Source organism: Ruegeria sp. AB8 (genome assembly GCF_056542605.1).
In genome coordinates this window covers 1-47,623 of record NZ_JBQGAB010000026.1, presented here as the reverse complement: position 1 = coordinate 47,623, position 47,623 = coordinate 1, and the positions used below count along the sequence as shown (strand labels likewise).

Sequence of the window (47,623 nt, the reverse complement as noted above, 5' to 3'; positions counted from 1 at the left end):
TGGGGTGGCTCCTTTCAAAAGCAGACTTTGACACCTGCACTATGGCGCATTGCGACGCCGGTTGAAGCAGGAGCCATCCACCCCATCAGCTTCCCCGCCAATCCATCAGATAACTCCACACCCACAGCAAGAGTTTTGCGACCGGAGCGAACAGCAATTCTTGGCCCAACTAACCTATAGGTCTTGTTAGTTTGCACGAGCAGGCGAGCCAAATTGTACGAAACCTGCCACCACGCGAAACTGTAATCTCGGGTATCGGATCTGCGGACACGAGGCGGACACAGGATAACCGAACTTCGACGCCACTTCTGGCGCCAACGTAAGCTTTTGTTATTATTGAAAAAGTGGTGAGCCGTGCAGGATTCGAACCTGCGACCCACTGATTAAAAGTCAGTTGCTCTACCAACTGAGCTAACGGCCCACTCTTTTTTGGATCTCGTCGATCCGTGGCGCTCTTTAAGGCAAGTTCCCGGTTGGGTTCAAGACCTTTTTTGCACCTCGTTCCGCTTGAAAAATCAGTGTTTCAGGCGACCCGATAGGCGGCCTAATTAGGCAGGTGGCGCAGGGGGGTCAACCCCTTTTTTTACGAATCTTCCTGTCAGACTGGATTCATGTCCTGCGCGGGGTTATATGCGCGCCATGCAGCTTAGACTCGATACCGGATTGCCCTTTATGAAGATGCACGGGCTGGGAAATGACTTCGTCATTCTCGACGCACGTGCGGCGTCGGTGGAGATGACGCCCGCCCTGGCGCGGGGAATCGGGCATCGTCAGATGGGCGTGGGTTTCGACCAGCTTGCCGTCATTCAGCAAGGTGAAGAAGACGCGCATCTGGTGTTTTACAATGCAGATGGGTCGACGTCTGCGGCTTGCGGGAATGCCACCCGCTGCATTGCCCGGTTTCTGATGGAGGAGACCGGAAAATCCAACCTGACCCTGACAACAGAACGCGGTACGCTTGTTGCGCGGGATGTGGGCGACGGGCTGACTGCAGTGAACATGGGGCCTCCGCAATTGGACTGGCATGAGATCCCGCTCGCAGAAGAGGTCGATACGCTGGAACTGCCGATCGAGGGCAGCCCGAGCGCGACCGGTATGGGCAACCCGCATTGCACCTTCTTTGTCGAGGACGCCGAGGCGATTCCCCTGACGGAATTCGGCGCGCGATACGAGCATCACCCCCTTTACCCCGAACGCACCAATGTACAGGTGGTGCAGGTCATCGGACCGGATCACCTGCGTATGCGCGTGTGGGAACGTGGCGTGGGTATCACTTTGGCTTCGGGCTCGTCCTCATGTGCGACGGCGGTTTCGGCTGCGCGCCGGGGCCTGACCGGGCGCAAGGTTCAGATCGAACTGGACGGCGGAACAATCTGGATCGACTGGCGCGAGGATGGCGTCTGGATGACCGGGCCGACCTGCCATGTCTTCTCGGGTACGTTGACGCCCGAATTCCTAGGGTCGCTGGGATGAACCCGCCCAAATTCACCACACTAGGCTGCCGCCTGAACGCCTATGAAACCGAGGCGATGAAAGAACTGTCGCAGGAGGCGGGGCTGACAGATGCTGTTGTCGTGAACACATGTGCGGTCACGGCCGAGGCGGTGCGCAAGGCCCGGCAGGAAATCCGCAAGCTTCGGCGGGAAAACCCCAATGCGCGTCTGATTGTCACCGGTTGTGCGGCCCAGACCGAGCCCGAGACATTTGCCAGTATGGACGAGGTCGACGCGGTGATCGGGAATACTGAAAAAATGCAGCCCGCGACCTGGAGAAGCATGGCTGCCGACTTCATCGGCAAGACCGAATCCGTGCAGGTCGACGATATCATGTCCGTGACCGAAACCGCGGGGCATCTGATCGACGGGTTCGGCACGCGCTCGCGCGCTTATGTGCAGGTCCAGAATGGCTGTGACCATCGGTGCACTTTCTGCATCATCCCTTATGGCCGTGGCAATTCGCGTAGCGTGCCAGCGGGCGTCGTGGTCGATCAGATCAAGCGGCTGGTGGAGCGGGGGTATAACGAAGTTGTCTTGACGGGTGTTGACCTGACCTCGTGGGGGGCAGACCTGCCGGCGCAGCCTAAGCTGGGCGATCTGGTGATGCGCATTCTGAAGCTGGTACCGGACCTGCCGCGCCTGCGGATCAGTTCGATTGATTCCATCGAAGTGGATGAAAACCTGATGCAAGCGATCGCGACCGAGCCGCGCCTGATGCCGCATCTGCACCTGTCGTTGCAGCATGGCGACGATCTGATCCTGAAGCGCATGAAGCGCCGTCACCTGCGCGATGATGCAATTCGCTTCACGGAAGAGGCTCGCAAACTGCGCCCCGATATGACCTTCGGCGCCGATATCATCGCGGGTTTCCCAACCGAATCCGAAGCGCATTTCGAGAACTCGCTGAAGCTGGTCAAAGATTGCGACCTGACCTGGCTGCACGTCTTCCCGTATTCCAAACGCGACGGCACTCCGGCGGCCCGCATACCGCAGCAGATCAACGGCAATGTCATCAAAGACCGCGCCGCGCGGCTGCGGTCCGCCGGTGAGGCGCAGATTGCTAGGCACTTGGCGGCGCAGATCGGCAAAACCCATCACATCCTGATGGAGAACCCGAACATGGGCCGGACCGAGCAGTTCACCGAGGTGACGTTTTCATCACCGCAAACCGAAGGCCAGATCGTGACAGCCACCATCAGGGGTACCACAGATACCCAACTGACAGCCTGATCCGCTTTTCATCTGGCCAGAAATATCCCGGGGTTGAATTGGCCGTAGGCCAAGAAGGGGCTGGCCCCTTCCCTCCGGTCACAACAAAAAACCCCCGCTGCCAATGGCGCGGGGGTTTCTTCGTTCTTTGCGGGTCAGCGCTTAGTGCAGCTTCTTGCCTTTGTGGGGTGCCCAAAGGCGCTTGTTGACCAGATACAGCAGGACCGACAGTACGGACAGGAACAGAACGCCAACGAAACCGGCATTCTTGCGATCCATCATCTTGGGCTCGGCGGTCCACATCAGGAAGGCGGCGATGTCCTCGGACATGGCTTCGACGGTGGCAGGGTGGCCATCGGCGAACTCCACCTGATCTTCGGCCAGCGGCGGTGCCATCGAAATCCAGCCACCCGGGAAGGCGGTGTTTTCGTACAGAACCGCACCTGCCTCTTCCTTTTCCTTACCGGTATAGCCATCCAGCAGCGAGGCGATGTATTCCGCACCACCCATGCCTTTGACCAGCTGGTTGATGCCCAACCCGTAAGGGCCGTGGAAGCCGGCACGGGCCTTGGCCATCAGGCTCAGGTCCGGTGCGCCAACGCCGTCATTGGCCGGGAAGTGGTCAGTCGGGATCGCCGGACGGAAATCATCCAGCTCGGGATCGAACACTTCAAAGTTTCCAGCCGCATAGGCGATGACTTCTTCTTCCGAATATCCCAGCGCCTCAAGATCGCGCAGGGGTACGTATCTCAGGCCATGGCAGGCCGCACAGACTTCGGTGTAGACCTGAAGACCACGCTGCAGCTGGTTTTGATCCCAGGTGCCAAAGGGGCCTTCGAACGAGAAGTCGAAGTCTTCGATGTGCTGCTCGCCGCCACCTGCCGCGAAGGAGGCGGCAGGGGTAAGGGCGATGGCAAATGCGGCACCGATTGCAAGTTTCTTGAACATGTTTCCGGTCCCTCTTCTTACTCGGCCGGCGTGGCGTCGGCGTCAGCCTTGCCATAATGCGCGTTGAAGTCTTCTTCGATGGTTTCCGGCTGCGCTTCGGGTTTTTCGATAACACCCAGGATCGGCAGGATCACGAAGAAATAGGCGAACCAGTAGGCGGACGCGATCAGCGAGAAGGTTGCGTAAGGCTCTTCCGCGGGCATCGCACCCAGCCACATCAGGGCGAAGAAGTCGATGATCAGCAGGTAGAACCACCATTTGAACATCGGGCGGTACTTGCCCGAACGCACGGTCGACGTGTCCAGCCAGGGTGCCAGAGCCATTGCCAGGATCGCACCGAACATCGCAATCACACCAAAGAACTTGGCGTCGACGATACCGCCGGTGATGAAGCTGGCGAACTGAACAACCCAGACCTCACCAGTGAACGCACGCAGGATCGCGTAGAACGGCAGGAAGTACCATTCGGGAACGATGTGCGCAGGCGTAACCAGCGGGTTGGCTTCGATGTAGTTGTCCGGGTGGCCCAGGTAGTTCGGCATGAAACCGACAATCGCCCAGAAGATTACCAGGATCACTGCCAGCGCAAACAGGTCCTTGATCACGAAGTAGGGCCAGAACGGCAGCGTGTCTTTCTCTGCCTCGGCCTTCGAGCCACGACGCACCTCAACACCCGTGGGGTTGTTGTTTCCGGTGGTGTGGAAGGCCCAGATGTGCACGATGACCAGCGCCGCGATGATGAATGGCAGCAGGTAGTGCAGCGAGAAGAAGCGGTTCAGCGTGGCGTTGTCCACGGCGGGTCCGCCCAGCAGCCAGGTCTGGATCGCATCGCCAATGAACGGGATCGCGCCAAACAGGCCGGTGATCACGGTCGCACCCCAGAAGGACATCTGACCCCAGGGCAGAACGTAGCCCATGAAGGCAGTGCCCATCATCATCAGGTAGATCAGCATACCGATGATCCACGTGATCTCACGCGGGGCTTTGTACGAGCCATAGAACAGGCCGCGGAACATGTGAATGTAGACCGCAACAAAGAACAGCGACGCGCCGTTCATATGCAGATAGCGGATAAAGTAGCCGCCATTCACGTTGCGCATGATGTGTTCGACGCTGGCAAAGGCCAGATCGACATGCGGAGTATAGTGCATCACCAGGATGATGCCGGTGACGATTTGCAGCGCCAGGCAGAACGCCAGAACGATGCCCCAGATCCACCACCAGTTCAGGTTCTTGGGGGTCGGGATCATGAGGGTGTCATACAGCAGGCCGACGATGGGAAGGCGGCTGTTCAGCCACTTTTCGCCGTTTGTCTTCGGCTCATAGTGATCGTGGGGAATTCCGGACATCTGGGTCTCCCTTAGCCGAGTCTGATGGTGGAGTTATCCGTCCACTCCGCAGGCGGAACGGGCAGGTTTTCAGGCGCGGGGCCTTTGCGGATACGACCGGCAAGGTCATAGTGCGAACCGTGGCAGGGGCAGAACCAGCCGCCAAAATCGCCGGCATCACCCAAAGGCACGCAACCCAGATGGGTGCAGACGCCCATCTGAACGATCCATGCGCCCGGTGCTTCGCCTTCAGGCGAAGGCATAACGCGGTTGGCGTCGGTTGCCGGCGCATCAGCGTTCAGGTTGAAGTTGCGGGCCAGCGGATCCGGCAGTGCGTCAACGCCTTCGGCGTCCTGCTCCTGCGCTTCCTGGATCTCGGTACCGGTGCGGTGACGGATGAACACGGGCTTGCCCAGCCACTTGACTGTCAGCTGCGTACCCGGCTCAACCCCGCTGACATCCACGCGGATCGAGGACAGCGCCTGAACGTCTGCCGATGGGTTCATTTGGTTGACCAGGGGCCAGACGGCCGCCCCCGTTGCAACGACACCTGCGCCGCCAGCGACGTAGTAGAGGAAATCTCTGCGGGTGCCTTCGTGGTCTTCTGCGTGGGACACGAGGTTTTCTCCGATTCCGACGCCCGGGTGGACCGGGCAAACATGCATCAGCACCGCATCAAATACGGCGTCTCATCGCGGCTATCTATCCGGGAGAAAACGGTTCGTCCAGCGGTCATAGGCGCGCACTACGCCGCATCTGGGCATTCATGTCACAACGAAGGGGCATTTTTTCAAGATATCAGTGGGGTTAAGCAGGGAAATTTGCCGATCACCGCGGATCGGGCGCAACGTGATTCGGGGTCACATATCGAAACGGGGAACCTGTCCTGATGCTGACACCAGACGTGCCACAAGGTCCCCGGTCTGCATACTCCTTACCAGATTTCGCCGCGCAAATTTCCACTTTAGGGGCCTCCACCGTCACGTAAATTTTGAGTTGAAAATACATATTTTTCAATAACATAGTTGTGACTGTTTTCGATTGCACTTTTAACGGGAATCCCGGAAGGGCGGGGGAAACCTCACCCGCAACAGGACGTTCTCTATGTCAAAGCTCTTTGCAACCGTCGTGACCCTGGCGCTGGCCGCTGCATCTCAGGCCACGGCCGCCGGCGATCCGGAAAAAGGCGAAAAACTCTACAACCGCTGTTCTTCTTGCCACGCAATCATCAAAGATGGCGAGGTTTTGGTCAAAGGCGGCATAAACGGCCCGAATCTCTTTGGTGTCATCGGCCGCGTTGCCGGAGCCGAAAATGATTATCGCTATGGCAGCGAGCGTCTGCCGATCGGTATGTTTACCGACGACATGATACGGGCGGGCGAGGAAGGGCTGGTTTGGACCGAAGAGAACATTTCTGCCTACTCCCAAGATCCGATCGGCTTCATCAGGGAGTATCTTAATGACGAAACCGCGCGTCCGAACATGAGCGTCAGGCTGAAAAAGGGCGCCGACGATATCGCGGCCTATCTGGCGACCTTCAGCGAATGACCGATCCGGCTGGTCATGTTCCCCGCATCAATGTGGCCAGCAATCCGGTCTCGCTGCCAAAACCATCCGCTTCAACGTAGTCGGCCGCAGTATGCCGCATCTTGTCGGCTTTGTTCTGATTCAGCTTCCAGGTGCCCTGAATGTCGTCCACCTGTATTCTGCACGGGACAATCATCCGCATCATGCGCTCCAACGCGTCCGAACTCATCTTTCCGGCGGTCCAGGGCGGCTTGGGCCGCAGGCGCTCTTCGTAGAAAGCGGATTGGCGATCCAGCAAATCCCGCAATTCAGAATGTGGCAGTACCCTGATCCGGCCTGTCAGGTGCACGGCGACATAGTTCCATGTTGGCACCTGGTCCTCGGCCTCGTACCAATCGGGTGAGATGTACCCGTCCGGCCCGGACACGGCGATCCGGGCAACACGCGGCTGTTTCAGTGCGTGCACAATCGGGTTCGATCGCACCAGATGCAGGTCGGCAACGGCCCCATCTTCGCTGATTAAGAAAGGCACATGGCTGAGCAACGGCGCCTGCTCCGTGGAAAGGGCCAGAACCCCGAACGCCCGTTCTCGGGCAAAGGCGATATGGCGCGCAGTGTCTTCAGCGCGGAAGGCAGGGTTCGGGTGCATGTCTATCCTCCTGCGAAATCTCTTGCAGAACCGCCCGCACCTTGGCAAGGTCCGCGCGTTCTCAGGGCGGGGCGGAATTCCCCACCGGCGGTATGCGGGCCACGACCCGCAAGCCCGCGAGCGGCCCCGGCGACCGGGGTGTCAGCAGATCTGGTGAGAGGCCAGAGCCGACGGTTACAGTCCGGATGAAAGAGAACGTGCTGGCGCGCCGCCAAACGGCGCGGCGGCTCGTGATCGCCTTGGGTGACGTGTCATGCCGGGCTGGCAGTGAAAAGTGGGAACCGGTTCTCGCGACAGCCAGTTGGCAACCAAACCGATAGGAGATCTTGATGACACACACCCGCTATGCATTCGTCAAAGCCAACTGGCATTCGGACATCGTTGACCGTGCGCTCGATGGTTTTCTGGAACTGATCCCTGCCGATCAGGTCGATGTTTTCGACGTGCCGGGCGCGTTCGAGATGCCTCTGCTGGCCCGCGATCTGGCCCAAACCGGGCGCTACGCCGCTGTTGCCTGCGCCGCCTTTGTCGTGGATGGCGGCATCTACCGGCATGATTTCGTGGCGCAGGCCGTGGTCGACGGGCTGATGCGCGCCGGAATGGACACGGGCGTTCCGGTCCTGTCGGTTTCGCTCACGCCGCACCAGTATCAGGAAACCGATCACCACAACGCCATCTATCGTGCGCATTTCGTTCAAAAAGGGCGCGAAGCCGCACAGGCCGCTCTCAAGATCACCGAATCCCGTGCAGAGATTGCGCAAGTCGCCTGAACTTCATCTTTTCAAAAATACTCAAAACGCGCTGCCCATCGGGTAGCACCGCCCGGACCAATCAGCAAATCCGCTTGAGGCCGGGCCCCGCGACCGCTAATCACATCGCGCAAAGGAGCACGCCTCATGTCGATGAACAGCTTTGGCCATCTTTTCCGCGTCACCACCTGGGGTGAAAGCCACGGACCCGCTTTGGGTGCGACCGTCGATGGCTGCCCGCCGGGCGTCGCGATTGACGAGGCGATGATCCAGCACTGGCTGGACAAGCGCAAACCGGGGCAGAACAAGTTCACCACCCAGCGGCGTGAACCGGATCAGGTGAAAATCCTCTCGGGTGTGTTCGAAGGCCAGACCACCGGGACCCCCGTGCAGCTGATGATCGAAAACACCGATCAGCGCTCGAAAGATTACGGCGACATCATGGACAAGTTCCGCCCGGGCCACGCCGATATCACCTACTGGCAGAAATACGGCATCCGCGATTATCGCGGTGGCGGGCGCAGTTCGGCCCGCGAAACGGCCTCTCGTGTTGCGGCCGGAGGTCTGGCGCGTGAGGCGATCAAACAGATTGCCCCCAATGTTCAGATCACCGGTTACATGACGCAGATCGGACCCCACAAGATTAATCGTGACAATTTCGACTGGTCCCAGATCGAACAAAATCCGTTCTGGACCCCGGATGCGCACGCGGCCGAGGGTTGGGCGGCTTTTCTGGACGATCTGCGCAAATCCGGAAACTCGGTTGGTGCCGTGGTCGAAGTGGTCGCGCGCGGCGTTCCTGCCGGTCTTGGTGCGCCGGTTTATGCCAAGTTAGACACTGATCTGGCCGCCGCGATGATGTCGATCAATGCGGTCAAGGGCGTCGAGATCGGCGAGGGCATGGCCGCGGCGGAACTGACCGGAGAGGCCAATGCAGATGAGATCTTCATGGGCCAGAACGGCCCGCAATACAGTTCGAACCACGCGGGCGGTATTCTCGGCGGTATCTCGACCGGACAGGATATTGTTGTCCGTTTCGCGGTCAAGCCGACCTCGTCCATCCTGACCACTCGCAAAACGATCACCAAATCCGGGGAAGAGACCGAAATCATCACAAAAGGCCGCCATGACCCCTGCGTCGGCATTCGCGCTGTCCCGGTAGGCGAGGCGATGATGGCATGCGTGATCCTCGACCACCTGCTGCTGCACCGCGGCCAGATCGGAGAGAACCGTGGACGGATCGGCTGATCTGCGTACGCGCCTGCGCGGCATCGTTGCGCAGCGGATGGAGACCGACCCTGCCCATGATCTGGCCCATCTGGACCGGGTCTGGGTGAATGCGCAGGCCATCGCGGATCGCGAAACGGATATGGCCGTGCTTCTGGCCGCAAGCTATCTGCATGATTTGGTGAACCTGCCAAAAGATGACCCTTGCCGGCATCTGGCCTCGCGCCGGTCCGCCACGGAATCAGAGACTGTTCTGAGGGAATTGGGCTATCGCCCGGATCAAATCCGCGCCATTCAGCACGCAATTGAATCCCACAGCTTTTCGGCCAACATCACGCCTGAAACGGATGAGGCCCGTATTCTGCGGGATGCCGACCGGCTGGATGCGTTGGGCGCGATCGGCGTAGCCCGCAACTTTTCTGTTTCGGGCGCGTTGGGGCGGTCGCTTTATGACCCGGCCGATCCGTTTGCAGAACACCGGCCTCTGGATGACCTGCACTTCTCGGTCGACCATTGGAAAGTCAAGCTTCTCAGCCTGCCGAACGACATGCTGACCGAGACCGGAAAACAGATCGCACAGCAGCGGATCGGTCGGATGATCCGTTTTCTTGAAGAATTCGCGGAAGAGATCGGCAGTACCTTGCCACCAAGCTGGACAGACCGCTGATTCCAGCCGTTGATCTTTGCGCCGCAAAGGCGCAGGGTCGCGCCGATGGCAAAACCCTTAACATCGCATCGACCCGTACTGGCCGTGGCGCTGAAACTCAGCGCCCTTTTTCTGTTCACCTCGATGTCGGCGCTGGTCAAGGCATTGTCCGAAGATTTTCCTCCGGGTGAGCTGGTTTTTTTTCGGTCGCTCTTTGCCATTCCGGTCATCATCATCTGGCTGGTATCGCGTGGGGAACTGGCGCAGGGCTTCGTGGTCAAAAAGCCGATGGGTCACTTCTGGCGCGGTGTTCTGGGCACGACCGCAATGGGTTTGACTTTCACTGGGCTCAGCCTGCTGCCGCTGCCCGAAGTGACTGCCATTGGCTACGCGACCCCGATTTTTACCCTGGTTCTCGCAGCGGTCATGTTGGGCGAACGTATCCGTTTGATCCGCATTGGTGCTGTCGTTCTGGGCCTTTTGGGTGTTCTGATCATGCTGTGGCCGCGGCTTGGCAGCACCGAACTGGAACTGGCAGCCACAATTGGTGCGCTTTGCGTGCTGGGCGCAACAATCGCGCGGGCCTTTGTGCAGATTCACATCCGGCAATTGGTTCAGGTGGACCATCCGGCAGCGATTGTTTTCTACTTTTCGGTTACGGCGACCGCCCTGTCCGGGCTGACGGTATTCTGGGGCTGGGCCGTGCCGACATGGGAGCAACTGGCGATACTGATTGCGATGGGACTGACCGGGGGGGTCGCGCAAATCCTGGTGACGTCCTCGTACCGGTTTGGACAGGCCTCGATGCTTGCCCCATATGACTACACGACCATGTTGTTTGCCATCGGCATCGGCTATGTCTGGTTCGATGAGCTGCCAACGCTGGCCATTCTGCTTGGGGCAGTTCTGGTCATCGCCGGCAATGCGGTGGTGATCTGGCGCGAGCATCAACTGGGGCTGGAGCGCGGCAAGGCCAGATCTGTCACGGACCCCAAAGCGTGACTTTACCTTTCGCCATCTTTCCCTAGTTTGGGCGCGACAAACAACGAGGTTTCCCGATGAGTGACGCACAGGATCACAAGGAAAAGATGCAAAAGGTGCAGGCTGAGCACCGTAAGAAGGTTTCCGAGGCGGTCGATCCCGAACGCGGCCTGGTTCTGATCAACACAGGCAAGGGCAAAGGCAAATCCTCGGCCGCATTTGGTGTCGTGATCAGGGCGCTGGGCTGGGGTCAGCAGGTTGCCGTTGTACAGTTCATCAAGGGCAAATGGAAAACCGGTGAACGGCGCTTTTTTGAAGAGCGCGATCTGGTGACGTGGCACACCATGGGCGAAGGTTTCACCTGGGATACACAGGACAAGGAACGCGATATCGCCGCCGCAAACGCCGCTTTCGACAAAGCGTGCAAGCTGATGAGCAGCGGAGATTATGATCTGGTCGTGCTGGACGAGATCAACATCGCATTGCGCTATGAGTACCTTTCGGTCGAACAGGTGATCGACGGGCTGAAGAACCGGTCAGGGCGTACCAGCGTCTTTCTGACAGGTCGCGACGCGCCTCAAGCGCTGCGGGACTACGCCGATCTGGTCACGGAAATGACCGTGGAAAAACACCCGTTTCAGGCCGGTATCAAGGCCCAGCGCGGCGTCGATTTCTGATATCGGGCTGATTCATTGATCGTTCATCGGGCCGCTTCGCGCGGCTCGGGCTTCAAACACACGGCGCACTGACTCGCGTAGACGAGCCGGCTCTTCTTTGAAAATTCGGGTGTCTGCATCTTTGCTGATTGGCCCGTTCTGATCGAGATAGGCGGCATAATCTTCATTGCGGCCACACCCGCAGGAGGTCGCAGCCTTGTGTTTGGACATGAGTTCATCAAACGGGCGACACATCCCAAACCTCTCATAGTCGTTTTCGGGGCGGTGGCGTGCCGTCACCTTGTGCCGCGCTAAGCTCGCAGACCGCCCCGAAACCTGATGCCGAAACAGATGCATCTGGCGCCTCTTGATATTCTGACTGTTTTAGTCGGAATGCTCAAGTCTGAAATTGCACTCAGGCGGTGACGCCTTGCTCGGGCGCGCTGAGTGAAATGACAACAACTACGGCCGCACCGTTCAGCCAGTAAAAGACCGCGTCCAGCCCGGTGAAACCAAAAAGGCTGGGTGCCAGCAGAAAGGTGATCCCGACAATCAGGTCCACCGTGAGATGGAGCTTGTAGGGCAGGACCCGCCAGATCCCAAGGTGATGATCGGTCAGAACGGTCAGAACAAATGCGGCGACGCCTGTTGTGACTGACAGCCACAAGGCCATCGGGTTTGATTGACCCAATCCCAGAACAAAAGGCAGGATCATAAGGGCCAGGGCGACCGGGTAATCAAGATAGGCGTGCACGGTGCGCGTTACGAAACGAAGAGACATGATGTTTCCTTTCCTTGCTTGGAGTAGCCCCAAGATAAGGGTGCAAGTCGGGACGCATTAGCTCTTGGCGTTCGCAATTCTTTGCAGATCGTTCAACAGATCGAGGTATTAGTTCATCGCCCGATAGGCCGCGGGGGACAGGCCGATCTGTTTTTTGAAAACGCGGGAAAACGCAGCCTCCGAGGCGTAACCCACTTCGGCGGCGGCATCAGCGACGTTCCAGCGGCTTTCGGTCAGGCCATGGCAGGCAATCTGCATGCGCCAGTTGGTCAAATACTGCATGGGTGTCGTTCCCATCTTCTCGGCAAACAACTGTGCGAATGCCGTGCGCGACATTCCTGCCTCGCGGGCCAGTGTCTCCACGCTCCACTCCTGTGCGGGGGCGCGGTGAAACGCGGTAAGCGCGCGCGAAACCCGCTGGTCGGCAAATCCCGCCAGGGCGGTGTTACTGGGGCTTAGGTGTTCCAGATAGGCACGAATTGCCTGTGCAAACAGGACCTCGGACAGTTTCAGCGCGATCAGGTCACCCCCGATCCGGGCCCCGCTCACTTCCGAGCCGATCATGCGCAGGGTAGCCTCGATCCAGGCGCCCGCCTCTTCGCCGTAATTTTCGATCAGAATATAGGGCGGCAGCCGGTCGATCAGCATATGTCCTGTTCCGCGTCGCCCCGGTGGCCCGGTGAAAGAGAAATGCCCGCAGATCAGCTGGGTGTCGCGATCTTTGGCCTCTCCCCCATAGACCAGAACACCGTCACCCTGATAGCCGGACTGCTGCAGCACCTGCTCCAGTGGCAACGCATCGAATGGTCTGACCTCGTTGCACAACAACGCATGGGCCGCACCATGCGGAACAAGGATCAAATCCCCTTGTTTGAGACGCAATGTGTCTCCGGTTGAGGACACATGAACCTTCAATTCCCCGCGTTGCACGAAATGGAACCGAGCCACGTTTTCAAAGGCCGGAACCTGAATTCCAAAAGGGGGCGTAAAGGATGTCCGGAAATAGAACGTCCCGCGCAGGGACAGGCGCGTGAGGATATCGCTGAGCAGGTCCAACATGACTGTAATCTACACATCCTTGCGTAATCGTCCATCCGGCTGAACGTTCAGCAAGGAAATCCGGACAACCTGCAAAGAAAAACCCCCGCCAAAAGCAAGGGTTTCAATGGTTTTCGGGCTCTGGATTAGGCGCGGACGAGGGCTTCGTAGTCTGCCGCGATTTCGCGGGTCAGATCGCCAACTTCGAACGTATAGTTGCCGATCTGCCCAACCGGGGTGACCTCAGCAGCGGTGCCGGTCAGCCAGCATTGCTCGAAATCGGCCATCTCTTCGGGTTTGATCCGCCGCTCATGCACGGTGATGCCTTTGTCCTTCAGCATCTGAATGACCGTTTGGCGGGTGATGCCGTTCAGGAAGCAGTCGGCCAACGGTGTGTGAACCTCGCCATCCTTGACGAAGAACACGTTGGCGCCGGTTGCCTCGGCCACAAACCCACGCCAATCCATGAACAGGGCGTCCGAGCAGCCTTTCGCTTCGGCCTTGTGTTTCGAGATCGTGCAGATCATGTAGAGGCCCGCCGCCTTGGCGTGAACCGGTATGGTTTCCGGGCTGGGCCGCTTCCATTCGGCGATGTCCAACTTGGCGCCCTGCATCTTGGCGTCGCCATAATATGCGCCCCAGGGCCAGACCGCGACAGCCATCCGCACCGGGTTTCTGGCCGAAGCCACACCCATATCGTCACCCGAACCGCGCCAGACCAGTGCGCGTACATAGGCATCCTGAAGACCGCTGGCTTTCAGCGCCTCTTCCTTGGCGGCTTCGATCTGATCGACGTCATAAGGCATGGGCATGTCCAGTGCCTCGGCCGAGGCGATCAGACGTTTCGAATGCTCGCGACTTTTGAAAATTTTGCCGTTATACGCCCGTTCGCCTTCGAATACGGACGAGGCATAATGCATCGCGTGGGTCAGAATATGCACATTGGCCTCGCGCCAGGGTACAAGTTTGCCATCCAACCAGATGACACCGTCACGATCGTCATATCCCGCCATGCGAACCTCCTGAGCCGGTAATTGTTTCCGATTGTTGCGCAAGTTTTGCCTGAAATGGACATGAAATTGCGCAAAAACTGGGAATCGATTCCTGTGTGCACTTGGAATGTCAATATCACTGACATAAAGTCAACCCGAGTAACGAATGAGGCGCAATATGTCCGACACCCGCCCGGCTCAGGTCTTTGGTGGAGAAAGCCTGCTGTTTCTGACTGACGAGCAGTTGCGGCAGGGGATCGAGGCGATGTTCTTTGCGTATCGCGGCTTTACCGCCGATCCGGATCGCATTCTGGCGCAGATGGCCTATGGCCGTGCGCATCACAGGGCCATCCATTTCATCAACCGCGCGCCGGGGACAACGGTCAATAATCTGCTGGCCATTCTGGGGGTGACAAAACAGTCTCTGAACAGGGTCTTACGCACTTTGATCGAAGACGGTTTGGTGGAAAGCCGGGTCGGAACAGTGGACAAACGGGAACGACACCTATTTCTGACAGACAGTGGCAGGGCACTGGAGGCGACGCTGTCCGAGGCGCAGCGCGTTCGGATGCGCGCGGCTTACAAGGAAGCCGGACCCGAGGCGGTCTCGGGTTTTCGCAAAGTGCTTGAAGCGATGATGGATGCTGATATGCGTCATGCATATACGAAATTGCGGGATACGACTTCATGAGCGAAATGGACGCCCATCTGCTGATCGTCGATGATGACGAGCGCATTCGTGATCTCCTCAAGAAATTCCTGATGCGTAGCGGATTTCTGGTCACAGCGGCCCGGGATGCGGCGCACGCCCGGCGGGTGCTGTCCGGACTGGACTTTGACCTGATCGTTCTGGATGTGATGATGCCCGGCGAGGACGGCGTCAGCCTGACGCGGTCCCTGCGCGAAACTCATGCGACACCGATCCTTCTGTTGACGGCAAAGGGTGAGACCGAGCATCGGATTTCCGGGCTGGAAGCGGGCGCGGACGACTACCTGTCCAAACCCTTTGAGCCCAAGGAACTGCTGCTGCGGATCAACGCGATCCTGAGGCGGATGCCAGACACGCCTGCACAGGACAGCGCAACCAAGATTTTGCATCTTGGACCCATTCGGTACGATATCGAGCGCGGAGAGATGTGGCAGGGCGAGAACCCGGTACGGCTGACGGCGACGGAAAGCCAGTTGATGAAGATTTTTTCGGCCCAGCCGGGTGAACCGATCAGCCGCGCCAAACTTGTCGAGGATTTGGGCCGGGACAAAGGCCAGGCACAGGAGCGGGCGGTGGATGTGCAGATCACCCGCCTGCGCCGCAAGATCGAACAGGACCCGAAGCAACCGCGCTATCTTCAGACAGTGCGCGGGGCCGGGTACATGCTGGCGCCGGACTGAGAGGTGCCGCTGCGCGGCGACTTCAAGCCTTCGGCGAGGATATTTTTAGCCAGATGAAGAAGGGATCCCCATGAAAACAGCCCTTTTGACCCACGCGGATTGCCTTGGGCATGTAACACCCGACGGGCACCCCGAACGTGTCGCACGGCTGGAGCATATTCTGCATGCGCTTGAACCCCTGGACCTGAATCGGGTGACCGCCCCATTGGCGGCGGATGACGATCTTTTGCGCATACACCCGCAAAGCTACATCAGCGACCTGCGCAAAATGCGCCCCGTCGACGGATTTGCCCAGATTGACGGGGACACGTTCCTGTCTCCGGGTTCGATCGACGCTGCCTATCGCGCCGCCGGTGCGGTTGTTCGGGCCGTGGACATGGTTTTGGGGGGAGACGCCGGAAATGCCTTCTGCGCCATCCGACCCCCGGGGCATCATGCCGAAACTGACACGGCCATGGGGTTCTGCCTGTTCGGCAATGCTGCGCTGGCGGCCAAACATGCGCTGGACCATCATGGTCTTGGCCGGGTGGCGGTGGTGGATTTTGATGTACATCACGGCAACGGTACACAGGATTTGCTTTGGGACGAGCGGCGCGCGTTGCTGATCACCAGCCAACAGATGCCATTGTGGCCCGGATCGGGTCGTCCGGATGAGACCGGCGCCTTCGAGACAATCCTGAATATTCCGCTGGCGCCCGGTACGGGTGGCCCTGAAATGCGCAGGGCCTACGAAACGCAAGCCTTTCCGCGTTTGCGTGCATTCAAGCCGGAACTGATCATTATCTCGGCCGGGTTCGACGCGCATCAGAACGATCCCCTGGCCAATCTCAACTGGTCGACCGGCGACTTCGCCTGGATCACGGCCGAACTGTGCAGGATCGCCGATGAGGTTTGCGGCGGCCGCATCGTCTCGACTCTGGAAGGCGGATATGATCTGAACGCACTGGCCGAGGCGACACGCGCCCATGTGGAAGAACTGATGAAGGCAGCACGATGACCGATACCCCAGTTGAGCAGATGACTTTCGAACAGGCGATGAAAGAGCTTGAGGCCGTGGTCGGCCAGCTGGAGCGCGGCGACGTGGCGCTGGACCAATCCATCGCGCTGTATGAGCGTGGCGCGCAGCTAAAGAAACGCTGCGAGGACGAGCTGAAGCGGGCCGAGGAAAAGGTGGCTGCGATCACTTTGGACGCCGACGGGCAGCCGACCGGGACGACCTCTGTCGAAGGTCTGTAGATGTTTCAGGACATTCTAGCGCAGGATGCCGCGCGGATTCAGCACCAGTTCGATCTGGTGCTGGGGGCGCTGGACGATCTGGATGTGACCCGGGCGATGGCCTATGCCACCGAGGGCGGAAAGCGCCTGCGCGGGTTCCTGGTACTGGAAAGCGCACGGTTACATGGAATTGACGCCGCGCAGGCGATCTGGCCCGCAACAGGGATCGAGGCGTTGCACGCTTATTCGCTCGTCCATGACGATCTGCCTTGCATGGACAACGATGATATGCGCCGAGGTCGCCCGACAGTGCACGTGAAATGGGACGAAGGCACTGCCCTTTTGACCGGCGATGCCTTGCAGACGCTGGCATTTGAGTTGTGCTCCCTACCCGAGGTCGGAACCGCCGAAGTGCGCGCGGAACTGGCCGTGACATTGGCCAAGGCGAGTGGGGCGCAGGGGATGGTGCTGGGTCAGGCGCTGGATATTGCGGCGGAAACGGCGGAAACGCCGCTGACACTGGATGAAATCACGCTCCTGCAGGCGGGCAAAACCGGCGCACTGATCGAATGGTCCGCCTGTGCGGGTGCGCGCCTGGCGCAGATCGACCCGGAGCCGATGCGCCAATATGCCCGTGCCCTTGGACTTGCCTTCCAGATTGCTGATGACATCTTGGATGTAGAAGGTGACGCCGAAAAAGCCGGTAAGCGCCTGCAAAAGGATGCGGCGGCCGGAAAGGCGACCTTTGTCTCGCTGCTGGGTCTGGACGCGGCCAAGGCTCGTGCCGTGGACCTGGCAAATCAGGCCTGTGCCGCTCTGGATGGGTATGGACCGCAGGCAGAAACCTTGAAGGACGCCGCCCGCTTCGTTATTGCCCGGGACAGCTAAGCCAGGAACGCGCAAAATGTCTGACCGCCCAAATACGCCCCTGCTGGACCTTGTGAACCGCCCTGCGGACCTCAGACGGTTCTCGGACGCGCAGTTGCATCAGGTAGCGCAGGAGCTGCGGGCTGAGACGATTTCGGCGGTTTCCGTCACCGGCGGGCATCTGGGTGCGGGATTGGGCGTGGTCGAACTGACCACGGCGTTGCATGCGGTTTTCGAAACACCGCGCGACAAGATCATCTGGGACGTCGGCCATCAGTGCTATCCGCACAAGATTTTGACCGAACGCCGCGACCGAATCCGGACCCTGCGCCAGAAAGATGGCCTGAGCGGGTTCACCAAGCGCAGCGAAAGCCCATATGACCCCTTTGGCGCGGCGCATTCCAGTACGTCGATCAGTGCGGCGCTGGGCTTTGCCGTGGCGCGCGATCTGGGCGGAGTAACACCCGAAGGTCTGGGTGACGCGATTGCCGTGATCGGCGACGGTTCGATGTCTGCGGGCATGGCCTTTGAGGCGATGAACAACGCCGGCCATCTGAAGAAACGCCTGATCGTCATTCTGAACGACAATGAGATGAGCATTGCGCCACCGGTTGGTGCGCTCTCCAACTATCTGTCGCGAATTTACGCTGAAGAACCGTTCCACGATCTGAAAGCTGCCGCCAAAGGCGCGGTCTCGCTGCTGCCGGAACCGTTCCGTGAAGGCGCAAAGCGCGCCAAGGAGATGCTGAAGGGGATGGCCGTAGGGGGCACGCTGTTCGAAGAACTGGGCTTTTCCTATGTGGGACCGATCGACGGGCATGACATGGACCAGTTGCTGCCGGTGCTGCGCACCGTCAAGGCGCGGGCAACCGGGCCGATCCTGATCCATGTGTTGACCAAGAAGGGCAAAGGTTTCGCCCCGGCCGAACAAGCCCGCGACAGGGGCCACGCGACGGCGAAATTCGATGTGGTGACGGGCGAACAGAAAAAGGCACCATCCAACGCGCCGTCTTACACTTCGGTTTTCGGCAAAACGCTTGTGGAAGAGGCCGCGCGTGACGACAAGATCGTCGCGGTCACAGCCGCAATGCCGGATGGTACGGGCCTGAACCTGTTTGCCGAACGCTACCCATCGCGCTGTTTTGACGTGGCGATTGCCGAACAACACGGGGTAACATTTGCCGCCGCACTGGCTGCAGGCGGGATGAAACCGTTCTGCGCGATGTACTCAACCTTTTTGCAGCGCGGGTATGATCAGGTTGTTCATGATGTTGCCATACAGCGGTTGCCGGTGCGATTTGCAATCGATCGCGCCGGGCTGGTGGGCGCGGATGGCGCGACGCATGCCGGTTCGTTTGACATCGCTTATCTGGCCAATCTGCCGGGCATGGTGGTGATGGCCGCCGCTGACGAGGCGGAATTGATGCATATGGTTGCGACTGCCGCAGCCCATGACGACGGCCCTATCGCGTTCCGCTATCCGCGTGGCGAAGGTGTTGGCGTTGAACTGCCGGAAAGCGGTGAAGTTCTGGAAATCGGCAAGGGACGCATGATCCGGAAGGGTGCGCGCGTGGCGTTGCTGTCGTTTGGCACGCGCCTGGCCGAGGTGGAGAAGGCGGCAGAATCCCTGACAGCCAAGGGGATTTCGCCGACTATTGCCGATGCCCGCTTTGCCAAACCGCTGGATCGGGACCTGATCCTGTCGCTGGCTGAGGATCACGAGGCCCTGATAACCATCGAAGAAGGCGCAGTCGGCGGGTTCGGCAGCCACGTTGCGCAACTGCTGTCGGACGAAGGGGTGTTCGACCACGGCCTCAGGTATCGCTCGATGGTTTTGCCTGACACGTTCATCGATCAGGCCAACCCGGCGGATATGTATGCCGAGGCCGGAATGAATGCCGAGCATATCGAAGCAAAAGTACTGGATGTGCTGGGTATCGCGACAATCGGCGAAAAACGCGCCTGATTTCAGTGGGCGGTTTTTAGGCCAGATCCCCGGTTTTTTACGCTTTCTGCAAAATGGCCGCAGTCATCTGTTTGACGGCGGCCATTCTCTTTTGTTTTGCAATCAGAACTCTGATCAGATCAGGAATGCATCTTCTTCCAGAGGATCAAAGACTTCCAGTTCATCCTCCGAATGGTGATCAAGGCTGTCACCGTGCTCTGGCTGAGTTTTCGAAATGTTTCGTGCGGCAAGTTCGCCATCTGTCTCGAAGAAAGGCTCCGTTTCTTCGGCGTCTTCGAGTTCCGCGACGAAGATCAGATTGTCCGTATCTTCCTCATCGACGGCCAGAAGCAGATCGGCGACAAATTGGTTTGCAACAGGACCCAGAGCATCGGGGTGGGCCAGTTTCGGTTGGGCAAATCCGACTGTTCCGCTGCCGTCAAAATCCCACTGGTAAAAGACTTCGACGGCGACAACATCAGGAACCGCGGCACCGCTCGTATATTGACCTGAACCATCCAGCGTCCATTCTGCATAGCTGCCATCGGTGTTTTTCCACAAAAGCCTGTAACCGCCACCAGAGGCTTCGACATGAATGGCGTTCCATCCGCTCAAGCTGCCGGGGCCCATATTCGCGCCGTTCAACGACACCGCAATGGTTCCGTTGATCATGTACATACCTTGTGTCGAAGCCCCCAGATTCGTCGAACCGACTGTTTCGATGGAGTTTATCGTGTGCCCTGTGGTGCCATCACCGTTAATGTCAGCCCCATAGAGGGTCTCAAGATCAACGACGTTGCCAACGCCGCCGCCAGAAGTGAACTGGCCCGCGCTGTCTAATGTCCATTCTGAATAGCTACCATCCGTGTTTTTCCACAAAAGCCTGTAACCACCACCAGAGGCCTCGACATGAATTGCGTTCCATCCGCTCAAACTGTCAGGGCCGATATTCGCGCCGTTCAACGAAACCGCAATGGTTCCGTTGATCATGTACATACCTTGTGTCGAAGCCCCCAGATTCGTCGACCCGGCTATTTCGATGGAGTTTACCGTGTGCCCTGTTGTGCCATCACCGTTGATGTCGGCCCCATAGAAGGTCTCAAGACTAACGACGTTGCCTACAGCACCACCACCAGTGAACTGGCCCGCACTGTCCAATGTCCATTCGGCGTAACTGCCGTCACTGTTTTTCCACAGCAAACGATACTCGCCGCCTGACGCTTCGACCTGAACGGCATCCCAGCCGGCCAGACTACCAGGTGCAATTGTCGTGCCGTTCAAGGATACCGGGGTACTGCCATTAATAAGGTAAGAGCCCTGGGTCGAGGAGGATAGGGTTGTGGACCCGTTACTCTCAATAGGCGTCACCACATGTCCGGTAGTGCCGTCATTGTTGATATCGGCTCCATAAAAGCTTTCGACGTCAATGACGTTGGCTATTGCTGTTCCGTTGATAAACGCACCCGTCCCGTCCAGCGTCCATTCGGCATAGCTTCCGTCCGAGTTTTGCCACAGGATCCGATACCCGCCACCTGACGCTTCGGCTTGGATCGCAGACCAGCCGCCCAGCGTTCCCGGAACCACCGTTGCCCCATTCAGTGTCACGGTTGCAGTTCCGCCAATGACATAGCCGTTTTGTGTGGAAGCAACCAGGTTTACGAGGCCATCGCTCTCGACTGTGGTCGAGTCATGCCCAATCAGGTTGTCGTTGTTGAAATCAACGCCATAGACGTTCTCAAGACTGACGATATTGTTGACTGCCGCTCCGCTGAGAAACTGTCCCTGGCGGTTGGTGGTCCATTCGGCGTAACTGCCGTCTGTGTTCTGCCAAAGTACGCGATAGCCGCCACCGCTGGCCTCAGTGTGAATGGCCTGCCAGCCGCCCAGCGTGTTCTGGCCGACCGCTTGTCCATTGTAGGTCAGCGCCACATTTGCGGATCCGCCATCCAGCACATAGATTCCTTGATTTGCATGTTGAAGCACCGTACCGACCGTCTCAATGTTCACGACACCCATCGCCGCTACTACCCCGGTGCTGTTAAGCGATTGCGCGCCATTCGAGAACTGAAACTGTTCCACGTCCGACGAAACAGAGAACGTTGCTCCGTTCGCGACGCTTTTGAATTCGTAGGTGCTGCCGTTCTGAATAAGCAGGTAACGGTCCATAGCGTCGACAAAACGGACCGTGTCGAAATTGCTTCCACCCGAAAACGAACCGTTGTTGCGTGTTACAATTGCCAGATCGTTTCCGGCACCACCGAGAACTGTGTCCGAGCCGGTTCCTGTAGCGACGTAGATTATGTCATTTCCATTGCCGCCAATGATTGTGTTGTCATTTGACCCGTTGGACAACGAATAAATCGTGTCATTCCCCCAGTTTCCGTTCAGAACGTTCTGCGCACTGTTTCCGACAAGCGTATCGTTTCCCGAGCCGCCGGTGGCGTTTTCGATCACAGCGCCCTGAGCGATCGTGAAACCGCCCCGAACGCCAGCGACGTTGGAGACTATTCCACCACCGGTTGCTGAGTAGTCTATCGTTGCTGCACGCAGATCGATGAGCGCGCCTGTACTACCGAGATGTTGGATCGTATCAATGCCACCTGTGTCCCAGATGGACTGATACCCTGTTCCGCTGACGTTGGCTGACGGCAGTGTATAGACGGTGTTGCCTGAGTTGTGCGTTGTATTTGCACCATAAAGTGCTTGCAGGGCTGCAATGTCCAATGCGCCCAACCCGGTCGACCCGCCATACTGCGCGTTTGAGAATAGATTACCGTTCACCTGTGTCCAACCGTCATTGTAGGACATGACAGTGTAGACGCCCTGATTCAGATTGTTTGTACCGTAGTCATTGAAGGGCGACGTCACCCCGCTCATGACAGTGGTAGACAGACCCCTGTCGTGCGGATGCCCGAGGCCTAGGGCATGGCCAATTTCATGCAAAATCGTCGTGAAGAAATAGGCACCCGGTGTGCCGTTGCCACCCGGCCCAGCCGTCCACCAGTTTGTGTTGAACGCCCCCTCTGACGGCCCATTGTGGGGGTAGTAATGGTATCCCAATGTGTTCGGGGAAAACCCCTGGCCAGTAAAGAAACTGCTCGGGGCGATATATTCAACAAGATCGGCGGCAAAGGCGTTGGCGGTTTCAACGAACTGGATGTTTGCAACCGATTCTATGACAGCCAGTGCCTGCTTGAACTCATTCTTATACGCGTTCGTCCAAAACGAAGTACCTGATTTGTCGAAGAAATCACCAAAATGATACGTAATCGTCGTGACGGTCGCCGGGTTTCCGTCACCGTAAGCTCTGTCACCTTGAATTGCGCTGAGGGGGGAGGATGACGGGGGTTGCGGCGGGAACGTAAGCATCTGAGGACCTCAAAGAAAATTTGTTTCAAAGCTGAATTCAGTTTCAAATTGTCATTTTCATGGCAATTGAAGATTGCGGATTCAAAAATATCTGAACAAATCGTTAAGTCCAGAACCTCCAAACGATGTGGGGCTGAATCGCACGTTCTGTACCCAGTATCCGAAAGCCCTGGAACTACCTAGTTTTCAGGAATTACCTTGTCTTTCATCGACTTGGCCAACCGCGTTGCGTCCGAATACTGGCCTGCTTATATTATTTGTCATCCGGCGCTTTTTTTGCGCACCTGTTCAATACTGCGACTTCAGCTTTCTGCGCGCTGTTGAACCGAAATGCGCGTCCTGTTGGCAAAAGCAACCAGTGACAGCATCACCGGAACTTCGACCAGAACCCCGACCACTGTCGCCAAGGCGGCGCCGGAATTGAGGCCGAAAAGGCTGATGGCGACGGCAACCGCCAGTTCGAAAAAATTCGAGGTTCCGATCATGGCGCAGGGTGCAGCGATGCGATGCGGAACTTTCAGCGCATAGGCCGCGCCATAGGCAAGCGCGAAGATACCATAGCTCTGAATCAGGATTGGAACAGCGATCAGCAAGATGACAAGCGGCTTCGAGAGGATCGTCTCTCCTTGCAGGCCGAAAAGGATGACGACGGTTGCGATCAGGCCCATGACCGACCACGGCTTGACACGCGCTGAAAAGGCGTCAATCGCCGCTTGCGAGCCCAGTTTGCGACGGGTGATCAGCCCGGCGATCAGGGGCAGGACCACGTACAGCACGGTTGCCAGAACCAGGGTTTGCCACGGCACCGAGATGTCCGTTACGCCCAGCAGAAAGGCAACAATTGGCGCGAAAGCCACGACCATGATGAGGTCATTTACCGACACCTGAACCAGCGTATAGGTCGCATCGCCCCGGGTCAGTTGAGACCAGACGAACACCATCGCCGTGCAGGGCGCCGCGCCAAGCAGGATAAGGCCCGCTGTGTATTGGGCGGCATCCTCGGGTTCGATCCACGGAGCAAAAACGTAATCGAAGAACAGGACCGCCAGCAGCGCCATGGTAAAGGGTTTAATCAGCCAGTTGACCGTCAGGGTAACGATCAGTCCGCGGGGCTGGCGTGCCACGCCCGCCACCGCGCCGAAATCGACGCCTACCATCATCGGATAAACCATCGCCCAGATCAGTACAGCCACCACAAGGTTGACACTGGCCACCTCGGCCGAGGCAATCAGCCCGACCAGTCCAGGCGCGGCAAGCCCGATCAGGACACCTGCGACCATGGCAAGGGCAACCCAGACGGACAGGTAGCGTTCAAAAATAGTCATGAGACAACCTCGGACGTCTGATCGATGAGTTTGCCGGATGTCAGAGCAGCAACGGCGACCATCACCGCCGCCGTTCCCAGAACCAGCGGCAGGCCTCCGACCTGATAGGTGAGGCCGGACAGGACGGTGCCGATCAGGCGGCCCGTCGCGTTGGCCATGTAATAAAACCCCACATCCATCGTGACCCGCTCCGAATGGGTGAAGGCCAGGATGAGGTAGGAGTGCAATGCGGAATTGACGGCGAAGATCGCGCCGAACGCCAGCAAGCCCAGAACCAGCGTTGCGGTCAGCCATGTCTCGGGACCCGAAGACAGCAGAACCGCCAGCGTTAGAGCCGCAGGAACGCAGAACAGGGCCACAGCCCAATTGCGTGCGGCTTGGATCAGGTCGCCCTCGCTGCGCTCTGCCGCGTGCAGTATTTTCGGCGCATTGGCCTGTACTGCCCCGTACAGGATCACCCACACAGCCATGAAGGTTCCGATCACGAAGAATGCGGCGCGGTTGCCTTGGTCAGTTCCGTCCGACAAAACCGCATAGAAATAGATCGGGATACCGACCACAAACCAGACGTCCCGCGCGCCGAACAGAAAGACGCGTGCCAACGACAGCCAGTTCACATTGGCGGATTTCGAGAAGACCTCGGAGAATTTTGCGCCTTTGCGTCCTTTGGGCAGGCCGGGCGGCATCAGAACGAAGACTGCGATCAGAATGATTGCAAGCACAATGGCCATGGCCAGCGTGGCCCACATAAAGCCCAGCGTCGCCAGCAACCCGGCCCCCAGCAGAAAACCCAACCCCTTCACCGCATTCTTCGATCCGGTGAGGATGGCGACCCAACGAAACAGCCCGTCGCCTTCGGCCGGCGCCAGCAGCTTCACAGCGGATTTTGAAGACATTTTGGCCAGATCCTTGGCGATCCCGCTCGCCCCCTGAATGATCATCACAAAGGCTACTTTGGTCGGAATGTCCCAGTTAGGGTCTAATTGCGTCAGGGCAAGCAGCGCCGCGACCTGCAAGCAAAGCCCCGCGTAAAGCGTTGATGCCAACCCGAACCGCGCCGCGACCCAGCCGGCCGCCAGGTTCGTGCCCATCCCGGCGACTTCATACAGGACGAACAGATATGCCAACTGCACCGGCGAGAACCCCATGGTATGAAAGTGCAGCAACACCAGCATACGCAAGGCTCCGTCGGTCAGCATAAAGGCCCAATAGGCCGCCGTGACCGCAATATAGGCCGACAGTCCTTCGGGTCGCTGGGTCACAGCGCGTTTCCAACCATCATTGCGACGTCCACCAGACGGTGTGCGTAACCCATTTCATTGTCGTACCACGCGTAGACCTTCACCTGCGTCCCGTTCACCACCATGGTCGACGGCGCATCGATGATCGAAGACCGTACGTCATTGGTGTAGTCGGTCGAAACCAGCGGCCGGGTTTCATAACCCAGAATACCTTTCAGCTCACCTTCGGCTGCAGATTTGAAGAATGCGTTGACTTCCTCGGCGGTGGTTTCAAGTTCCACTTCGAACACGCAATCGGTCAGCGAGGCGTTCAGCAGCGGCACCCGCACTGCATGGCCATTCAACCGCCCTTTCAGTTCCGGATAGATCAGCGTGATCGCCGTGGCCGATCCGGTGGTGGTTGGAATCAGCGAGTTCAGCGCGGACCGGGCGCGGCGCAGGTCTTTGGCGGGGCGGTCTACAATGGTCTGCGTGTTGGTCACGTCATGGATTGTCGTCATTGAACCGTGGCGGATGCCGAGGTTTTCGTGAATGACCTTCACAACCGGCGCCAAACAATTGGTGGTGCAGGAGGCCGCCGTCACGATGTGATGCGTGGCGGGGTCATAGGTGTCTTCGTTCACGCCCATGACGATATTGGCGGTGGGGCCGTCCTTGACCGGGGCCGAAACAACGACCTTCTTCACGCCCGCCTCAAAATACGGAGCCAGCTTGGCTTCGGTTTTGAATACGCCGGTGCAGTCGATCACCACATCGACACCGTCCAGTGGCAAGGCGTTCATGTCTTTGGTTCCGATGAAGGGCAGGCGCGTCCCGTTAACCGTGACGCTGTTCGCATCATGCGCAAATGTTGCGTCCCAGCGCCCGTGCACAGTGTCGAACTCCAGCAGATGCGCATGCATCGCCGGGTCGCCAACTGCGTCATTGATCCAGGCGATCCTGGCGCCCTTGTCCAGCAAAGGCTTCAGCGCCAGCTTTCCCATCCGGCCCAGGCCATTCACAGCATATGTCGTCATTTCATGTCCCCGGCGACATTCCTGCCGATGTCATCGACAGCAGATTGCAATGCGATCCGGTCGAGGCTTTCGACCGGCAACGATATAAAGGTTTCGATGCGCCGTTTGAGCGCGCCGTAAGCGTTCTGAAAGGCCAGCGCTTTTTCCGCGTCGGTGCCCTGCGCCTTGACAGGGTCGACCATGCCCCAATGGCCGCTGATCGGCTGGCCCTCCCAGGCCGGGCATTCCTCGTTGGCTGCCTGATTGCAGACGGTAAAGACAAAATCCATTTCCGGGGCGCCGGCCTCGAAGAACTCGGACATATGTTTGGAACGCAGAGCCGAAACGTCATGTCCCTTGTCCTTCAGAACCTGAACGGCGAACGGATTCAGTTCAGAGGTGGGCTGGGTTCCTGCGGAATAGACATTGAAACGATCCGGTCCAAGGGACCGCAGCAACGACTCCGCAAATATCGAGCGGGCGGAATTGCCGACACACAGAAACAATACGTTGTACTTGCGCTCGGTCTTGGCACCATCTCCTTTTGTGAAGGGCATGCAGATATCTGGCCGGCCACGGCAGCAATCGACGATCAGAAAGTCGAGCATGCGCTGCACGTTCGTCATTTCAACCGAATAGAGCAAAGAGGTTCCGGACCGCGTCTGCGACACCAGGCCCGACCGCTGCAGAGCGTTGAGGTAGTTGGACATCGTGCTGGGCTTGATGCCCAGTTCGGTTGCCAGCTCTCCTGCGGGCACAGTGTCGGGAAAACGCCGCATCAACATGCGGAAAACGGTTATCCGCTGCGGGTGCCCAAGGATCGACAACTGTTCTGTGATTCTTTCTGTCATATTTCATGAAATATTGAATTATAGATGGCGCGTCAATCGGGCGAAGGCTGTTTTTGGATATTCTTCAGGGACAGAAAAACTACATTTCCGCGTATGCGAAGCAGATCTGGATCCGATCTTCCAGCCAGTTTTCCGGAAGACTTCGCTCGTCTGGTTTTACTCTCAATTTAGTCGAGCACGTCAGCTCCGCAGGAGTATAGCTTTGGCAGTGGGTACAAGACTGCCGAGAGCGACCGATCCGCGCGTGCCCATTCAATTTTAGCTATCCAGAACACTTAAACGAAATAAATTTCACCACAGAAAATTTTTGTCAAAAATTATTGACGCCACCGGTGTATCACCCTTAGACAGGGAGTGTGCAATAAACATCACACGCAGAAATTTCTTGCACAGTTGGTGCTGAACGAACAATGCGCCGCAGTCGCAGGAGCATTCTGCAGGGAGGAAACCAATGAACATCAAGAAGGCAAACAGTATTATTGCGTCTGCCGCGTTGGCGGTTGCCGGGATTTCTGCCGCGCCAGCGCAGGCCGAAAGCATCATGTGCGAACCCGATGAGACATACATCATGAACGTGATGGTCTCGGGTCATCCCTATTGGGTACCGGTATACCAGGGCTTCAAACAGGCTGCCGAGGCGTTTGGTTGCAAAACCGTGTTCTCAGGCACGCCGGATTACGACATCACCAAGCAGATCGCCTCGTTCGAGCAGGATCTGGTGAAGCAGCCCGCAGGTGTTCTGTTGCACCCGATGCAGTCCGACCCGTTCATCGAGCCGATCAATCGCGCTGTCGACAATGGCACCGAGATCGTCACCTTTGCCGCCGACAGCCCAAGCTCAAAGCGCACCGGCTATATCACCTCGGACAACCATGCCGAGGCGAAGTTCGCGGCAGAAGAGATCGTCAAACAAGTAGGTGACAGCGCCGAATACGCGGTTCTCGAGAATCCGGGACAGTCAAACCACGATCTGCGCGTCACGTCGCTGATTGCATACATGGAAGACAATTATCCGAACATGAAACTGGTCGGACGTCAGGCCACGAACCAGGACAGCAATGCGGCCTATCGCGCGACAGCCTCGATCATTCAGGCCAATCCGAATGTGGCGGCGATCTGGATTCCCGAAGCGGGTTCTGCCGAAGGTGCGGTTGCGGCGAAACTGGAAGCCGGCTCGGACCTTCTGATCATGCACGCGGATGTGACGCCCACCACGTTGGAACACATCCGAGCGGGCAACATCCATATGTCGCTGAACCCAAACCAGGGTGTACAGGGCTTCATGGGCTTCATGGCGGTGCATCTGGCAAACCGGTCGGACATTTTCGATCCGTTCAACGATTGGCGGACCAGCGGTTTCAACCCGGTTCAGATTCCGTTCGTGGACAATGGCTTTGCAGTCATCACCCAGGACAATGCGGACAGCTTTGACCTGAACGTCTACATGGAAGGCCGCGATCCGGCCTGATCCGAGTACTCCCCGACGAGCCGCCCGCGCAGTTCCAAATCAGTTCGCGGGCGGTTCAGGACATCAACCAAAAATGAGACACCCGAACAGGTGGTGCAATGCAAGACGATGTGATCCTTCGGATATCGAACCTCAGCAAGTCTTTTGGCCCGGTCAAAGCACTGCGCGGGATCGACTTTGAACTCCGCAAAGGAGAAATCCACGCGATTGCAGGGGAAAACGGTGCAGGAAAATCGACACTGATGAACGTGATCGACGGGATTTTGCAACCGGACAGCGGTCAGATCGTTCTCGACGGCAAGCCGGTCAAAATCTCGTCACCCACGATGGCGCAGCAACTGGGTATCGGCTTTGTCCATCAGGAGATCGCTCTGTGCCCGGATGTGTCGGTGGCCGAGAACATCTTCATGGCCAAAACCAATATCAGCCGGTCATGGCTGATGGATTATAAGAAACTGGAGCGTGATGCGGTCGATGTGTTTCGCCAACTCAGCGACATCGATCCTTCGATTCTGGTTAAGAAACTTTCGATCTCCAACCAGCAACTGGTTGAGATTGCAAAGGCCCTGACGCTGGATTGCCGCATTCTGATCCTTGACGAGCCCACAGCCGCACTCACGGAATCCGAGGCTCGGACCCTGTTCGGGATCATGCGCAATCTGGCGGATCAGGGGATTTCCATCATCTATATCTCGCATCGAATGGTTGAGATCTTTGACAACTGCGACCGGGTTTCGGTGTTCCGGGATGGCCAGCACATCGTCACGCGGAATGTGGCCGACATACAGCCCGGTGACGTGGTGAATGCAATGGTCGGACGGGTGATCGATGACCTGTACCCCAAGAAGCAGGGTACCCCGTCAGACGAGGTGATCCTGGACGTGCGCAACCTGACCGAGGCGGCGCGATTCCGTGATGTATCGTTCACCCTGAACAAGGGTGAGATCCTGGGCATTGCAGGACTTATCGGTGCGGGCCGCAGCGAGATCGCAAGGGCAATCTGCAAGCTGGAAGGGGATGCGTCCGGGCAGGTTTGGCTGAATGGCGAAGAACTCAGGTTGCGCAACTATCAGGACAGTATCGCCAAGGGGATGGTGTACCTGTCCGAGGACCGCAAAGGCGATGGAGTTTTCCTTGAACTGCCAATCGCCGCCAACGTCTCGGCCCTGAAGCCTGAACAGGTGGCCAACGGACTTGGCCTGATCCAGCCCGCAGCGGAAACGGGCCAAGCCGAAGCGCTCGGGCGCAAGCTGAACCTGAAATGCGGATCGTTGAGCGACCCGGTGTCCTCGCTTTCGGGCGGAAATCAGCAAAAAGTGGCGCTTGCCAAGATGCTTTCGGTCAACCCGCGTCTGATCTTTCTGGATGAACCAACCCGCGGTGTCGACGTTGGCGCGAAGTCTGAAATCCACCGCATTCTGCGTGACCTGGCGAATGAGGGCGTGGGGATCGTCGTGATTTCTTCGGAATTGCCCGAACTGATTGGTGTCTGCGACCGCGTGCTGGTTGTGCGTGAAGGGCGCATCAGCGGACAGGTCACAGGCGACGAAATGACGGAAGAAAACATCATGCATCTGGCTTCCATTGCGGAAGTGCAGGCTTCGGTCGCATGAGCGGAGGGACGAATATGGACAACACGGTGAACCTGACCCAAGCGGGACCCGCCGAAAGCATACCGCCGCTGAAACGCCTGTTTCAAATGCGCGAAACGGGGTTGATTGTCATCATTCTGGCGTTGTTTTTGATCATGTCCTTCGCCTCCCCCTATTTCCTGACCTGGGCCAATATGCGGGCGATGTCGATGGCCTTTGCGGTGGACGGACTGCTGGTGATCGGCATGACAATCCTGCTGATCTCGGGGGGGATCGACCTGTCGGTCGGTTCGGTCACGGCGCTGGCCATGGTGATCGCCGGGTGGCTTTTCCTGAGCGGGGTGAACCCGTGGGTAGCCTCGGCTATGGCGATCGCGCTGTGTACGGCCATCGGGGCCTTCATGGGGTTCTTCGTAACCCGCGTTGGGCTGCATCATTTCATCGTATCACTGGCGATCATGGTAATTGCGCGGGGGGCTTGCCTGTTGTTCACCGGTGGACGGCCGCTGGGGCTGTATACTCTGCCGCCCGAATTCAAATTCATCGGACAGGGATCGGTCGGGCCGATCCCGATAGTGATCATCATTTTCCTTGTCTTCGTGATCGCCTTTGATTTCATGCTGCGGCGCACGACCATGTTCCGGAAGGTGTTCTATACCGGTTCCAACGAAAAGGCCGCGGCCTATTCGGGCATCCGCACGAAGAAGGTGATCTTTCTGACCACCACGTTGTGTTCAACGCTCTGTGGCGTGGCGGGTATCATCTACATGGCCCGGTTCGGCTCGGCGCAGCCGACGTTCGGGTTGGGGCTGGAACTGACCATCATCGCCGCTGCCGTGATCGGCGGGGCCAGTCTGAATGGCGGCTCGGGGTCGATCCTTGGCGCAATCCTCGGCGTCATCCTGTTGTCGCTGGTGTCCAGTTCGCTGGCGCTGCTGGACGTGTCGGTCTACTGGCAGGACATCATCCGTGGGTCGATCCTGCTGGCGGCGGTCACCATCGACCACTACCTGAACAAGAGGCGCGGGTGATGGTGGACAAGAAGAAAGACTTCGAACTGATCCGGCAGATCCACACCGTTCTGGTCCTGCATTACCTGGAAGGTCAGAAGCAGGCCGATATTGCCCGGACGCTGAACCTGTCGAACTCGAAGGTCAATCGCCTGATCACACAGGGCCGCAATATGGGCATGGTAAAGATTGACATCGAAAGCCCGTTCGAGACGTTGATGGATATCGAACGTGATCTGGCCCGGTCGACCGGTCTGAGCGACGCCATTGTCACCCCGTCGGTCGCCGGCAGCGCCGAGACGACCCTGCAGCAGGTCGGCCGCGCTGCCGCCAATCATCTGGTTGAAACCCTGCGGGATGGGGATGTCATCGCAATCACCGGCGGCAAGGCCGTCAGTGCAACAGTCGAGGCGCTGGAACCCGAGCGTGATTTTGACGTGACCGTTGTACCGCTGACGGGGGGTATTCAGGGCAAGTACTACACGGACGTTAACCATCTGGCGACGCAGATGGCAGACCGGTTGGGCGGCAAAACCATGCTGTTGCACGCACCGCTGTTCGCCGAAAGCCGTGAACAGCGCGACATGCTGGAGCAGGTCTCCTCGATCCGCGAGGTACTGGACCTGGCCCGCCGGGCAGATGTCGCTCTGGTCGGGGTCGGATCGATCGAGCCGGAAGGCTCCAGCTATTACGACCTGCACCCTGTGCCCGAGGCGGATCGCAAGATGCTGGTGGGCATGGGCGTGATCGGAGAGCTCCTGGCCCATCTCATCCATATCGACGGGTCGGTGTCGAACTATGCACTGAACTCACGATTGGTGTCGGTTTCACCATCCGATCTGGCGCAGTGCTCGCGCGTGATCGGGGTCAGTGCAGGGGCGCAGAAAGTGCAGCCAATCAAGGCAGTGCTGAACGGAAAGTTTCTCAACTCGCTGATCCTGGACGAAGATACAGCGACCGCAGTCATACAGGAAATGGAAGGAACACGGGATGTCGCATGAGATGCTGACACGGGAAATCGGAACGTCTGGGATCGAAGCGTCGGTCATCGGGCTGGGCACATGGGCCATCGGTGGCTGGATGTGGGGCGGCACGGACGAGGCTAAGTCCATTGCGGCAATTCAGGCCTCGGTCGATGCGGGGGTGACGCTGATCGACACGGCCCCCGCTTATGGTCAGGGCATCGCTGAAGACATTGTGGGAAAGGCGCTAAAGGGTCGGCGCGACAAGGTCGTGCTGGCCACGAAATGCGGGCTGGTCTGGCATACGCAAAAGGGAAACCACTTCTTCGACTATGACGGCAAGCCGGTGCATCGCTATCTGGGCAAGGACGCGATCATCCATGAGGTTGAGCAGAGCCTGACCCGCCTGGGCACCGACTACATCGACCACTACATCACCCACTGGCAGGACCCGACCACACCCATTGCCGAGACGATGGAGGCGCTGGAAACCCTGAAACAGCAAGGCAAGATCCGCTCGATCGGGGCCAGCAACACCTCGGTCGACGAGGTACGGGCCTATGTGGCCGCGGGGCAGTTGGACGCCATCCAGGAAGAATACTCGATGGTCAAGCGCGACATCGAAGGCACTTTGCTGCCGGTGTGCCGTGAGAATGGCGTATCCGTGCTCAGCTATTCCTCGCTGGCACTGGGGTTGCTCAGCGGCAAGATCGGTCCGGATCGTGTGTTCAACGGCGATGATCAGCGCAAGGACAACCCGCGCTTTTCCATGGCGAACCGCCAGAAAGTGGCGGACTTGATGGCGACCATCGCACCGATTGCCGAAGGGCATGACGCGACGCTGGCACAGACTGTCATCGCATGGACGGTACAGCAGCCGGGGATCACCTTCTCACTTTGCGGTGCGCGGGAAGCGGCGCAGGCAGTCGAGAATGCGAAGGCAGGGCGGCTGCGCCTGACCGAAGCCGAGATCGCCGAGATCGACACCCAAGCCCGCGCGCATCTGAGCGATCTGGACAGCTGAACCATCGAAGCCTTCGCGAAAAACAGGACCATCATGTCAGAACAACGACAACAAAACCTGACAAAACTGCGCGAGAACGCCGCGTTTGACGTGGTGGTGATTGGCGGGGGCGTGAACGGGATCGGTGTCTACCGCGATCTTGCCCTGCAGGGGCTGCGGGTGCTGCTGGTCGAACGCAACGATTTTGCCTCGGGCTGTAGTGCCGCGCCATCCCGGATGATCCATGGTGGCCTGCGCTATCTGGAAAACGGCGAGTTCGATTTGGTGCGGGAATCGCTTCAGGAACGCGATGCGCTTTTGGTGAATGCTCCACACATGGTGCGGCCATTGCCGACGGTGATCCCGATTACCTCGGTCTTTTCCGGAATGTTCAATGCAGCGGCGAGCTTTTTCGGCCGGCATGGCAAACCCTCCAGCCGAGGGGCGGTGCCGATCAAGCTTGGCCTGTCGCTTTACGACTGGGTGACGCGCAAGCGGCGAATTCTGCCCAGGCATCATTTCAACAGCGTTGGTCGCACACGCAAGGACTGGCCCGCGCTAACGCCAAAAGCCACACGTTCAGCGGTGTACTACGACGCGCAGATCACCCATCCCGAACGTTTATGCGTTGAAATGATCCGCGACGTTCAGATCGCGGTCCCGGAATGCGTTGCCCTCAACTACGCGGAGATGGCAACAGATGGCGATGGCTATTCAGTGATCGACAGGCGCAGCGGCGACACCCTGCAACTTGATCCAAGGGTAATCGTAAACGCGACCGGCGCTTGGCTGGACGATACCATGCAAGTCCTGGGTGGCACCTTGGATGAGCAGATGGTCTCGGGCACCAAGGGCTCGCACCTGATCATCGAAAACCCGGCGCTATGCCAAGCGCTTGGTGGGCATATGGTCTATTTCGAAAACACGGACGGGCGGGTGTGCATCGTGTTCCCCTATCAGGGCAAAGTGTTGGCCGGATCGACTGACATCCGCGTCGAGAAAGCCGCGCGGGTGCGCTGCGAGCCGGAGGAACTCGACTACATCCTCGGCTCACTTCGGTTGGTTTTTCCCAAGATCAAGGTCACGCCCGACCAGGTGGTGTTCAGCTTTAGCGGCATCCGTCCGTTGCCGCGCAGCGATCAAGATTTCACCGGTCGAATATCGCGCGGCCATTTCACGCGACGTTTGGACGGAGCTGTTCCCCAGTTCTGCATGGTCGGCGGCAAATGGACCACGTTCCGCGCTTTTGGAGAACAGACCGGGGATGAGGTTCTGGCCGAGTTGGGCAAGCCCCGGCAAACTTCGACTCTGGGGCTCGCCATTGGCGGCGGCGCGCTGTTCCCCGACGATCCGCGTACCTTGGAAAGCCGGCTGGAAGAAGAATTCCACGTTACACCTGATCGCGCACAACACCTGATCGGGCACTACGGCAGTCAAGCGGATGATGTTGCGCTGTTCTGCCAGTTGGTTGACGACACGCCTCTGGCGGCAGGCTGCTCTTACACCAGGGCCGAGATCATCTGGCTGATGCGCACCGAATTTGTCGAAACCCTGTCCGACATTGTCCTGCGCCGGACCGCGCTGGCCATAACAGGTCAGATTTCCGAAGTACTGTTGGACCGGCTGGGCGGCATCTTTGTCGATGAGCGTGGTCTCAGCCAGCAAGAAATTACCGATCAGACCCAAGCCCTGATCCACGAATTGTCCGAGTTTCACGGCGTGTCCGCCGAGGCTCTGACCGCACGAAACAAGGAACGGAGAACAGAATGCGTGTAAGCACCAAGGCCCGGATGAACCGGATGTTCACGAACGGGGGATGTCTGGATGTGGCGATCGATCACGGCGTTTGCAACGAGCCCAGCTTTATGGTCGGGCTGGAGGATATGGCCGGTGTGATGGACACGCTGATCGGGGCCAAGCCGGACGCGATCCAATGTGCCTACGGGCAAGCCGATCTGCTGCAATCGCGCCCCGAAAAGGACAAGCCCGCGCTGGTGATGCGGATCGACATGGGCAACCCTTACAACGATCAGCGCCACCGGGTGATGTGGTCGATGCTGCAAAACGCAGACGAACCGATCATCGGCGCGCTGGAAATGGACGCCGCAGCCGTCGTTGTGAACCTGTTCATGCTGCCGGATGAGCCTGAACTGTTCCGCCAATGCGTCGAGAACATCAGCAAGGTGCGCGCAGCCTGCCATAAATACGGGATGCCGCTGATGATCGAGCCCCTGGTCATGCTGCCCAACGATGTGCGCGGAGGCTACCAGGTGGATGGCAATGCCGAGAAGATCGTGACACTGGTGCGTCTCGCCTCGGAAATGGGGGCCGATATCATCAAGGCCGACCCAACCGAGAACCCCGAGGATTTCCACCGCGTGATCGAGGCCGCCCGCGTGCCGGTTCTGGTGCGTGGTGGTGGCAAGGAAGACCTTAAGAATGTTCTGATGAAGTCGGCGGCGCTGATGGCACAGGGCGCGCAGGGCATGGTCTATGGCCGCAATATCTATCAGCATGACAACCCCAAGGCAGTTGTGGCCGCTCTGATGGCGATGATCCACAATAACGCAAGCGGTGAAGAAGCGTGGGATATCTATAACAGTGGCTGAGAACGGGTATATTCTGGGGCTGGATGCAGGAAACACAGTCATCAAGGCTGTGCTGTTTGACCTGCAGGGGCGCCCTGTGGCGATGCAGGCGCTGGACGGGCAGTCCTCGACGCCGCAGCCAGGGCATGTCGAGCGTGACCTGAACGAGCTGTGGGCAAATGCCCGGCAGGTAATCGGCGGATGTATCGACCAGGCCGGGATAACCCCCGACCAGATCATCGGCGTTGGCTGTGCCGGGCATGGCAACGGGCTTTACCTGCTGGACAAGGCGGGGGCGCCGTTGATCGGCATCCAATCGCTGGACACGCGTGCCGCATCTCTGGCTGAGGAGCTTTCCGAGGTGGCCGGCGACGCCTTGCACGCGTTGTGCCTGCAAAAGCCGTGGCCGTCTCAGACCCCGGTTCTTCTGGCCTGGATCAAACGGCACCGACCCGAGCTTTATGCGCGGACCGGTACGGTTATGCTGTGCAAGGATTTCATAACCTACAAGCTGACCAGTGAGCGGGTTAGCGAGATTTCGGACATGTCAGGTTGCGGCCTGACTCGCATGCCGGATTGCACCTATGACGACGGCCTGTTGGCACATTACGGCCTGAGCGATGCGCGTGAGATGCTTCCGCGCCTGATCGATCCGGCGGATATTGCCGGGGCCGTCAGTCAAGAGGCCGCCGTCGCAACGGGTCTGGCCGAGGGCACACCGGTGATCGGCGGCTATTTCGATGTGGTCTCCAGCGCGATGGGTTCGGGGGTCGTGCGCGCCGGAGAGGCTTCGATCATCGCGGGCACCTGGAGCATCAATCAGGTTTTCTCGGATGCGCCAGCGGTCAATGACGACTTGTTCATGGTGTCGGGTTTTGGTCCGAACCGGTTCGTGAATATCGAGGCCAGTGCCACGTCGGCGGCCAATCTGGAATGGTATGTGCGCGAGTTCGTAGAACGCGGCGGTCATCATGACGACCCGTTCGGACACTGCAATGCCAAAGTGGCCGAGGTTGATCCCGCGCCAGACGATCCGTATTTCCACCCCTTTCTCTACGGCTCGGGACAGGGGGCGTCTTTCCGGGGTGGGTTCTATGGTGTAGCGGGCTGGCATGGCGAAGGCCACATGCTGCGGGCCCTGTTCGAGGGCGTCTTGTTCGAGCATCGCCGCCATATCGAGGTTCTGAAAACCGCAGGCGTCGGATTCGACCAGGCGGTTCTGTCTGGCGGCGGGTCACGCAGCCCGGTCTGGCCGCAGATGTTCGCGGATTGCCTTGGCGTGCCGATCTATGTGGCCGAGGCGCAGGAGACGGGCGCTTTGGGCGCGGCCATCGGAGTAGCGGTGGCGACCGGAACTTATGAAACATACGAAGACGCGATTGGTCAGATGACACGCCGCGACTCTGAGTTCCAGCCGAATGCGGCGATGCAGCGCCATTACGACACTCGCTACGCCAAGTATCTCGCGTTGATCGAAGCGATGCGCGGGTTCTGGGACGACGCTCAAACGACATTTGAAAGGTAGAAAAATGAAAGCTGTAGGGTTTCTGAAATCACTGCCGATTGAAGCACAGGACAGCCTGTTGGATGTCGACCTGCCGGAACCGGTCGTGCTGCCAAACGATCTTCTGGTGGAAATCAAAGCGATCTCGGTAAACCCCGCAGATGCGAAACGCCGCATCCGGACAGCCGCCGAGCAGGATCATGCGGAGCCGTTCATTCTTGGATATGACGCGGTTGGGATTGTCCGCGACATGGGCGCAGAGGTCACGGGTTTTTCCAAAGGCGACCGGGTCTGGTACGCGGGTGATGCCAATCGTCCGGGATCATATGCAGAGTTGCAGGCGCTTGATCATCGGATTGCGTCCGTGGCACCGTCCTCGGTCAGCCCCGAAGCAGCAGCGTCGCTTCCCCTGGTGTCGCTGACCGCATGGGAAATGCTGTTCGACCGTCTGCAAGTGCCCGCCAATGAGACGCCAGCCAGTCTGCTGGTCATAGGCGGGGCCGGAGGGGTCGGATCGATCACCTTGCAACTTGCGCGCAAGCTGACTGGCCTGCACCTGATCGCAACCGCCTCGCGCCCGGAAACCACCGAGTGGTGCAAGGAAATGGGTGCGCATCAGGTGGTGAACCACCGCGATCTTGTCGCCGATTTCCGGGCCGCCGGGCATGACACTGTCGACTACATCACCCAATACGCCGACACCGCGCAGCATTGGGACGCGATGTGCGAACTGATCGCGCCACAGGGACGGATCGGGACCATCGTCGAGACGGATGAAAAGCTGGACATCTCAGCCCTGCAAGGCAAATCCGCCGCGTTGATGTGGGAGCTAATGTTCACGCGATCTCTGTTTGGCACCGCGGATATGGCGCGTCAGGGGCAGATATTGGCGCGGGTTGCCAGACTTGTTGATGACGGGATCATTCGGACAACTGAAACCAAAACGCTGCGGGGCTTGTCGGCGGGCACGCTGAAAGAAGCTCATGGGATCATTGAAACCGGCCGCATGATCGGCAAACTTGTCCTCGCGTATTAATCAGAAAGACCAGAAATTCATGACAGACGCCCGGCAACTTGATGGGGACTACGACTATATCATCGTCGGCGCAGGCACGGCCGGATGTGTTCTGGCGAACCGATTGACCGAAGACCCCAAAACACGAGTTCTGCTGCTCGAGGCAGGCGGGTCAGACAACTACCACTGGGTGCATATTCCGGTTGGCTATCTCTATTGCATCGGCAACCCGCGTACCGACTGGATGATGAAAACCGCGCCCGAACCGGGGCTAAACGGGCGTTCTCTGGCCTATCCGCGCGGTAAGGTGCTGGGGGGATGCACGTCGGTCAACGGCATGATCTACATGCGGGGCCAGGCCGCGGACTACGATCACTGGCGGCAGCTGGGAAATACTGGCTGGGGTTGGGATGACGTGCTGCCCTATTTCCTGAAATCCGAGGATCACCATGCCGGGCGGACCGACATGCATGGGCATGGCGGTGAATGGAAGGTCTCGAAACAGCGTTTGGAATGGGACATCCTTAGGGCCGTGCAGGAAGGTGCCAAGGAGTTCGGCATTCTGCCGCGCGCCGATTTCAACGATGGCAATAACGAAGGTACGGGTTTTTTCGAGGTTAATCAGCGTAAAGGTGTGCGCTGGAACACGACCAAAGGCTTTCTGCGCCCGGCGATGAAACGCCCCAACCTGCGTGTTTTAACCCACGCCGAGACCGAGACGCTGTTGTTCGACGGCAAACAGGTAATGGGCGTGCGCTATCAGCACAAAGGCGAGCGATGCGAAGCTTTTGCCCAGGCCGAGGTGTTGCTGGCGGCCGGAGCGGTCAACTCGCCCAAGATTCTGGAACTGTCGGGTGTCGGGCGGGGTGATGTGCTGGCTGAACATGGCATCGCTCTGCACCACGAAAGCCAAGGTGTGGGCGAGAACCTGCAGGACCATTTGCAGATACGGACGGTGTTCAAAGTCCAGAACGCAAAAACTCTGAACACGATGGCGAATTCCCTGGTTGGAAAGGCGAAGATCGCTCTGCAATATGGTCTGACGCAATCCGGGCCGATGTCGATGGCTCCCAGCCAGTTCGGCATGTTCACCAAATCCAACCAGGATCTGGCCACGCCAGATCTGGAATACCACGTGCAGCCCCTGTCCACGGACAAGCTGGGCGACCCGTTGCACCCGTTCCCGGCGATCACCGTATCGGTCTGCAACCTGCGCCCTGAAAGCACGGGCACCTGCCATATTCAGGCGGCGGATACCAAGGCGCAGCCTGACATTCGCCTGAACTACCTGTCGACCGATAATGACAAACAGGTCGCCGTGAAATCCGTGCGGCAGGCGCGGATGATTATGACGGCGAACGCTCTGAAACCCTATCAGCCGCAAGAAATCCTGCCCGGTCCGGTGATGGAGTCCGAAGACGACTTGGTGAAAGGCGTCGGGGATATCGCCACCACGATTTTCCACCCCGTCGGCACCTGCAAGATGGGGTCGGACGCCTCAGCCGTGGTGGGCGCGGATCTCAGGGTGCATGGGCTGAAGGGATTGCGGGTGGTCGACGCGTCGATCATGCCGAAAATCGTTTCGGGAAACACCGCGTCACCTGTTGTGATGATCGCGGAAAAGGCGGCGGATATGATCCGCAAGGGAGTCTGACAAGTGTCGGAAGTCGTGATTATCGCGCGGATCGTGCCGGAAGACGGCCACAAGGAAACGCTGCGTGCTGCTATTGATGATCTGGCCGCTGCCAGCCGCGAAGAGGCAGGAAACAAAAGCTATGACGTTTTTGTTGCATCCAGCCGACAGGCTGAGTTTCTGATCCATGAAATCTGGTCAGATGCCGAGGCGATTGCCAATCACGGGCGCACGTCGCACATGGCCAGGTTCAAAGAAATCGTAAAGGGAAAGGCCCAGATTTCGGTTCAAAAAATGGCCAAAACCTAAGGGCCAAGGGATTCGTTTTTCTGATTTTTTGCTGAGTTTCCGCATAATTTTTTTCTCTGTCATAGTTCTGGTGACAGAGGGGCAATTCGCATGTGGAGTATGCAAGGCATTGGTGGAAAAAATATGCAATAAAAGCAATAAGATACGCAAAAAATATACTGGCCGATCTCACGGAACATCTTAGCCGCAAAACCGCCAAAAACGTTGACTGCACACCTCAAAATGATAATAATAACAATTACTGCAATATATTTCAGTTTCAATTCCTGAGGAGGGGCATTGGCTGAGATCGCGGCTCCGGAACGCTCTGTCCCGGATCGACCGCACTCTGGAGAAAACAAAAGGGAAGAGAAGAAAATGCAGCGGAGGAATGTACTCAAGGCCGGCCTGCTGGCAACAACACTAACGCTTGTTGGAGGCGCCGGAGCTTTTGCCGATGATAGCAAGCGGATTGCGTTCTTTGTATCTGACCTGTCGAACGTGTTTCACCAGTCTCAGGCCGCCGAGGCCGAGCGCTACGCAAAAGAAAAGTACGGCGCTGAGGTGGTGGTGTTTGATGGCCGGGCGGATTCAGCCGTCATGACTCAGAACGTTGACCAAATTGCAGCAGGTGGATTCGATGCTGCCACGCTGCACATCTGGGATGCCGAGGCCGCCACACCCGGTGTCGAGGATGCTTTGGCTGATGATATCGTCATGACCTCGTTCTTCAGCCCGATCACGGATACCGGCATTCCGACCGCACGAAGCGATGAAGCCGCCGTGTCGTTCGAGATGGGCGCGCAAATGGCCAGGGCCTGGAAAGAGGCACATCCCGACAAACCTATCGTCATGGTGCAACTGGGTTGGCCAAACCATACTGAAGTCAACTCGGGCCGGACCGCGCCATTTGCCGAAGGTGTCCTGTCGGTTGATCCCGACGCCGAAAATCTGGGCGCGCTGGATTCCAGCAAGGGCCAGGAAGCGGCCAAGCAGATCATCGTCGACCTGCTGACACAGCGCCCCGAAGTGAACCTGATCTATTCCGAAGCATCGAACCTTACCGTGGGAACAATGGCCGGGCTGGCGCAGTTGGGGCGCGGCAAGTTCGACAATGGCAAGCCGCTGACCGAGATTGTGGCCAGTGTCGACTTTGACTCGGTCGAGTTCGAACAGGTTTATGATCCTGCTTCCAGCCTAAAAGTTTCGATGGGTCTGCCGCCTGTGGAAACCGCGCAGGGCCGGATTGACCTGATCATGGATGTGCTGGACGGCAAGATCGAACGGACCTCGGACACGGCGGAAGAGTTTTTCTACAAGGCCTACACTGTTTCCTACTGGTCCATGCCAAAGGAAGAGGCCGAGCAGTGGCTGAAGGACCAGTTCGGTGGCTGATGGACGTTGACTGAACCAGGCTTTGGCAAACAGGTCCGTTGGCCGACAACGGGCCTGATCTGCCCAGCCGGTTCTTTCAATGCAGCCTGCTCCAACACCTCAAACCCGCTCGGGGTTCCGGCGCTGGTGGCAACGCATCCAAACTCGGATAAGCTTGATCCAGGGACGCGGCCCTTTGCGCCGGTCGGAGGCTTGCGGATTAAAAGGGGATGATCGTGCAGATTGCTTTTGCCGAAAAAGCGCTGTCCGTCAGGGATTTGACAAAGGACTACCCCGGCGTGAGGGCCGTGGACACCGTGTCATTCGACATTGATCGCAACACGGTGCATTGCCTGGTCGGAGAAAACGGAGCCGGAAAATCGACCATCGTGAAGATGTTGACCGGGGCACTGGCCCCGACCAGCGGGTCGATGGCCATCCAGGGCCAGGCCTATGAGCCAAACAGCACCCAGGATGCCCGTGAAAGCGGTGTAGGGACGCTGTTTCAGGAATTGCATGTGGTTGATCAACTGACCGTCGAGGAAAACCTGACACTGGGGATGGAAGCAAGTCGCTTTGGTTTTCTGGTCGAGTCGGACCTTGAAGACCGCGTGATCAAAACTCTTGCAGCGATTGAGCCGACAATTGACCCCAAAGCGCGTGTGTCCTCGCTGAGCGTCGCGCAGAAACAAATTGTCGAGATCGCCCGTGCCGCGTCCTCGGGTGCGAGCATCATCATCATGGACGAACCGACTGCAGCGCTGTCCGAGCGTGAAGTGGAGCGCCTGTTCGGCGTGATCAGGCGGCTGCGGGATTCGGATGTGACGGTCATCTATATCTCGCACAAGCTGGATGAGATTTTTGAACTGGGTGACAATGTCACCGTTATGCGCGATGGCAAACACATCGCCACCAAACCACTGACCGAAGTGAACGGCCGCCCTGAACTGATCGAGATGATGGTGGGACGCGCGATCACTCATGATTATGAGCCGCGCGGCGAAATTGCGGATAGTCCGGTGCTGACAGTCAAAGGTCTGAGCAATCACCTGCTGAAAGACGTGTCTTTTCATGTAAATCAGGGAGAGATCGTTGGCTTTTACGGTCTGGTCGGTGCAGGCAAGACCGAGGTCGCCCGGGCGATATATGGGGCTGACAAGGCCGATGGGCAGATAGATTTCAAGAACCGCAAACGCGCGGCCTCGCCCAAGGAAGCCATCGCAGCGGGGATCGCCCTGGTTCCCGAGGAACGGCGCACACAGGGCCTGTTCACCGAACTTACGATCCGTCGCAATATTCCGATCATGAACATCCGTAAGCTGGCCCGGTTCGGCATCTTTCAGGATGAGCGCGAAAAAGAAGTCGCTCGCGAGTATGTCGGCAAGTTGGGGATCGCGACGAATTCCATCGAGAAATACGCCGAGAAATTATCGGGCGGAAACCAGCAAAAGGTTGTTCTGTCCAAATGCCTGTTCGCTGATGCGGATCTGTTGCTGCTGGATGAACCCACGCGCGGCGTCGACGTGGGCGCAAAATCCGAAATCTACGATCTGATCCGCGACCTGGCGAACAACGGCCGCGCGATCTGCATCTTTTCGTCAGAACTGGAAGAGGTGCTGGGCATCTGCGACCGGGTCTTTCTGATGTATGACGGCCGCATCGAGGCCGAGATCAAAAACGGGGCAGAGGTCGACATTCCACGCATCCTGAATGTCGTTACCGGTGGGGGCGGTGAAAACTCATGACCGATCAGGCAATTCAGGGCCGAAGGCTGGCTGAGCGGGACAACAGTCTGAGTGACGAGATGTTCATCACCTCTCTGGTAGCGGGGGCCGCCATGGCACTTTTCGCGCTCGCCTCCGTTTTGGTGCCCAACTTCTTCCAGTTTCAGAACGTCGTGAACCTGGTGACGAATAACTGGGCGGTGATTTCGCTGGGCGTTGGGGTCACGTTCTTACTGGTTTCGGGAAACTTCGACCTGTCGGTGGGCGGTATCGTGGCGCTTTCGGGCGTATTAGCGGTGTGGTTCGCGCAGTCTACGGATGGGGCGAATGCACTTTCTTCAGGCTGGGGGATACCGACATCGCTGGCGATGGTCTGCGCGCTGATCGGGGCAGTGCTGATCGGGGCCATCAACGCGGTCTTCGTGGTTGTGCTGCGTGTGCCGTCGATCATCGTCACGTTGGGCACCATGATGCTGGCGCGCGGAATTGCACAGGTGATCACCCAAGGCTCGCAACGCAACACCAACCTGCCCTCGGATTTCGGAACGTTGGGGAACATGACCATGTTCGGCACCTCGATCAAACTGCCGGTGGTGCTGATGGCGATTCTGATCCTCGTGGCCGTTTTTGTTGAGCGTAAGACGGTGTTCGGACGGCTGACCTATCTGATCGGCGCAAACCCGGTGGCCTCACGTTTGTCTGGCGTCGACAACGCGCGGCATGTGGTGAAGCTCTACCTGTTCAGCGCCTTTGTTGCCGGGGCAGTGGGGATTCTGCTGGCATCCGAGTTCAAATCGGGCTTTTCCAACCGCGGCACACTGATGGAATTCGACGCCCTGGTCATCTCTCTGCTGGGCGGCGTTGCGATTGCCGGCGGGTTCGGGTCGATCATCGGCATGTTCTTTGGGGCGATCGTTCTGGCCACCGTGACCTCGGCCGCGACGGGGTTGGTGCTGTCACCGGACTGGCAGTTCACCCTCAAGGCCATCGCGGTGTTCATCGCGATCATGGCCCAGACATGGGCTTTGGCGCGGAGGCACGCGTGATGACCGACCTTACCCAAAACCCAAGGGCCGGAGACCGTGTGAAACGGTTCCTGAAAGACTACTACATCTATCTGGTCCTCATCCTTGTCGTCGTGCTGCTGAGCACCGCCAACCTGGACAAGTTCCCGCTGTTCGAGCGTGGCAACTTCCTGAGCGAGCGAAATATCATCAACATCCTGCGTATCTCGGCCCCGATCCTGACACTGGCGGGAGCTTTCACGCTGCTGATGATCTCGGGTTATATCGACCTGTCCGTGGGCAGCGCGACGAGCCTGAGCGCGGTCGTCTACGCCCTGCTGGCCATCAACGGGGTGCCCTTCCTGCCCGCTTTTATTGCGACGGTTCTGGTGGGGGTTCTGTTGGGCGCGCTTAACGGGTTTCTGGTGATCCGGCTGAAGATCACACCGGTCATTGCAACGCTGATCACACTGAGCCTCTATAAGGGCATTGCGCTGCTGCTGGTCGAAGATGGCGTCTCGGCCATCAAATCCGGCGGCGGGCTGAAAATGCCGAGTTGGTTCAACGACTACGGGCGCGATGGCGTCCTGTTTGGCCTGCCCTGGGCCTTCTGGGTGGCCGTTCTGGTGACGATTGCGATGATCATTGCGCAGGATCGGATGAAGCTGGGCAAATACGCGGCGGCAACCGGAGGCAACCCAACGGCGGCGAAACTCTCGGGCATTAATACTGCCCGTACGGTGATCATCCTTTACGTGCTGGTCGGCATCTGCGCTGCGCTGGCCGGGATTGCCCGGTCAAGCTTTATGTCGCTGGGTGATCCTTTGTCAGGCGACGGCATGGAATTAACCGCTATACTTGTGGTTCTGTTGGGTGGTACAGCCTTCAGCGGCGGTGAGGGGCGTGTTTTAAAATCCTTCATCGGCGCGTTGATCATCATGTCCCTGACAGTTGGCATGTTGACACTTGTGCCCGCCTATTTCCAAACTCTGGTCGTGGGCACCGTGTTGTTGCTGGCGGCCGCGTCGAACCATTTGGTGAGCAGAAAGGACAACGAGAGTTGAACGCCAGCGGACCCGATCCCGATACCCTGCGCCTGATTGCCCGCGTCCTGACCTTGCATTTTCAGGAAGGTCAGCTGCAAGCCGAGATTGCGAAGAACCTTAGGCTATCGACCGCCAAGGTGAACCGACTCATCAAGCAAGGCCGCGAGATGGGTATGGTCGAGTTTCGGATCCACAGCCCATTCCAACGGTTGTTTGATCTGGAAAACCAACTGAAGCAGCGATGGTCCGGTGTCGAATTTCTGGTCGTCGATACGGTCACCGAAAATGCAGGCACCACACTGGATCTGGTCGGCAAAGCCGCAGCCCAGTATTTTCAGGAAATTGTCCAAGAAGATGACGTCATCGCAATCTCGGGTGGCAAGGCGCTGAGCGTCGTTGCCAACCACCTGCGGCCCAAGAGGTCCACATCAAACAGGGTCATTCCAATGACCGGCGGCGTTCAGGGGCAACACTATACGGATGTAAACCATATTGCGACGCGCATTGCGGACGGGCTTGGCGGTGTGGCTACCCTCATACACATCCCCCTGCACGCCGATACCAAAGAAGAGCGTGACATGCTTATGTCGGTCCGAGCGGTACGGGATGTGCTGGATCAGGCGCGAAACGCAAATGTCTCGCTTTTGGGACTGGGTGCTGTGACCGGAGAGGATGCAACCTACTACCAAGCTCACCCCCTGTCAGAAGAGAACAGGATTCAGCTGTATGACAGCGGCGTCAGGGCCGAGCTGCTGGGGCATCTGGTCAATTCCGCAGGCGAGCTATGCAGCAGTGAACTAAATTCCAGACTGGTCAGCCTGCCGCTTTCAGATGCCAAGTTGGTTCCCATCCGTATTGGCGTGGCAAGTGGAAAAGAAAAGGTTGAGCCAATCCTGGCGGCATTGAATGGCGAACACGTCAATACCTTGGTGGTTGACGACATAACCGCTCAGCCAGTTTTGGATAGTTCAGCAAAGGAATAGTATTATCCATCCGTCGCGTTTCCCCACGTCTAACCGGAATGTGTGAATAGCCATTGATTCGGATTGGCTTAGGCTCAAGGCACATAGCCAATAGATGACGGTTGCGGCGAGGGTGATGGTTGAGAGGAAGACCCTGGGGCAACGAGCATAACATTTTGCTACGCGTTTCCAATCCTTGAGCCTGCCAAACATGATTTCAATCCGATTGCGGCGTTTATATCGGCGCTTGTCGCACCGAAGAGTTGCCTTGCGCCGTTTGCAATCCGGGATGCACACGCATTTCCTTTTATCTTCGAATTTTTCCCTGATGCAGTCGGCGTCTTTGCCGCGACCCCCGAGCAACCAATCTACCTTTGGCATGTTGCCAACGAGAGCCCGTGCGCCGATGTAATCGCTGAACTGACCAGCGGAGACATACAGGTTCAGAGGGCGTCCTTGGGTGCCACAGATGGTATGAAGCTTGGTGTTCATACCGCCTTTGGTTCGGCCAATCTCGCGGCCACGCCCCCTTTTTCGGCGCCCAGACTGGACGTTGCGCGATGCGCCATAAGATAAGTTGCCTTAATCATAACTGACTTTTTCTCACCATGATCAGCCGCCAAACCAATCCGCATCTCGGCAAATCTACCTCATTTATCCAACGCTTCCAGCGGTTGTAGGCGTTTTGTGAGGTTCGTATTCTTTGGGCGCATCACGCCAACGTAAACCGTTGTGGTTGATGAAGATAATGTAACTCAAGACCCGTTTGTCGCCCGCAAGAGGCCTGCCACGGGATTTGGGGAAGGAACGCACAAGACGCGCCATCTGCCCGTCACTCAACCAGAAAAGACCAGACATGTTCACCGCTTGTGTTACCCGTCGTGAAACACGCGGCAAAACGCAAGTCAATGGGTCCTAATTCGATGCTCCGTTGGCTAGGGTCAGGACCCATTGATTTCCAGCGGTCGGCATGATTCACGGCTGAAAAACGAGCGGTGAACATGTCTGATCTTTTCTGGTTGACCG

General features: G+C 58.2%; 45 protein-coding genes, 1 tRNA gene, 1 pseudogene and 1 riboswitch. Of the genes and pseudogenes, 31 read left to right on the top strand and 16 right to left on the bottom strand.

The window, feature by feature from the left end; translation table 11 throughout:
* Positions 1 to 180, top strand: a 180-nt coding sequence (locus ACR0CG_RS20565; RefSeq protein WP_480527206.1) for a hypothetical protein, incomplete at its 5' end; no start/stop codon positions are given.
* Between the two features lie 165 nt (positions 181 to 345).
* Here the strand turns inward: ACR0CG_RS20565 and ACR0CG_RS20560 are convergent.
* Positions 346 to 421 (bottom strand) — tRNA-Lys (locus ACR0CG_RS20560).
* A gap of 209 nt (positions 422 to 630) precedes the next feature.
* Between ACR0CG_RS20560 and dapF the strand changes: the two genes are divergently transcribed.
* Positions 631 to 1,473 (top strand): diaminopimelate epimerase, encoded by an 843-nt coding sequence (dapF, locus tag ACR0CG_RS20555; protein WP_480527204.1) that lies wholly within the window; start codon positions 631 to 633, stop codon positions 1,471 to 1,473.
* Positions 1,470 to 2,726, top strand: a complete 1,257-nt coding sequence (gene mtaB, locus ACR0CG_RS20550; RefSeq protein ID WP_480527202.1) for a tRNA (N(6)-L-threonylcarbamoyladenosine(37)-C(2))-methylthiotransferase MtaB — start codon at positions 1,470 to 1,472, stop codon at positions 2,724 to 2,726. Before dapF ends, mtaB begins: the two co-directional genes overlap by 4 nt.
* A gap of 141 nt (positions 2,727 to 2,867) precedes the next feature.
* Here mtaB and ACR0CG_RS20545 read toward each other — a convergent pair whose 3' ends face one another.
* From ACR0CG_RS20545 to petA, 3 genes are read right to left on the bottom strand one after another with little or no spacing between them, the layout of a single operon-like run.
* Complete coding sequence (locus ACR0CG_RS20545; RefSeq protein WP_170682650.1) at positions 2,868 to 3,653, bottom strand: cytochrome c1; 786 nt, start codon at positions 3,651 to 3,653, stop codon at positions 2,868 to 2,870.
* A gap of 17 nt (positions 3,654 to 3,670) precedes the next feature.
* Entirely contained in the window at positions 3,671 to 5,002 is a 1,332-nt protein-coding gene (petB, locus tag ACR0CG_RS20540; RefSeq protein WP_170612566.1) for a cytochrome b, read from the bottom strand.
* 11 nt (positions 5,003 to 5,013) lie between these two features.
* On the bottom strand, positions 5,014 to 5,598 hold the full coding sequence (petA, locus tag ACR0CG_RS20535) for a ubiquinol-cytochrome c reductase iron-sulfur subunit (RefSeq protein ID WP_480527199.1): 585 nt from the start codon (positions 5,596 to 5,598) through the stop codon (positions 5,014 to 5,016).
* Between the two features lie 511 nt (positions 5,599 to 6,109).
* Here petA and ACR0CG_RS20530 point away from each other — a divergent pair.
* Positions 6,110 to 6,529 carry a c-type cytochrome gene (locus ACR0CG_RS20530; RefSeq protein WP_480527197.1) on the top strand — a complete coding sequence of 140 codons (420 nt, stop codon included), beginning with the start codon at positions 6,110 to 6,112 and terminating at the stop codon, positions 6,527 to 6,529.
* A gap of 13 nt (positions 6,530 to 6,542) precedes the next feature.
* Here the strand turns inward: ACR0CG_RS20530 and ACR0CG_RS20525 are convergent, their stop codons facing one another.
* Positions 6,543 to 7,157, bottom strand: coding sequence for an FMN-binding negative transcriptional regulator (locus ACR0CG_RS20525; protein ID WP_480527195.1), 615 nt, complete (start codon positions 7,155 to 7,157; stop codon positions 6,543 to 6,545).
* A gap of 53 nt (positions 7,158 to 7,210) precedes the next feature.
* Positions 7,211 to 7,358, top strand: a riboswitch (FMN riboswitch).
* A 128-nt stretch (positions 7,359 to 7,486) separates the two neighbouring features.
* Here ACR0CG_RS20525 and ACR0CG_RS20520 point away from each other — a divergent pair.
* The 5 genes from ACR0CG_RS20520 to cobO all read left to right on the top strand — a co-directional run bounded on the left by ACR0CG_RS20520 (position 7,487) and on the right by cobO (position 11,437).
* A complete protein-coding gene (locus ACR0CG_RS20520) occupies positions 7,487 to 7,927 on the top strand; it encodes a 6,7-dimethyl-8-ribityllumazine synthase (protein WP_170807186.1) in 441 nt (146 codons plus the stop codon).
* Between the two features lie 126 nt (positions 7,928 to 8,053).
* Positions 8,054 to 9,154, top strand: a complete 1,101-nt coding sequence (gene aroC / locus ACR0CG_RS20515; RefSeq protein ID WP_480527193.1) for a chorismate synthase — start codon at positions 8,054 to 8,056, stop codon at positions 9,152 to 9,154.
* Positions 9,138 to 9,800 carry an HD domain-containing protein gene (locus ACR0CG_RS20510; RefSeq protein WP_170612555.1) on the top strand — a complete coding sequence of 221 codons (663 nt, stop codon included), beginning with the start codon at positions 9,138 to 9,140 and terminating at the stop codon, positions 9,798 to 9,800. The genes aroC and ACR0CG_RS20510 overlap by 17 nt, the downstream gene beginning before the upstream one ends.
* A 45-nt stretch (positions 9,801 to 9,845) precedes the next feature.
* Positions 9,846 to 10,781, top strand: a complete 936-nt coding sequence (locus ACR0CG_RS20505; RefSeq protein ID WP_170682646.1) for a DMT family transporter — start codon at positions 9,846 to 9,848, stop codon at positions 10,779 to 10,781.
* 56 nt (positions 10,782 to 10,837) lie between these two features.
* Entirely contained in the window at positions 10,838 to 11,437 is a 600-nt protein-coding gene (gene cobO / locus ACR0CG_RS20500) for a cob(I)yrinic acid a,c-diamide adenosyltransferase (RefSeq protein ID WP_480527191.1), read from the top strand.
* A gap of 12 nt (positions 11,438 to 11,449) precedes the next feature.
* Here cobO and ACR0CG_RS20495 read toward each other — a convergent pair whose 3' ends face one another.
* The 4 genes from ACR0CG_RS20495 to ACR0CG_RS20480 all read right to left on the bottom strand — a co-directional run bounded on the left by ACR0CG_RS20495 (position 11,450) and on the right by ACR0CG_RS20480 (position 14,248).
* On the bottom strand, positions 11,450 to 11,647 hold the full coding sequence (locus tag ACR0CG_RS20495; RefSeq protein ID WP_480527190.1) for a hypothetical protein: 198 nt from the start codon (positions 11,645 to 11,647) through the stop codon (positions 11,450 to 11,452).
* A 184-nt stretch (positions 11,648 to 11,831) separates the two neighbouring features.
* On the bottom strand, positions 11,832 to 12,197 hold the full coding sequence (locus ACR0CG_RS20490; protein WP_480527188.1) for an SPW repeat domain-containing protein: 366 nt from the start codon (positions 12,195 to 12,197) through the stop codon (positions 11,832 to 11,834).
* A gap of 108 nt (positions 12,198 to 12,305) precedes the next feature.
* Positions 12,306 to 13,256, bottom strand: a complete 951-nt coding sequence (locus ACR0CG_RS20485; protein ID WP_480527186.1) for an AraC family transcriptional regulator — start codon at positions 13,254 to 13,256, stop codon at positions 12,306 to 12,308.
* Positions 13,257 to 13,381: 125 nt separating this feature from the next.
* Entirely contained in the window at positions 13,382 to 14,248 is an 867-nt protein-coding gene (locus tag ACR0CG_RS20480) for a branched-chain amino acid aminotransferase (RefSeq protein WP_480527184.1), read from the bottom strand.
* A gap of 157 nt (positions 14,249 to 14,405) precedes the next feature.
* Here ACR0CG_RS20480 and ACR0CG_RS20475 point away from each other — a divergent pair, with 157 nt between their 5' ends.
* From ACR0CG_RS20475 to dxs, 6 genes are all read left to right on the top strand, one after another.
* Positions 14,406 to 14,918, top strand: coding sequence for a MarR family winged helix-turn-helix transcriptional regulator (locus ACR0CG_RS20475; protein ID WP_480527182.1), 513 nt, complete (start codon positions 14,406 to 14,408; stop codon positions 14,916 to 14,918).
* The gene (locus ACR0CG_RS20470) at positions 14,915 to 15,616 is read left to right on the top strand and encodes a response regulator (RefSeq protein ID WP_480527180.1); all 702 of its coding nucleotides are present in this window, start codon (positions 14,915 to 14,917) and stop codon (positions 15,614 to 15,616) included. The genes ACR0CG_RS20475 and ACR0CG_RS20470 overlap by 4 nt, the downstream gene beginning before the upstream one ends.
* Positions 15,617 to 15,686: 70 nt before the next feature.
* Positions 15,687 to 16,613 (top strand): histone deacetylase family protein, encoded by a 927-nt coding sequence (locus tag ACR0CG_RS20465; protein ID WP_480527178.1) that lies wholly within the window; start codon positions 15,687 to 15,689, stop codon positions 16,611 to 16,613.
* Entirely contained in the window at positions 16,610 to 16,852 is a 243-nt protein-coding gene (locus tag ACR0CG_RS20460) for an exodeoxyribonuclease VII small subunit (RefSeq protein ID WP_170612539.1), read from the top strand. Before ACR0CG_RS20465 ends, ACR0CG_RS20460 begins: the two co-directional genes overlap by 4 nt.
* Complete coding sequence (locus ACR0CG_RS20455; protein WP_480527176.1) at positions 16,853 to 17,719, top strand: polyprenyl synthetase family protein; 867 nt, start codon at positions 16,853 to 16,855, stop codon at positions 17,717 to 17,719. It abuts the gene before it with no gap.
* A 16-nt stretch (positions 17,720 to 17,735) separates the two neighbouring features.
* Positions 17,736 to 19,664 carry a 1-deoxy-D-xylulose-5-phosphate synthase gene (gene dxs, locus ACR0CG_RS20450; protein ID WP_480527174.1) on the top strand — a complete coding sequence of 643 codons (1,929 nt, stop codon included), beginning with the start codon at positions 17,736 to 17,738 and terminating at the stop codon, positions 19,662 to 19,664.
* A 114-nt stretch (positions 19,665 to 19,778) separates the two neighbouring features.
* Here dxs and ACR0CG_RS20445 read toward each other — a convergent pair whose 3' ends face one another.
* From ACR0CG_RS20445 to ACR0CG_RS20425, 5 genes are all read right to left on the bottom strand, one after another.
* A complete protein-coding gene (locus ACR0CG_RS20445) occupies positions 19,779 to 23,012 on the bottom strand; it encodes a M10 family metallopeptidase C-terminal domain-containing protein (protein ID WP_480527173.1) in 3,234 nt (1,077 codons plus the stop codon).
* Positions 23,013 to 23,314: 302 nt separating this feature from the next.
* Positions 23,315 to 24,337 carry an ACR3 family arsenite efflux transporter gene (gene arsB / locus ACR0CG_RS20440; protein ID WP_480527171.1) on the bottom strand — a complete coding sequence of 341 codons (1,023 nt, stop codon included), beginning with the start codon at positions 24,335 to 24,337 and terminating at the stop codon, positions 23,315 to 23,317.
* Positions 24,334 to 25,599 (bottom strand): organoarsenical effux MFS transporter ArsJ, encoded by a 1,266-nt coding sequence (arsJ, locus tag ACR0CG_RS20435; protein WP_480527169.1) that lies wholly within the window; start codon positions 25,597 to 25,599, stop codon positions 24,334 to 24,336. The genes arsB and arsJ overlap by 4 nt, the downstream gene beginning before the upstream one ends.
* Positions 25,596 to 26,594 carry an ArsJ-associated glyceraldehyde-3-phosphate dehydrogenase gene (locus ACR0CG_RS20430; RefSeq protein ID WP_480527167.1) on the bottom strand — a complete coding sequence of 333 codons (999 nt, stop codon included), beginning with the start codon at positions 26,592 to 26,594 and terminating at the stop codon, positions 25,596 to 25,598. Before ACR0CG_RS20430 ends, arsJ begins: the two co-directional genes overlap by 4 nt.
* On the bottom strand, positions 26,591 to 27,424 hold the full coding sequence (locus ACR0CG_RS20425) for an arsenate reductase/protein-tyrosine-phosphatase family protein (protein ID WP_480527166.1): 834 nt from the start codon (positions 27,422 to 27,424) through the stop codon (positions 26,591 to 26,593). The genes ACR0CG_RS20430 and ACR0CG_RS20425 overlap by 4 nt, the downstream gene beginning before the upstream one ends.
* Before the next feature lie 451 nt (positions 27,425 to 27,875).
* Between ACR0CG_RS20425 and ACR0CG_RS20420 the strand changes: the two genes are divergently transcribed.
* From ACR0CG_RS20420 to ACR0CG_RS20345, 16 genes are all read left to right on the top strand, one after another.
* Positions 27,876 to 28,892: a substrate-binding domain-containing protein gene (locus tag ACR0CG_RS20420; RefSeq protein ID WP_480527164.1), complete on the top strand. Its 1,017-nt coding sequence runs from the start codon at positions 27,876 to 27,878 to the stop codon at positions 28,890 to 28,892.
* A 98-nt stretch (positions 28,893 to 28,990) separates the two neighbouring features.
* Positions 28,991 to 30,505, top strand: coding sequence for a sugar ABC transporter ATP-binding protein (locus ACR0CG_RS20415; protein ID WP_480527162.1), 1,515 nt, complete (start codon positions 28,991 to 28,993; stop codon positions 30,503 to 30,505).
* 14 nt (positions 30,506 to 30,519) lie between these two features.
* Entirely contained in the window at positions 30,520 to 31,515 is a 996-nt protein-coding gene (locus ACR0CG_RS20410) for an ABC transporter permease (protein ID WP_480527160.1), read from the top strand.
* Positions 31,515 to 32,495, top strand: coding sequence for a sugar-binding transcriptional regulator (locus ACR0CG_RS20405; RefSeq protein ID WP_480527158.1), 981 nt, complete (start codon positions 31,515 to 31,517; stop codon positions 32,493 to 32,495). The genes ACR0CG_RS20410 and ACR0CG_RS20405 overlap by 1 nt, the downstream gene beginning before the upstream one ends.
* Positions 32,485 to 33,480: an aldo/keto reductase gene (locus ACR0CG_RS20400; protein WP_480527156.1), complete on the top strand. Its 996-nt coding sequence runs from the start codon at positions 32,485 to 32,487 to the stop codon at positions 33,478 to 33,480. The genes ACR0CG_RS20405 and ACR0CG_RS20400 overlap by 11 nt, the downstream gene beginning before the upstream one ends.
* A gap of 33 nt (positions 33,481 to 33,513) precedes the next feature.
* Positions 33,514 to 35,235: a glycerol-3-phosphate dehydrogenase/oxidase gene (locus ACR0CG_RS20395; RefSeq protein ID WP_480527155.1), complete on the top strand. Its 1,722-nt coding sequence runs from the start codon at positions 33,514 to 33,516 to the stop codon at positions 35,233 to 35,235.
* Positions 35,226 to 36,068, top strand: coding sequence for a class I fructose-bisphosphate aldolase (locus ACR0CG_RS20390; protein WP_480527153.1), 843 nt, complete (start codon positions 35,226 to 35,228; stop codon positions 36,066 to 36,068). Before ACR0CG_RS20395 ends, ACR0CG_RS20390 begins: the two co-directional genes overlap by 10 nt.
* Complete coding sequence (locus ACR0CG_RS20385; RefSeq protein WP_480527151.1) at positions 36,061 to 37,572, top strand: FGGY-family carbohydrate kinase; 1,512 nt, start codon at positions 36,061 to 36,063, stop codon at positions 37,570 to 37,572. Before ACR0CG_RS20390 ends, ACR0CG_RS20385 begins: the two co-directional genes overlap by 8 nt.
* 4 nt (positions 37,573 to 37,576) lie before the next feature.
* Positions 37,577 to 38,587: a zinc-binding alcohol dehydrogenase family protein gene (locus ACR0CG_RS20380; RefSeq protein ID WP_480527149.1), complete on the top strand. Its 1,011-nt coding sequence runs from the start codon at positions 37,577 to 37,579 to the stop codon at positions 38,585 to 38,587.
* 19 nt (positions 38,588 to 38,606) lie between these two features.
* On the top strand, positions 38,607 to 40,220 hold the full coding sequence (locus ACR0CG_RS20375; protein WP_480527147.1) for a GMC family oxidoreductase: 1,614 nt from the start codon (positions 38,607 to 38,609) through the stop codon (positions 40,218 to 40,220).
* A 3-nt stretch (positions 40,221 to 40,223) separates the two neighbouring features.
* A complete protein-coding gene (locus tag ACR0CG_RS20370; RefSeq protein ID WP_480527145.1) occupies positions 40,224 to 40,508 on the top strand; it encodes a putative quinol monooxygenase in 285 nt (94 codons plus the stop codon).
* A gap of 357 nt (positions 40,509 to 40,865) precedes the next feature.
* The gene (locus ACR0CG_RS20365; RefSeq protein WP_480527143.1) at positions 40,866 to 41,882 is read left to right on the top strand and encodes a sugar ABC transporter substrate-binding protein; all 1,017 of its coding nucleotides are present in this window, start codon (positions 40,866 to 40,868) and stop codon (positions 41,880 to 41,882) included.
* Positions 41,883 to 42,097: 215 nt separating this feature from the next.
* A complete protein-coding gene (locus ACR0CG_RS20360; RefSeq protein WP_480527141.1) occupies positions 42,098 to 43,606 on the top strand; it encodes a sugar ABC transporter ATP-binding protein in 1,509 nt (502 codons plus the stop codon).
* Positions 43,603 to 44,631, top strand: a complete 1,029-nt coding sequence (locus tag ACR0CG_RS20355) for an ABC transporter permease (RefSeq protein WP_480527139.1) — start codon at positions 43,603 to 43,605, stop codon at positions 44,629 to 44,631. The genes ACR0CG_RS20360 and ACR0CG_RS20355 overlap by 4 nt, the downstream gene beginning before the upstream one ends.
* Positions 44,631 to 45,653 (top strand): ABC transporter permease, encoded by a 1,023-nt coding sequence (locus ACR0CG_RS20350; protein ID WP_480527138.1) that lies wholly within the window; start codon positions 44,631 to 44,633, stop codon positions 45,651 to 45,653. The genes ACR0CG_RS20355 and ACR0CG_RS20350 overlap by 1 nt, the downstream gene beginning before the upstream one ends.
* A complete protein-coding gene (locus ACR0CG_RS20345) occupies positions 45,650 to 46,618 on the top strand; it encodes a sugar-binding transcriptional regulator (protein ID WP_480527136.1) in 969 nt (322 codons plus the stop codon). Before ACR0CG_RS20350 ends, ACR0CG_RS20345 begins: the two co-directional genes overlap by 4 nt.
* Here the strand turns inward: ACR0CG_RS20345 and ACR0CG_RS20340 are convergent.
* Together ACR0CG_RS20340 and ACR0CG_RS20335 are read right to left on the bottom strand one after the other, a co-directional pair.
* A pseudogene (locus ACR0CG_RS20340) lies at positions 46,604 to 47,146 on the bottom strand (IS5 family transposase); the annotation flags it as partial. The gene ACR0CG_RS20345 and the pseudogene ACR0CG_RS20340 overlap by 15 nt on opposite strands.
* A gap of 283 nt (positions 47,147 to 47,429) precedes the next feature.
* The coding region (locus tag ACR0CG_RS20335) for a hypothetical protein (RefSeq protein WP_480527134.1) at positions 47,430 to 47,623 on the bottom strand (194 nt) is incomplete at its 5' end.

Coding starts and splice junctions, on each gene's coding strand:
- dapF (WP_480527204.1), top strand. CDS start 631: ATGCGCGCCATGCAGCTTAGACTCGATACCGGATTGCCCTTTATGAAG.
- mtaB (WP_480527202.1), top strand. CDS start 1,470: ATGAACCCGCCCAAATTCACCACACTAGGCTGCCGCCTGAACGCCTAT.
- ACR0CG_RS20545 (WP_170682650.1), bottom strand. CDS start 3,653: ATGTTCAAGAAACTTGCAATCGGTGCCGCATTTGCCATCGCCCTTACC.
- petB (WP_170612566.1), bottom strand. CDS start 5,002: ATGTCCGGAATTCCCCACGATCACTATGAGCCGAAGACAAACGGCGAA.
- ACR0CG_RS20525 (WP_480527195.1), bottom strand. CDS start 7,157: ATGCACCCGAACCCTGCCTTCCGCGCTGAAGACACTGCGCGCCATATC.
- ACR0CG_RS20520 (WP_170807186.1), top strand. CDS start 7,487: ATGACACACACCCGCTATGCATTCGTCAAAGCCAACTGGCATTCGGAC.
- aroC (WP_480527193.1), top strand. CDS start 8,054: ATGTCGATGAACAGCTTTGGCCATCTTTTCCGCGTCACCACCTGGGGT.
- ACR0CG_RS20505 (WP_170682646.1), top strand. CDS start 9,846: ATGGCAAAACCCTTAACATCGCATCGACCCGTACTGGCCGTGGCGCTG.
- cobO (WP_480527191.1), top strand. CDS start 10,838: ATGAGTGACGCACAGGATCACAAGGAAAAGATGCAAAAGGTGCAGGCT.
- ACR0CG_RS20495 (WP_480527190.1), bottom strand. CDS start 11,647: ATGTCCAAACACAAGGCTGCGACCTCCTGCGGGTGTGGCCGCAATGAA.
- ACR0CG_RS20490 (WP_480527188.1), bottom strand. CDS start 12,197: ATGTCTCTTCGTTTCGTAACGCGCACCGTGCACGCCTATCTTGATTAC.
- ACR0CG_RS20485 (WP_480527186.1), bottom strand. CDS start 13,256: ATGTTGGACCTGCTCAGCGATATCCTCACGCGCCTGTCCCTGCGCGGG.
- ACR0CG_RS20480 (WP_480527184.1), bottom strand. CDS start 14,248: ATGGCGGGATATGACGATCGTGACGGTGTCATCTGGTTGGATGGCAAA.
- ACR0CG_RS20475 (WP_480527182.1), top strand. CDS start 14,406: ATGTCCGACACCCGCCCGGCTCAGGTCTTTGGTGGAGAAAGCCTGCTG.
- ACR0CG_RS20470 (WP_480527180.1), top strand. CDS start 14,915: ATGAGCGAAATGGACGCCCATCTGCTGATCGTCGATGATGACGAGCGC.
- ACR0CG_RS20465 (WP_480527178.1), top strand. CDS start 15,687: ATGAAAACAGCCCTTTTGACCCACGCGGATTGCCTTGGGCATGTAACA.
- ACR0CG_RS20460 (WP_170612539.1), top strand. CDS start 16,610: ATGACCGATACCCCAGTTGAGCAGATGACTTTCGAACAGGCGATGAAA.
- ACR0CG_RS20455 (WP_480527176.1), top strand. CDS start 16,853: ATGTTTCAGGACATTCTAGCGCAGGATGCCGCGCGGATTCAGCACCAG.
- dxs (WP_480527174.1), top strand. CDS start 17,736: ATGTCTGACCGCCCAAATACGCCCCTGCTGGACCTTGTGAACCGCCCT.
- ACR0CG_RS20445 (WP_480527173.1), bottom strand. CDS start 23,012: ATGCTTACGTTCCCGCCGCAACCCCCGTCATCCTCCCCCCTCAGCGCA.
- arsB (WP_480527171.1), bottom strand. CDS start 24,337: ATGACTATTTTTGAACGCTACCTGTCCGTCTGGGTTGCCCTTGCCATG.
- ACR0CG_RS20430 (WP_480527167.1), bottom strand. CDS start 26,594: ATGACGACATATGCTGTGAATGGCCTGGGCCGGATGGGAAAGCTGGCG.
- ACR0CG_RS20425 (WP_480527166.1), bottom strand. CDS start 27,424: ATGACAGAAAGAATCACAGAACAGTTGTCGATCCTTGGGCACCCGCAG.
- ACR0CG_RS20420 (WP_480527164.1), top strand. CDS start 27,876: ATGAACATCAAGAAGGCAAACAGTATTATTGCGTCTGCCGCGTTGGCG.
- ACR0CG_RS20415 (WP_480527162.1), top strand. CDS start 28,991: ATGCAAGACGATGTGATCCTTCGGATATCGAACCTCAGCAAGTCTTTT.
- ACR0CG_RS20410 (WP_480527160.1), top strand. CDS start 30,520: ATGGACAACACGGTGAACCTGACCCAAGCGGGACCCGCCGAAAGCATA.
- ACR0CG_RS20405 (WP_480527158.1), top strand. CDS start 31,515: ATGGTGGACAAGAAGAAAGACTTCGAACTGATCCGGCAGATCCACACC.
- ACR0CG_RS20400 (WP_480527156.1), top strand. CDS start 32,485: ATGTCGCATGAGATGCTGACACGGGAAATCGGAACGTCTGGGATCGAA.
- ACR0CG_RS20395 (WP_480527155.1), top strand. CDS start 33,514: ATGTCAGAACAACGACAACAAAACCTGACAAAACTGCGCGAGAACGCC.
- ACR0CG_RS20390 (WP_480527153.1), top strand. CDS start 35,226: ATGCGTGTAAGCACCAAGGCCCGGATGAACCGGATGTTCACGAACGGG.
- ACR0CG_RS20380 (WP_480527149.1), top strand. CDS start 37,577: ATGAAAGCTGTAGGGTTTCTGAAATCACTGCCGATTGAAGCACAGGAC.
- ACR0CG_RS20375 (WP_480527147.1), top strand. CDS start 38,607: ATGACAGACGCCCGGCAACTTGATGGGGACTACGACTATATCATCGTC.
- ACR0CG_RS20365 (WP_480527143.1), top strand. CDS start 40,866: ATGCAGCGGAGGAATGTACTCAAGGCCGGCCTGCTGGCAACAACACTA.
- ACR0CG_RS20355 (WP_480527139.1), top strand. CDS start 43,603: ATGACCGATCAGGCAATTCAGGGCCGAAGGCTGGCTGAGCGGGACAAC.
- ACR0CG_RS20350 (WP_480527138.1), top strand. CDS start 44,631: ATGACCGACCTTACCCAAAACCCAAGGGCCGGAGACCGTGTGAAACGG.